The following is a 56777-nucleotide window of genomic DNA, read 5'->3' as shown; positions in this document are numbered from 1 at the left end:
ACCGCACAGGCCCTGAAGCTGCTCGCCGACCGCGGCCAGACCGTCGCCGCCGCCGAGTCGCTCACCGGCGGGCTGGTCGCCGCCGAGCTGACGGCCGCCCCCGGCGCCTCGGCGACCGTCCGCGGTTCGGTGACCGCCTACGCCACCGAGGTCAAGCACCGGGTGCTGGGCGTGGACGCGGACCTGCTGGCGGAGCGGGGCGCGGTCGACCCCGAGGTGGCCCGCCAGATGGCGGCCGGCGTACGGCGGGTGCTGGGCACGGACTGGGGCCTGGCGACGACCGGGGTCGCGGGTCCCGAGCCGCAGGACGGACAGCCGGTCGGCAGGGTCCATGTGGCGGTCGCCGGTCCGGACACCGCACCCGTGGCGCTTTCCCTGGACCTGGAAGGGGACCGGGCGGGAATCCGGGCCGGGAGCGTATGCGCGGTGATCCGGCTGTTCTTGAGCGAACTTGTGGAAAATGCGGCGACAAAGGATACGGAACACAGTGGGGGGAATGGATGTTTGCAGCCCTGAGTGAACACAGCATCGCTCCCCGCACGGCCGCGGTTGTAGGCGGTACGGTGGGGCATGAAGGATCCGGGTCAGCGGTCCTAGGAGGGAGCCACCGATGATTCTGCTCCGTCGCCTGCTGGGTGACGTGCTGCGTCGGCAGCGCCAGCGCCAGGGCCGTACCCTGCGCGAAGTCTCCTCATCCGCCCGGGTTTCGCTCGGCTACCTCTCGGAGGTCGAGCGGGGGCAGAAGGAGGCTTCCTCCGAACTGCTCGCGTCGATCTGCGAGGCGTTGGACGTGCGGATGTCCGAGCTGATGCGGGAGGTCAGTGACGAACTGGCGCTCGCGGAGCTGGCGCAGTCCGCGGCGAGCGACACGGTGCCCGCGCCGATGCGCCGCCCCGTTCTCAACCCGGTGTCCGTGACGTCGGTCACGGGCCGCCCGGAGGAGCGGGTGACCATCAAGGCGCCCACGGAAGCCGTCGACGTCGTCGCCGCCTGACCGGCGCGCACTGAGCACACGCCGGAACAAACCGCCATGGGCCCGGCCCGGTCGAGAAGACCGGGCCGGGCCCATGGCGGTCCGTGCTCTCCCGTGTGCCGGATCCGGCGGGCGGGCAGCGGGCGGCACGTGGGCACAGTCCCGGCAAGGGGTGGCAAGGGCTGGCGAGGGGTACGGACAGGTGCCGTTCCACGCGGTCCGCGGTGGCGCGCGGAACGGCACGGCGGGGGCCGTCCCGCGGTGTCCCCCGGGCGGTCAGCGGGAGGACGGGGCCGGGGCGGGCCCCGTCTGGCAGCCCGGGCACCAGTACGCCAGACGCTGCCCGTCGGACGGGTCGGGCAGCCGGCTGCGGACGGTGGTGCCGCAGCGCAGACACGGACTCCCCGCACGGCCGTACACCCACAGACCGCTGCTCCGGCCGGGGACACCACCGGTGGTGACGCGCCGGGGCCGGTCCTTGTTGACCTCCAGCAGCTTCCTGGCCAGGGCGGGCAGGCGCTCGGGGGAGGGAAGCACGCCGATCGGAAGCCAGGGGCCGGCCCGTACCAGGAAGCACAGCTCCGCCGCGAAGACGTTCCCGATCCCGGCCAGGTTGCGCTGGTCGAGCAGCGCCTCGGCGAGCGGTCGGCCGGGGTCGGAGAGCAGCCGCCGCAGTGCCTCGGCCGGGTCCCAGTCGGGGCCGAGGAGATCCGGGCCGAGATGGCCCACCACCCGGTCCTCCTCGGTGGTGCGCAGCAGTTCCAGGACGGGGAGGCGGTAGCCCACGGCGGTCCGCGCCGCGGTGGCCAGGACGGCGCGGATCTGGTGTCCCGGGCCGCCGCGCCACCGCCCACCGGCGGCATAGGTGCGCCAGGCGCCGTCCATCCGCAGATGGGAGTGGAGCGTCAGGCCACCCTCGAAGCGGGTCAGGAGGTGCTTGCCGCGCGGGAGGGTCTCCAGCACCTCGCGGCCGGCCAGATCGGTGGTGGCCAGCCGGGGCACCCGTAGATCGCAGTGGACCAGTGGGGCTCCCGACAGCGCGCGGTGCAGCTGCCGGGCCGTGCGCCAGACGGTGTCCCCCTCGGGCATGGGAAGAGCTCTCCCTCCTCGTCCTCGTCCGCGGGCCACCGGGCCGGACGTACGGCCGCGGCGTATGCCCGCCGCTCCCACTGTGGCACGCCGCCTGCCGCCCCGGCCCGCCGGCGGACGTCAGGCGCGCAGCCGCAGCCCGCGCGGGGTGGCGTGGAAGCCCGCCGCCTCCAGGGCGCGGCCGAGCGGTGAGCCCAGTACGGGGGAGCCGTTGGCACGCTCCACGGTGACGGTGCCCAGCACCCCCCGGTGGGCGGCACCGGCCAGCGCCTCGACCGCGGCGTCCAGCGACGGGCCCCCGTCCCGCCAGGCCAGCAGCGTCCTGCCGCCCCGCTCCAGGTAGAGGACCAGCTCGCCGTCGACCAGGACCACCAGGGAACCCGCCTTGCGGCCCGGTTTGTGGGCAGTGCTCCGGCCGCCCGCCGTGCCTTCGGCGGACGGCGGCTCGGGCCAGGGCAGCGCGGCACCGTAGGCGTTGGCCGGGTCGGCGGCGGCGAGCACGACGGCGCGCGGCCGGGCGCCCGCCGGCTTCTCGCGGGCCGCGGCGATCGCGCGCAGCCGGTCCACCGCGCCGTCCACGGCGAACTGCGCGGCGCCCAGGCCCTCCACCACATAGCCGCGCCGGGCCTGGCCGCTCTCCTCGAAGACCGACAGCACGCGGTACGCGGCCGAGAAACCGCCCTCCACCCCCTCGGCGGCGACCGCCCCCCGGGTGACCACCCCGTGCCGGTCCAGCAGGGTGCGGGCCAGGGCATGGGCGCGGAGAGTGGGGTCGTCCTCCCGCTCGGACAGCAGCGACCAGCGGCCCGCCACGGTCGGCGGGCCGCTCCGGGAGGCGGTGGGACGGCGGGCGGAGAGGGAGGCCGACGAAGCCGGGGAGGACAGCGCCGTCAGGGTGCCGTACCGGCCCCGGGGGGTGCTCCGCCTGGCGCGGTGCGCCGTGGCCCCGGCGGTGCGGCCGGAACCGAGCAGGGCGCGCAGCGGGGCGAGAGTGTCGTTGGTGAGGTGCCCGGACCAGGCCAGCTCCCACAGGACCTCGGCCAGTTCCGGGTCGGGCGCCTGGTGGCCGGCGGCGCGGACCCGCTCGGCGATCTGCCGGAAGAACAGCCCGTACCCGCCCGAGAGCGTGTCCAGCACGGCCCCGTGGAGCTCGCCCGTCTCCAGCGGGTGCGGGGGCGGCAGCAGCAGGGGAGCTGCGTCGGCGAGCAGGAGGCGGACCCAGCCGTCCTTGCCGGGCAGCGCGCCCGCGCCCGCCCAGACCACCTCTCCGGTGGCGGTCAGCTCGTCCAGCATCGCCGGGTGGTAGCCGGTGACCCGGGAAGGCAGTACCAGCTTCTCCAGGGCGGAGGCCGGCACGGGCGCGCCCTGGAGCTGCTCGACGGCGCGCAGCAGTCCGTCCGCGCCGCGCAGACCGCCCGTGCCCGGCTGCTCGCCCAGCTGCTGCCACTGGGGGAGGAAGGCGGCGAGCGCCGCGGGCGGCACCGGTTCCAGCTCCTGGCGCAGCGCAGCCAGGGACCGGCGGCGCAACCTCCGCAGCACACCGGCGTCGCACCACTCCTGCTCGGTGCCGGAGGGATGGAACTCGCCCTGGACCAGCCGGCCGGCGGCCGCCAGCCGGTGCAGCGCGCCGTCGGCGACGGCGCTGCCCAGCCCGAAGCGCCCGGCGGCCCGGGACGTGGTGAACGGGCCGCGGGTGCGGGCGTAACGGGCCAGCAGATCGCCCAGCGGATCGGGGACGGGCTCGGTGAACGCCTCCGGCACGCCGACGGGCAGTGCCGCGCCGAGGGCGTCGCGCAGCCGTCCGGCGTCCTCGATCGCCGCCCAGTGCTCCCGGCCCGCGATACGGATCTCGATGGCGCGGCGGGCCCGGGCCAGCTCCCGTACCCACTCCGGCTCGGCACCTCGTCCGGCCAGTTCGGCGTCGGTGAGCGGGCCCAGGACGCGCAGCGCGTCGGCGACGCCCTCGGCGTCCTTGATCCGGCGGACCCCGCCGTCCGCCCCCGTCCCTCCCGCCGCGGGGAGCCACTGCAGCTCGCGCTCCAGTTCGGCCAGCACCTCCGGATCGAGCAGCTCGCGCAGCTCGGCCCGGCCCAGCAGCTCGGCCAGCAGCCGGGAGTCCAGCGACAGCGCGGCGGCCCGGCGCTCGGCGAGCGGCGAGTCGCCCTCGTAGAGGTACTGCGCCACATAGCCGAACAACAGGGAGCGGGCGAACGGGGACGGCTCGGGCGTGGTGACCTCCACCAGACGCACCCGGCGCGCCTCGACGTCCCCCATCAGCTCGGTGAGCCCGGGGACGTCGAAGACGTCCTGCAGACACTCGCGCACGGCCTCCAGGACGATGGGGAAGGAACCGAACTCGCTGGTCACCTCCAGCAGCTGGGCGGCGCGCTGCCGCTGCTGCCACAGCGGGGTGCGCCTGCCGGGATCGCGGCGGGGGAGCAGCAGGGCGCGGGCGGCGCACTCGCGGAACCGCGCGGCGAACAGGGCCGAGCCGCCGACCCGGTCGGTGACGATCCGCTCCACCTCGTCCCGGTCGAACAGGACGTCGGCGGCGCCGACCGGCGGCTGGTCGGGGTCGGCGGGGCCCTGGCCCGTACCGGCACCTGCCCCGGCACCGGGCGCCGTGCCGAAACCGCCGCCCGGTCCGTCGCCGGGGCCGTCGCCGAATCCCTCCCCGAAGGCGTCGTCGAGGCCGAAGCCCGCCAGGTCGGCGTCGGGCAGGCGCAGCACCAGGCCGTCGTCGGCGTGCATCACCTGCGCGTCCAGACCGAACCGCTCGGTCAGCCGCGCCCCCAGCGCCAGCGCCCAGGGGGCGTGCACCTGGGCGCCGAAGGGGGAGTGGACCACGATCCGCCAGTCGCCCAGCTCGTCGCGGAAGCGCTCCACGACGATCGTGCGGTCGTCGGGGACGTGCCCGCAGGCCTCGCGCTGCTCGCCGAGGTAGGCCAGGACGTTGTCGGCGGCCCACTCGTCCAGCCCGGCCGCGGCCAGCCGCTCACGGGCGGCCCCGGCGGACAGGCCGCCGATCTCGCGCAGGAACGCGCCCAGCGCCCGGCCCAGTTCCAGCGGGCGGCCGAGCTGGTCGCCCTTCCAGAACGGCAGCCGGCCCGGGACCCCGGGCGCCGGGGTGACCAGGACGCGGTCGCGGGTGATGTCCTCGATGCGCCAGCTCGTGGTGCCCAGGGTGAACACGTCGCCCACCCGGGACTCGTAGACCATCTCCTCGTCCAGCTCCCCGACCCGGCCGCCGCCCTTCTTCGGGTCGGCACCGGCGAGGAAGACGCCGAACAGCCCGCGGTCGGGGATCGTCCCGCCCGAGGTGACCGCCAGCCGCTGGGCCCCGGGGCGCCCGGCGACGGTGTGGGCGACCCGGTCCCAGACCAGGCGCGGGCGCAGCTCGGCGAAGGCGTCGGACGGATACCGCCCGGCGAGCATGTCCAGTACGGCGGTGTACGCCGACTCCGGCAGCGAGGCGAAGGGTGCGGCGCGCCGCACCACCACCAGCAGCTCGTCCACGTCCCAGGTGTCCAGGGCGGTCATGGCGACGAGCTGCTGGGCCAGGACGTCCAGCGGGTTGGCGGGCACCCGCAGGGACTCGATGGCCCCCTCACGCATCCGCTCGGTGACCACCGCCGCCTGCACCAGATCGCCCCGGTACTTGGGGAGGACCACCCCGGAGGAGACCGCGCCCACCTGGTGCCCGGCGCGGCCCACCCGCTGCAGCCCGGAGGCGACCGAGGGCGGGGACTCCACCTGGACCACCAGATCCACCGCGCCCATGTCGATGCCCAGCTCCAGGCTGGAGGTGGCCACCACGGCGGGCAGCCGGCCCGCCTTGAGGTCCTCCTCCACCTGGGCCCGCTGCTCCTTGGAGACCGAGCCGTGGTGGGCGCGGGCCAGCACCGGCGGCGCGCCTCCGGCGGACCCCGCACCCCCCATCAGCTCGGCCGGGGAGTGGTCCTCGGGGAGCGGCTCGCCGGTGGCCCGCTCGTACGCGATCTCGTTCAGCCGGTTGCACAGCCGCTCGGCCAGCCGCCGGGAGTTGACGAACACGATCGTCGAGCGGTGGGCCTGGACCAGGTCGGCGATGCGCTCCTCGACCGACGGCCAGATCGACGGCCGGTCGCCCTGCCCGCCGGGGCCCTCGCCGCCCGCCTCCCGCGCCGGGGAGCCGCCCAGCTCGCCCATGTCCGGCACGGGCACCACCACCGACAGGTCGAACTCCTTCTGCGCGGCCGGCTGCACGATCCGCGCCCCGCGCCGGGGCGAGAGGAAGCGCGCCACCTCGTCCACCGGCCGGACCGTCGCCGACAGGCCGATCCGCCGGGCCGGGCGGTCCAGCAGCTCGTCCAGCCGCTCCAGGGAGAGCGCCAGATGGGCGCCGCGCTTCGTCCCGGCCACGGCGTGCACCTCGTCCAGGATCACCGTCCCGATCCCGCGCAGGGCGTCGCGGGTGGCGGAGGTGAGCATCAGGAACAGCGACTCGGGTGTGGTGATCAGGATGTCCGGCGGGCGCCGGGCCAGCGCGCGGCGCTCGGCGGCCGGGGTGTCGCCGGAGCGGATGCCGACCCGGATGTCGGGCTCGGGCAGGCCCAGCCGCACCGACTCCTGCCGGATACCGGTCAGCGGGCTGCGCAGATTGCGCTCCACGTCCACCGCCAGCGCCTTCAGCGGTGAGACGTACAGCACCCGGCAGCGCCGGACCGGGTCGGCGGGCGGGGGCGCGGCGGCCAGCCGGTCCAGGGCGGCCAGGAAGGCGGCCAGCGTCTTGCCGGAGCCGGTCGGGGCGACGGCCAGCACGTCCCGCTCCTCGGCGATCGCCCGCCAGGTGCCCTCCTGGGCGGCGGTGGGCGCGTGGAACGCCCCCGCGAACCACGCCCGGGTCGCGGGGGAGAACATGTCGAGAGCCGGTGCCCGGTCCATGGGGTCCATCCTGCACCCGCCCTCTGACAGCGCCGCGCACCCCCGCAGAATGGGAGCCATGGGCACACAGGAGTGGGCGCGGCACTGGCGGTACGAGCGGCTGCCGGACACCGACCTGCTCCGCGCCCGCTACGTCCGGCACACCTTTCCGCCGCACGCCCACGGCGGCTACGTGCTCGCCGCCGTCACCGGCGGGGTGGAGGAGGTCGGGCTGCCGGAGGGCACCGTACGGGCCGGGCCGGGCTCCGTCGTCATGATCAATCCCGAGGTGGCGCACACCGCGCGGGCCGGGGTGCCGGAGGGCTGGGCCTACGCCACGCTCTACCCGTCGGCCGGTACGGTCGCCGCCATCGCCGCCGGGACCACCGGCCTGCGGGGCACCGCGGGGTTCACCGAGTCCCTGGCGCACGATCCGTACGCCGCGCGGCTGATCACCGAGGTGCACCGGGAGGCCGAGCAGGGTGATGCCCTGGCCGCCGACATCCTGCTGCGGGTGGTCGTCACCCGGCTGCTGCGGCGGTACGGCGGCCCGCTCCCGTCCCGCCCGGTCCGTACGGCGGGCGTGGGCACCGCAGTGCGCGCCCGCGAGATCCTCCTGGCGCGGATGACGGATCCGCCCACCCTGGAACGGCTCGCCGCGGAGCTGGACACCGGCCCGTTCGCCCTGCTGCGCGCCTTCCGGGAGCGGTACGGCATGCCGCCGCACACCTGGCTCACCAGCGCCCGGGTCCGGCGGGCCCGGCGGCTGCTGGAGGAGGGGGTGCCGCCCGCCGAGGTGGCCGGTGCCGTCGGCTTCACCGACCAGCCGCACCTGGGGCGGCACTTCCGCCGGATCGTCGGGGTGCCCCCCGGCGCCTACCAGCGGGAACGCGCAAGAACGTACAAGACCGCGCGGGAGCGGCGTCCGTAGTATCGCTCCGTGCCAGAGCAGAACAGGATCAATCGGAAGATCCCGGACACGCCGGATGCCGTCGCGGGAGCGGCGGGCGACGCCGTGCGGCCGGTGACGGAACCGGTCGCGGGGCCGGTCGCGGGGCCGGTCGCGCGGCCGGTGGAGGTGCCGCCCGGTGGTGGGGACCGCGCCGTCGTCCGGGACGCGCTGGGGGTCGGTGTCGCCGTCGGCCTCTCGGGCTTCGCCTTCGGGGTGACCTCCGCCGGGGCGGGCCTGAGCCTCGCGCAGACCTGCGCGCTGAGCCTGCTGGTGTTCACCGGTGCCTCGCAGTTCGCCCTCGTCGGCGCGCTCGCCGCCGGCGGCAGCCCGCTCACCGCCGCGGCCGGGGCCTTCTTCCTCGGGGTCCGCAACGCCTTCTACGGGCTGCGGCTGTCCACTCTGCTGCGGCTGCCGCGCGCGGTGCGGCCGCTGGCCGCCCAGTGGGTCATCGACGAGACCTCCGCCGTCGCCCTCGCCCAGCGCGACACGCGTACGGCCCGGCTCGGCTTCGCGGTCACCGGCGCCAGCCTGTACCTGCTGTGGAACCTGACCACGCTGCTCGGCGGGCTGGGTGCCGCCGCGCTCGGCGACACCGGCGCCTGGGGGCTGGACGCGGCCGGTCCGGCCGTCTTCCTGGCGCTGCTCGCCCCCATGCTGCGGACGGCGGTGGAACGGGCCACGGCCGGGCTCGCGGTGCTGCTGGGCCTGGCGTTCCTGCCGGTGCTCCCGGCCGGGGTGCCGGTGCTGGTGGCGGCGCTGGCCGCCCCGCTGGTGCTGCTGGTGCACGGCCGGCGGGCGGGGACACGCGAGGAGCCCGGCGGGAAGCCGGACGAGAAGCCGGAAGAACCGGAAGAACCGGAAGAAGAGGGTGCGCGATGAGCGTCTGGACCGCGGTGGCGGCGACGGCGGTCGGCTGCTACCTCGTGAAGCTGGTGGGACTGTCGGTGCCCGCGGGGGCTCTGGAGCGCCCGCTGGTCCGGCGGCTGGCGGCCCTGCTGCCGGTCGCGCTGCTGGCGTCGCTCACCGCGCAGCAGACCTTCGGAGGGGACGGCGGCGCGCTGGTGGTCGACGCCCGGGCGGCGGGCGTCGCCGCGGCGGCGGTCGCCCTGGTGCTGCGCGCGCCCTTCCTGGTGGTGGTGGCCGCCGCCGTCCTGGTCACCGCGGGAGTGCGGGCCCTGGGCTGACGGGACGGCGGAGGCGGGGAGGCGCGAGTGGGGGGGGCGCCTCCCCGCGCCGGCGCGGTTCCGACCGTGCCCGTGCCCGGGGGCGTACCGCTGATACTGGGGGTATGCGGTTGACGGTCTTCTGGGAGCGGATGGCGGCCCACTTCGGTGCGGCGTACGCCGACTCCTTCGCACGTGATCATGTGATGTCCGAGCTCGGCGGGCGAACGGTGCACCAGGCGCTGGAGGCGGGGTGGGAGGCGAAGGACGTCTGGCGCGCGGTCTGCCGGGCCGTGGACGTCCCCGCCGAGCTGAGGTGAGCCCCCCGGCGGCCGGGCGTGTTGTGCTTCTTCCCGCGCTGACCTGGGGTTTTCTTGCTTTTCCACAGGGTTTCGGGGTGACTTGACACGAAAATCGAACAACTATTCTCATAGAGTGGCTGGGCGGACCGGGCGGTGTCCGGACCCATTGTCAGTGGCAGGCGCTAGCGTCGTTTGACGTGAAGCGATCGACTCAAGCAAATCGGGTGGCACCCATGGCAGGAACCGACCGCGAGAAGGCGCTCGACGCCGCGCTCGCACAGATTGAACGGCAGTTCGGCAAGGGCGCCGTGATGCGTCTCGGCGAACGGCCGGACGAGCCCATCGAGGTCATCCCCACCGGGTCGACCGCTCTCGACGTGGCGCTCGGGGTGGGCGGTCTGCCGCGTGGCCGGGTGGTCGAGGTCTACGGCCCGGAGTCCTCCGGCAAGACGACCCTGACCCTCCACGCGGTGGCCAACGCCCAGCGGATGGGCGGCACGGTCGCCTTCGTGGACGCCGAGCACGCGCTGGACCCGGAGTACGCCAAGCGGCTGGGCGTGGACGTGGACTCCCTCATCCTGTCCCAGCCGGACAACGGCGAGCAGGCGCTGGAGATCACCGACATGCTGATCCGCTCCGGCGCCCTCGACCTGATCGTGATCGACTCCGTGGCCGCCCTGGTGCCGCGTGCGGAGATCGAGGGCGAGATGGGCGACTCCCACGTCGGCCTCCAGGCCCGGCTGATGAGTCAGGCGCTGCGGAAGATCACCGGTGCGCTCCACCACTCCAAGACCACCGCGATCTTCATCAACCAGCTCCGTGAGAAGGTCGGCGTGATGTTCGGCTCTCCGGAGACCACCACCGGTGGCCGGGCGCTGAAGTTCTACGCCTCGGTCCGGCTCGACATCCGCCGTATCGAGACCCTCAAGGACGGCACCGACGCGGTCGGCAACCGCACCCGGGTCAAGGTCGTGAAGAACAAGGTCGCGCCGCCCTTCAAGCAGGCCGAGTTCGACATCCTCTACGGCATCGGCATCAGCCGTGAGGGCGGGCTGATCGACATGGGCGTCGAGCACGGCTTCATCCGCAAGTCCGGCGCCTGGTACACCTACGAGGGCGACCAGCTCGGCCAGGGCAAGGAGAACGCCCGCAACTTCCTCCGCGACAACCCCGATCTCGCCAACGAGATCGAGAGGAAGATCAAGGAGAAGCTGGGCATCGGCCCGAAGAAGGAGACTCCCGAGAACGAGCCGGGTGCGGACGTCCCGGCGGCCGAGGCGGTCCCGGCCGAGGCGGGGACCGCGGCGAAGGCGGTGCCCGCGCCGGCCACCCGGGCCAAGGCGGCCAAGAGCGCCGCGGCCAAGAGCTGAGCCGTGGCGGGACGACAGGAGGGCCTTCCTGCCGGTGATCCGGAGGAGCGGGCGCGGGCGATCTGCCTGCGCCTGCTCACCGGCACCCCGCGTACCCGCGGCCAGCTCGCGGAGGCGCTGCGCAAGCGGGAGATCCCCGAGGACGTGGCCGAATCGGTGCTGTCCAGGTTCGAGGACGTCGGGCTGATCGACGACGCGGCGTTCTCCGAAGCATGGGTGGAGTCCCGGCACCGCGGCCGGGGCCTGGCCCGCCGTGCCCTCGCCAGGGAACTGCGGCACAAGGGGGTGGATCCAGGTCTGGTCGACGACGCCGTCGGGCGGCTCGACCCGGAGCGGGAGGAGGAGACCGCCCGCGCTCTGGTGGCACGCAAGCTGCGCGCCACCAGAGGACTCGACCGGGACAGGCGGCTGCGCCGCCTCGCCGGGATGCTCGCCCGGAAGGGATACCCGGAAGGGCTCGCCCTGCGCATCGTTCGGGAGGCGCTGGAGGCGGAGGGCGAGGACGTGACGGAGTACGGCCTGTACGGGACGGACTGAGCGGGACCGGGCGGAGCCGGACCGGGCGGCGTTCCGGTTCGCCTGATCGTCCATGGGCGCCTCCGGATCACCCCGCTCGGGAGGTGCCCCCGGCCGGTGGCAGTACGGCGCCCCTGGCGGGCGGCACCGGTGCGGCCGGGGCTGCCGCGGTCCCGGAGTCGGCCCGGCGGGCCCACAGCAGCGCACCGGCCAGCAGGGCCGCACCGGCCAGCAGCCAGGGCAGCGGGCCGCGTGGCAGGGCGCCGGCGGCCAGGCCGGCGAGGGCCCCGGCGGACTGCAGGGCCAGGGACTGGACTGACAACGCGGTGGCCCGGCCGGCGCTGTCGACCCGGCGGTGCAGCAGCTCGTTCTTGTTGGGACCGGCCACGCCGATGCCGAAGTAGACCAGGGCATAGCCGGTGGCGGCCATGGCCAGGACGGCCGGTCCGGACCACAGCACGGTCACCCCGAGCAGCAGCAGGCCCGTGGCCCCGGTCCCGAGGCCGGCCAGGACGGCGCGTTCCCCGCTGCCGGTCAGCCGGGCGGCCGGCGGTGCGCAGTGGCTGCCGAGGGCGGTGCACACGAAGCCGCCGCAGGCGAGAGCGGCGAAGAGCAGGGCACCCGACTCGGGTGCCCCGGTCAGCTCGGCGGAGCGCCCCGGGGTGAGCAGTTCGATGACGGCCAGCGCGGTCCCCGCGGCGGCGGCACTCAACAGCACCCGGCGCACCAGGGCGTTCCGCCCGCCCAGCCGCAGTCCGCCCAGCACGGTGGCCGGGACGCCCCGCAGCGTCCCCCGCAGTGTGACCGGGGGACGGGGTGGTTCGGGCAGCGCGGTCAGGACGTACACCGTGAAGACCACCCCGACGGCCGCTCCCAGCAGCGCCGGGACCGACAGCGGGAGGACCAGCCCGGCGGTGGCCTCGTCCAGCCGGGCGCCCGGATCCGGGCCGAGGCCCAGCAGCCAGGGCAGGCCGCCGCCGCACAGGGTGCCGAGCGCCAGCGCGGTGGCGGAGGCGGTGTTTCCGCGGGCCAGCCCGGTGCGCAGTTCCGCGCCGGGTCCGGAGTGCGCCTGCACGGTGTCCACGTACCACGCCTCGGCGGGGCCGCTGGACAGCGCGCGGCCGGTGCCCGCCAGGACCAGGCCCAGGGCGAGGACCCAGGCCGTGGTGCCCAGCGCCTGCAGGACCAGGGCGATCGTGGTGAGCACACCCGCGGCGGCCAGTACGGTGCGGCGGCCGACGACGTCGGACAGCCCGCCGGTGGGCAGCTCCAGCACGGTGACGGTGAGGGAGTACACGGCGAACAGTCCGGCCACGGCGGTGAGGCTCATACCGCGCTGGCCGAAAAGCAGGACCATCGCGGGTATGTACAGCCCGACCGGGAGCCAGAAGAGGAAGGTGACCGAGGCGAAGCGGCGCCGGGCCGTTGCCGGGTCCAGCGGCGCGGTCACGAGGTACCGTTCCGGCCGTGGGCGCCGGGATCGCCGCCACCGTCGACGGTTTCTGCTTCTGCTTCTGCGTCTGTGCCTGGCTCGGCGTTCGGGGCCGGGGCCGTGCCGGGGCCGCCGGGGGAGGAACCGGGGCGGGCCGCTGCCAGGGGCAGCCCGGCCCAGAGCAGGACGGTCTTCTCGGCGCGCGGATCGCCCTCGTCGCGGGCCGCCAGCTCATCGGCCTTCCGGCGGAGCGTCTCCCGCAGCTCGGTGAGCGATTCCGGGGTCAGCCGGTCCAGCCGGTCGCTGATGCCGGCTGGTTCCAGCCACTGCGGCCCGAGCCGACCGGCCGCCACGTCCTCCTCGTGACGGTGCAGGGACCGCTCCAGATGCTCGATCTGGAGGCCGCGTACCGCGCTGAGGGAGGTGCGGCCGCCGGGGGAGGCGTACATGGCCGCGTTGTCCCAGGCGGTGTCGGTGTGCACCGACCGCCAGCGACGCTCCCGCCCGTCCCGGTGCGCGGCCTCGGCGACGAAGGCATGTCTGGCCAGTACTCGCAGGTGGTAGCTGGTGGAGGCGGAGGACTGGCCGGTCCGCTCCGCGAGTTCGGTCGCGGTCGCGGGGCCGTCCTCCCGCAGCAGCCCGAGCAGCCGGATGCGCAGTGGGTGGGTGAGCGCCTTCAGCGCCGCCGCGTCCCGTTCGGGGTGCAGTACGCGAGTGCGTGCCCTGTCCGTCTTCTCGTCGGCCATGGAGGGAGGGTAGAGCGCCGGAAGTGCTCTGCAAAACTATTTTTGCAAAAAATCTTTGGGGGAGCGGGTGGGCCGCCACCCAACGGGAACGGGCGGCTGAGCGTTGGAGGCGGTACGGGTCAGGGCCGGTCCGCCGGACGCCCGCTCCGCCCCGTACCGGGTCCGGTGGCGTCTTCGCCGGTCCCGCGCTTCTCTCCGCCCTCTCCGCCCTCGTCGCCCTTGCCGTCCCCGGCGGGCCCCCGGGCCACCGCCCCGCGGACCGCCTCGACGCAGGCACGCAGCTCGTCCGTCCGGGCCCCCGGCAGCGCGGCCGCCAGATGCCCGTCCGGCCGGATCACCAGAACGGTGTGGGCGGCCGCGCCCGGATAGCTCTCGGCGACCAGCAGTTCGGCGGCCGGCGGCAGCCGTTCCACCACGGCGGCCAGCTGCGGCATCAGCCCGGCCGACAGCCAGTGGCGGCTGTCCCACACCTGGGTGCCGGGCGCCACCAGCAGCACCAGCAGACCGCGGCCCAACCGCTGCCACAGCCGCTCCCGGGTGCCGTCCAGGGCCGTCACCGGTACGTCCACCACCGGCGCGCCCGGCGCGGTGCCGACCTCCACCGCGCCGGGCACCGTGTACTCGTCCGGTGCCGGCGGTGAACTCTCGTAGCGGGGCGGCGCGCCCAGCGGGCCGCGCCCCAGGTGCCCGTCCGTCAGCAGATCGAGCCGGCCCCGGGAGCCCCCGGGCAGCAGGGTGCGCAGACCGCCGCTCCCGCGCACCAGCGGCAGCGCCTGGTCGAGGGCGCGCAGCCGGGCCCCGACAGCCCCCCGGCGCTCGGCCCCGTAGCTGTCGAGCAGTTCCTCCGGTGCCCTGCGGTGCCAGCACAGCGCCAGCTTCCAGGCGAGGTTGGCGGCGTCCCGCAGCCCCTCGTCGACCGGCTGGGTGCCCAGCGCGCCCAGCAGCCGCGCCGCGTCCCCGGCCAGGAAGACGCGCCCCGCACGCCAGCGCCGGGCCAGCCGCTGGTGCGCGGTGTACACGCCGGTGTCCAGCAGCTCGTACGGCGGCACCTCGCCGCACCAGGCGGTCAGGGTGCCGCGTATCCGGTCCAGCAGTTCCTCCGGGGTGACCAGCTCGCCGCGTGGCGGCAGCAGCCAGTCCAGCCGCCACACCCCGTTCGGCAGCGGACGCGCCACCGCCTCGTCGCCCCGGCCCGGAACCTCGCGGTGCAGCAGCGCCTCACCGTCCCAGGGCAGTTCGACACGGAGCGCCGCCACCGCGTGCCGCTCCACCGAGGTGCGCCCGGGGAAGCGGACGCCGAGCAGTTTGCGCACCGTGGAGCGGGCCCCGTCACAGCCCACCAGGTAACTGCCGCGCCACCAGGTGCCGTCCGGCCCCCGGGTGTGTGCCGCGACCCCCCGTCCGTCCTGCTCCAGCTCGTCCAGCCGGGCCCCGGTGACGATCCGGGCCAGCGACTCCCGCTCCAGCGCGGCCCGCAGGCTCCGCTCCAGGGCGTACTGCTGCAGATGCACCGGTGAGGTGTCGGCGTCCAGTTCCACCCGCCGCACCGGCTGCCGCCGCCGTTCGATGCGCCAGGCCGCCCACCGGGCACCACCCAGGGCGAACACCTGGGCGACCTGGGCGGCGGTGTCGGGCCGCAGCACACAGGTACGTGCCGCGCGCGGCTCCACCTCGCCGTCACCCGCGTCGAACACCACCGACGGAACACCGTGACGCGCGAGCGCCAGCGACAGCGCGAGCCCGACCGGGCCCGCGCCGACGACGATCACCGGGTCCACGGTGTCCGGCCCTCGCAGTTCTTGTGGTTCTTGATGAATGAGAGGGGTGGAGCCGATGGAGCCCGGTGCACGATCACACAACGTATGCAACCCACTGCCTGTGCCCCCGTCAAGCGACGGGGGCACAGGCAGTGGGCGTCGAGCGGGCGCGGGCCCCTTGCCCAGCCGTTACCGCTTCCCGGCGGGGGGCTCGACATGGGGCTCGTCGAACTCCATCTCCGTGTCGGCGCCGCCGTGGAGCACCGCGCCGCTCGACCGCTTGCCGCGCCGGAGCCGGCCCTCGAGCCAGCCCGCGAAGGTGGTGAGCAGGAAGTTCAGCACCACGAAGAGCAGCGCGACCACCGTGAAGGCGGCGATGGTGTTCGCGCCGTAGTTGGCCGCGATCAACCGCACCTGGTTCAGCAGCTCCTCGTAGCCCAGCAGCGCACCGCCCAGTGCCGTGTCCTTGACGATCACGACGAGCTGGCTGACCAACGCGGGCAGCATCGCGGTGACCGCCTGCGGCAGCAGTACGTAGACCATGAGCTGGCCCTTGCGCATACCGATGGCCTTGGCCGCGTCGGTCTGGCCGGAGGGCAGGGAGAGAATGCCCGCCCGGACGATCTCGGCGATGACCGAGGCGTTGTAGAGCACCAGACCCGTCACCACCGCGTACAGCGGGCGCAGATCGGAGGAGATGTCGGTGAACTGCGCGTACGCCGCATTGGCGAAGAACATCATCAGCAGCACCGGGATGGCGCGGAAGAACTCCACCACGGCGCCGACGGTCATACGGACCCACCGGCGATCCGAGAGCCTGGCCACCCCGAACAGCGCGCCCAGCGGGAGCGCGATGAGGATGGACAGGGCGGCCGCCTTGAGGGTGTTGAGCAGACCCGGGATCAGGTAGGTCGTCCACACCCGGCCGTCGGTGACGAACGGGCTCCACTTCTCCCCGTCGAGCTGGTCCTTGTCGGCCATGGCGTCCAGCACCCACCACAGGGCGAGGGCGAGGAGGACGAGGAACACCACGGAGTAGAGGATGTTGCGCGCCCTGGCCCGCGGGCCGGGCGCGTCGTAGAGAACGGACATGTCGCTCATCGCTTCACCGCCACGCGCTTGCTCACCCAGCCCAGCAACATGCCGGTGGGCAGGGTCAGGACAACGAATCCGAAGGCGAACATCGCGGAGATCAGGAAGAGGGCGTCGCTCTCGGTCTCGATCATCTCCTTCATCAGCAGCGCGGCCTCCGAGACCCCGATGGCCGCCGCCACCGTGGTGTTCTTGGTCAGGGCGATCAGGACGTTCGCCAGTGGCGCCACCACGGAGCGGAAGGCCTGCGGGAGGACGACGAGCGTCAGCACCTGGAAGAAGCTCAGTCCCATGGCGCGGGCGGCCTCGGCCTGTCCGACGGGCACCGTGTTGATGCCGGACCGCAGCGCTTCGCAGACGAAGGTGGCGTGGTAGGCGGCCAGGCCGAGTACGGCCAGCCGGAAGCCGATCACCTTGAAGTCGTCGCTGCCGGTCAGCGTGATGCCCAGAGTCTGGAACAGCCCCAGGGAGGCGGCCAGGATGATGACCGTCAGCGGAATGTTCCGCACGAGGTTGACATACGTGGTGCCGAAGCCGCGCATCAGCGGCACCGGGCTGACCCGCATGGCGGCCAGGACCGTTCCCCAGACCAGGGAGCCGATCGCCGAGTAGAAGGTGAGCTGCACCGTCACCCAGAAGGCTCCGAGCACGTCGTACTGCCCGGAATCAAGAAAGTCGAACACGTTCTCCCGCGCTCTCGCCTCGTCGGATGGCGTCTCGTCGGAGGGCGCGGTGCGCCGCCCGCATCGGGCGGCGCACCGCGGACATCCGCCAGGTCAGCTCTTCTCGGTGATCTCCGGGGCGGCCTCGTACTCGTAGTTGGCCGGGCCGAAGTGCTTCTTGGCGGCCTCCTCCCAGGCACCCTCGTCGACCATCTTCTTCAGGGCGTCGTTGATCTTCTGCTGCAGTTCGGTGTCGCCCTTCTTCAGGCCGATGCCGTAGGGCTCGTCGCTGAGGTTGAGACCGGCGAGCTTGAACTTGCCCTGGTGCTCCTCCTGCGCGGCGAAGCCGGCCAGGATGGAGTCGTCGGTGGTCAGGGCGTCGACGGTCTTGTTCTCCAGACCGGTCAGGCACTCCGAGTAGCCGCCGTAGTTGATCAGGTTGGCCTTCGGGGCGAAGTCGTTCTTGACGTTCTGCGCGGAGGTGGAGCCGGTGACCGAGCACAGCTTCAGCTCGCTGGTGTTCAGGTCGTCCTCGCTCCGGACGGTGCTGTCGTCGGCGCGCACCAGCAGGTCCTGGTGGGCGAGGAAGTACGGCCCGGCGAAGCTGACCCGCTCCTTGCGCTCGTCGTTGATCGTGTAGGTGGCGACGATGAAGTCCACGTCACCGTTGGCGATCATGTTCTCGCGCTCGTTGCTGGGGGCCTGCTTCCAGGTGATGTCCCCCTCCTCGTGGCCGAGCTCCTTGGCGACGTACTTGGCCACGTCCACGTCGAAGCCGGTGTAGTCGCCGTCCTGGGTCTTCAGGCCCAGGCCCGGCTGGTCGAACTTGATACCGATGTTGATCTTGTCGCCGCCCGAACCGCTGTCGCCTCCGCCGCAGGCCGTGGCGGTCAGGGAGAGGGCGAGTGCCGTGGCGGCCGCGAGGCCGGCTTTGCGGAGAGTCATGGTGAACATCCCTGGGATCTCGAGTCGTACGTGGTTCCGCTGAGCCGGGCTCAGTGGTGAAGGATCTTCGACAGGAAGTCCTTGGCGCGGTCGCTGCGCGGGTTGCTGAAGAACTGGTCGGGAGTGGCCTCCTCGACGATCCGCCCGTCGGCCATGAAGACGACCCGGTTCGCGGCGGAGCGGGCGAAGCCCATCTCGTGGGTGACCACGACCATCGTCATGCCGCCCTGCGCCAGCTGCTGCATGACCTCCAGGACCTCGTTGATCATCTCGGGGTCGAGCGCGGAGGTCGGCTCGTCGAAGAGCATCACCTTCGGGTCCATCGCCAGCGCGCGGGCGATGGCCACGCGCTGCTGCTGGCCGCCGGAGAGCTGGGCGGGGTACTTGTCGGCCTGGTTGGCCACCCCGACCCGGTCCAGGAGACTGCGGGCCTTCTCCTCCGCCTCCTTCTTGCCGACGCGGCGGACCTTGAGCTGGCCCAGCGTCACGTTCTCCAGCACCGTCTTGTGCGCGAAGAGGTTGAAGGACTGGAACACCATGCCGACGTCGGCGCGCAGCCGGGCGAGCTCCCTTCCCTCGGCGGGCAGGGGCTTGTCATCGATGAGGATGGTCCCGGAGTCGATCGTCTCCAGGCGGTTGATGGTGCGGCACAGCGTGGACTTGCCGGATCCCGAGGGCCCGATGACGACGACGACCTCACCGCGTCCGATGGTGAGGTTGATGTCCTGGAGGACATGCAGGGCACCGAAGTGCTTGTCGACGTTCTTCAGGACGACCAGATCCTCCGCCAGCGCGGCGTCCTCGGTCACCGATACGTTGCTCATCGGCGTCATTCGCTCCGTCCTCGTCGGTTGAGGGGACCTTAGTGACCGCCGCTGAGCAGCGTCATCACATCTGAGCTGAAATTGAGCATAACGATCGGGTGGCAACCGGACGTATCGCTCGAATGCCTTACCGCGTGGTGTATCCACCGCATAGCGTGAGGGTGAACGGGGGCGGTCTTGACGTACCGTGCCGGATCGGCGTGGATGCCTGTGGCGCCGGGGAGGGCCCGGAGAGGCCGGGGAGAGCCGGCGGAGGGGGAGCCATGAGACTGCTGCTCGTCGAGGACGACGACCGGGTGGCCGCGGCGCTGTCCGCGGTGCTCACCCGGCACGGCTTCGACGTGGTGCACGCCCGCGGCGGTGAGGAGGCCCTCAGGCGCCTGCTGCCCGACGGCGTGGCGGCGCCCTTCGAGGTGGTGCTGCTCGACCTCGGTCTGCCCGACACCGACGGCTTCGAGGTGTGCGGACGCATCCGGCGGCTGACCACCACCCCCGTGATCATGGTCACGGCACGGGCCGACGTGCGCTCCCGGGTGCACGGCCTCAACCTGGGCGCCGACGACTACGTGGTCAAGCCGTACGACACCGCCGAACTGCTCGCCCGCATCCACGCCGTCAGCCGCCGCACCGGCGCCGCCACCACCACCGCGGCGGCCGACGGTACCGGCCGGGACGGGACGGGCGGCCCGGACGGCGCGCGGGAGCTGTGCCTGGGACCGCTGACCATCCAGACCGCCACCCGCCGGGTGGCGGTGAACGGGGAGGTGGTCACCCTCACCCGCAAGGAGTTCGACCTGCTCGCGCTGCTCGCCCAGCGCCCGGGCGTCGTCTTCCGCCGTGAGCAGATCATCAGCGAGGTCTGGCGCACCAGCTGGGAGGGCACCGGCCGCACCCTGGAGGTGCACATCGCCTCGCTGCGCGCCAAGCTGAGGCTGCCCGCCCTCATCGAGACGGTGCGCGGCGTCGGCTACCGGCTCATCGCCCCGACCGGCTGAGACCGGCAGGCCCGGAAGGTTCGGACCGCTCCCGTGCGTACCCGTCTGCTCGCCATCCTCATCGTGCTGATGGCCGGTGTGCTGCTCGCCCTCGGTTTCCCGCTCGCCGCGAGCATGGCCGCCGCCGAGCAGCAGCGTGTCGTGGTGGACCGCATCGACGACACCGCCCGCTTCGCGTCCCTGGCCCAGTACGTCACCATCCGCCCCCCGGCGAACAGCCCCACCACCGCCGAGGCCCGGCAGCAGAACGAGCGGCTGGCCATGCTCCGCGACGAGCTGGAGCGCTACCACGAGCTGTACGGCATCCGCGCCGGGGTCTTCTACCGCGACGGCACCGCGATGGCCGCGGCACCGGGCCACTGGCGGGTCCCCGCGGACGAGGAGGGCGCCGGGGCCTTCGCCGAGGCGCTGGTCGGGCGCCGCAGCCACGACCCGGCCCAGGTGTGGCCCTGGGAGCGGGGCAGGCTGGCGATCGCCTCGCCGGTCGTCCGCGACGGCGATGTCGTCGCCGTCGTGCTGACCGACTCGCCCACCGGTCCGATGCGCTCCCGCATCCTGCGGGACTGGCTGCCGCTGGCCGCCGGGGAGGCGGCCGCCATGCTGGTGGCGGTCGCCGTGGCCGTCCGGCTGACCGGCTGGGTGCTCGCGCCGGTGCGGGTGCTGGACCGGGCCGCCCACGACATCGCCACCGGGCGGATGGCGTCCCGGGTGGCGGCCTCGAGCGGGCCGCCGGAGCTGCGGCGCCTGGCACGGTCCTTCAACGAGATGGCCGACCACGTCGAGAACGCCCTGGAGCAGCAGCGCGCCTTCGTCGCCGACGCCTCGCACCAGCTCCGCAATCCGCTCGCCGCCCTGCTGCTGCGCATCGACCTGCTGGCCCTGGAGCTCCCCGAGGGGAACGAGGAGATCGCCTCGGTACGGGCCGAGGGCAAGCATCTGGCCAGGGTGCTCGACGACCTGCTGGGCCTGGCGCTGGCCGAGCACGCCCGTGCCGACCTGCGGCTGACCGACGTGGCCGGCCTCGCCGCCGAGCGCGTCGCCGCCTGGCGGCCGGTCGCCGACCGCGAGGGTGTCTCGCTGCGCGTGGCGGGCAACGGCGCGGTGACGGGGTGGGCCGACCCGGTCGCGCTGTCCAGCGCGCTGGACGCGGTCGTGGACAACGCGCTGAAGTTCACCCCGGAGGGGGAGTCGGTCACCGTGGCGGTCGTCTCCGCCGGTGCGCGGGTGACCGTCGAGGTCGCCGACCGCGGTCCCGGACTCACCGAGGAGGAGCTCGGCCGGATCGGGGACCGCTTCTGGCGCAGCGGCCGCCACCAGAACGTCTCCGGGTCCGGACTCGGGCTGTCCATCTGCCGGGCGCTGCTCGCCGCGGGCGGGGCGGGGATCTCCTTCACCCCCAACGAGCCGCACGGACTGCGGGTGGTGATCAGCCTGCCGCGGAACGCGCCGGAGGAGGAGTGACGCAGGGAGTGCGGAGGACGGTGAAGGACGGCGGAGGACGACGAGAAGTGAGAAGCCGCGACGGCCCCGGCCCCGCCTCGCACCCCCGCCCCGCACCCCCGGCCGGTCCGGCTTCAGGACTTGACGGACCGGTAGTAGCGCTCGGCGCCCCGGTGCAGGGGAAGCGGATGGGTGTGGATGGCGGTGCGCAGATCGACCTTCTGGGCGGCGTGCACCTCGCGGCCGATGCGGTCCCGGCTGTTGATCACCGAGCGGGTGACCTCCTCGGTCAGTGTGTCGTCCGTGCCCTCCGTGGCGACCAGCAGGTTGGCCACCGCGATGGTCTCGACCGCGTTGCCGTCCTGGACGGACGGGTAGGCGTCGGCGGGCATCAGCGCGGCCCGGTAGTAGCGGGTCCGGGGCTCCTGCGCGTGCAGCGCCGGCACCAGGTCGCCGAGGGGCACGAGCCGGATCTCGGTCTCCTCGGCGAGTTCCTCGACCGCGCCGGTCGGCAGCCCGCCCGACCAGAAGAAGGCGTCCAGCTCACCGCGGGTCAGCAGGTCCGGCAGCCGGCCGATGCCCTCCGGCACCGGTACGACGTCCTTCGCCGGGTCCAGCCCGGCGGCCCGCAGCAGCCGCCCGGCGATCAGGCTGACCCCCGAGCGCGGCTGTCCCATGCCCACCCGCAGCCCCGCCAGGTCCTTGGCGGAGCGCACCGGCGAGTCGGCCGGGACGACGAGCTGGATGTAGTCGTCGTACAGCCGTGCGCAGGCCCGCAGCCGGTCGGCGCCGGGCTTTCCCGACTCCAGGTGGGCCGCGACCGCGTCGGCCGCGGCGATGGTGAACGATGCCTTGCCGGAGACCAGCCGGTCGAGGTTCTCCACGGAGCCCGCGCTGGTCTGGAGCGTCACCTCCACCTCGGGCAGGTCGCGTTCCAGCTGCTCCTTGAGCATCTGCCCGTAGCGCTCGTACACCCCGCCCCGGGAGCCCGTGGTGAAGGCCACCGGCCCGCCGGGCTCCGGTCCGCCACCGGGCGGCAGCCACCACAGCAGCAGTGCCAGCGCGGCCGCCGCCGCGGCGGCGGCCGTCAGCAGCCGGCGTCTTCCCGGGCGGCGCAGGGACGGCGAGACCATGGCACCGATCCTGCCAGGGCCGGCGCACGGCGGGAACAGCGGCGGGGAACAACAGAAGGGGGAGGCGGGGGCGGGACGCGAACACGTACCCTGTCGACTGAGATGAGTGCGAAGACTTACCAGGTGCGCACCTACGGGTGCCAGATGAACGTCCACGACTCCGAGCGCCTGTCGGGCCTGCTGGAGGACGCGGGCTATGTCCGGGCGCCCAAGGACGCCGAGGCCGCCGACGTGGTCGTCTTCAACACCTGCGCGGTGCGGGAGAACGCCGACAACAAGCTGTACGGCAACCTCGGGCGGCTCGCGCCGCAGAAGACGTCCCGGCCGGGCATGCAGATCGCGGTCGGCGGCTGCCTGGCGCAGAAGGACCGCGACACCATCGTGCGGCGCGCGCCCTGGGTCGACGTGGTCTTCGGCACCCACAACATCGGCAGCCTGCCGGTGCTGCTGGAGCGGGCCCGCGTCCAGCAGGAGGCGCAGGTCGAGATCGCCGAGTCGCTGGAGGCGTTCCCCTCCACGCTGCCGACCCGGCGGGAGAGCGCGTACGCGGCCTGGGTCTCCATCTCGGTCGGCTGCAACAACACCTGCACCTTCTGCATCGTCCCGGCGCTGCGCGGCAAGGAGAAGGACCGCCGGCCCGGCGACATCCTCGCCGAGGTCGAGGCGCTGGTCGCCGAGGGCGTCACCGAGATCACGCTGCTGGGGCAGAACGTGAACGCCTACGGGTCCGACATCGGCGACCGCGAGGCGTTCTCCAAGCTGCTGCGCGCCTGCGGGCAGGTGGACGGCCTGGAGCGGGTCCGCTTCACCTCCCCGCACCCGCGCGACTTCACCGACGACGTCATCGCCGCCATGGCCGAGACGGAGAACGTGATGCCGCAGCTCCACATGCCGCTGCAGTCCGGCTCCGACCGGGTGCTGCGGGCGATGCGCCGCTCCTACCGGCAGGAGCGCTACCTGGGGATCATCGAGAAGGTCCGGGCCGCGATCCCCGACGCGGCGATCTCCACCGACATCATCGTGGGCTTCCCCGGCGAGACCGAGGAGGACTTCGAGCAGACCCTGCACGTGGTCCGCGAGGCGCGCTTCGCCCAGGCGTTCACCTTCCAGTACTCCAAGCGCCCCGGCACCCCGGCCGCCGAGATGGACGGGCAGATCCCCAAGGAGGTCGTGCAGGCGCGGTACGAGCGTCTGGTCGCCCTTCAGGAGGAGATCTCCTGGTCGGAGAACGGGAAGCAGACCGGGCGGACCCTGGAGGTCATGGTCGCCGAGGGCGAGGGCCGCAAGGACGGCGCCACCCGGCGGCTGTCCGGCCGTGCCCCCGACAACCGGCTGGTGCACTTCACCCGTCCCGAGCGGGACGTGCCGCGCCCGGGGGACATGGCCACGGTGGAGATCACCTACGCCGCCCCGCACCACCTCCTGGCCGAGGGCCCGGTGCTCGGGGTGCGGCGCACCCGCGCCGGCGACGCCTGGGAGCGGCGCACCGCCGCGCCCGGGGGGCCCTCGGGGGCAGCGTCCGGCGGAAAGAGCGTGCTGCTCGGCCTGCCGGCCGTCGGCGTCCCGGAGCCGCTGCCCGCCGCGCCGGACGGCTGCCACGCCGGCTGAGCACGTACGGACGGACCGCCCGGCCGTCTCCCGCACGCCCTCTGGCGGTTGGGCGGTGCGGCGATAGGCTCGGCGGCATGCTTGCCGCCGCCGCAGTATGCCCCTGTCCGCCGCTGCTGGTGCCCGAGATCGCGGGCGCCGCCGCCCAGGAGATGGACGACGCCCGGGCCGCCTGCTACGACGCGATCGCCGTCCTGGCCGCCGCGCGTCCCGACCGGCTCGTGGTCGTCGGACCCGCCGAACCGGCGGGCCGGGGCCGGCACCCCGCGGGCGCCACCGGGTCCTTCCGGCCCTTCGGCGTGGACCTGGAGGTCCGTCTCGGGACGGGCGGGCCCGCCGACCGCCCGCTGCCGCCGTCCCTGGCCGTGGGCGCCTGGCTGCTGGAGCGCACCGGGTGGGGCGCCGCGCCCGTCGAGGGACTGGGGGTGGGGGAGCCCCTGCCCCGTGAGCGGTGCGCGGCCGCCGGGCGGGAACTGGCGGCCGGACCGGAGCGGGTGGCGCTGCTGGTCATGGGAGACGGCACCACCTGCCGGACGGTGAAGGCGCCCGGCTACTTCGACGAGCGGGCCGCCGCCTTCGACTCCGCCGCGGCCCGTGCCCTGGCCGCCGCCGACACCGCCGGGCTGCTGGCCCTGGACGAGGAACTGGCCTACGAGCTGGGCGCGTCCGGCCGGTCCTGCTGGCAGGTGCTGGCCGGGGCGGCGGAGGGCGCGGACCTGGCGGGACGGCTGCTGTACGACCGGGCGCCGTACGGAGTCGGTTATCTGGTCGCGAGCTGGCCGTAACCCCGCCCCGCCGCCCGGCCGGGCCCGCCCCCGGGGACGGAACCGGTCAGGCGGCGGGACCGCCCCTGCCCCGGCGCTCGCGGGAGATCCGCTCCGCCGCCCGGCGGGCCCGGCCGCCGCCCGTCCCGGTGGGGCGCCGGTGCCTGCCCCCGGTCCTGGTGTCGGCCGTGCCGCCGGCCCTCTCCGTGCCCCGGCCGGTCCTGTCGCCGTGCCGGTGCATCATGTCCTTGACCCTGCCCATGATCCCCATGGCGGTCACCTCGTCTCCCCGGCCTCCCGGCCCCGCGCCGACGACCGCGGACAGTGCGGGAAGCACGTTGAAAACTTCCCTGTTCATTCCAAACCCTACTCTTTCGGGTGAATCCACGCTTTCCGGAAGGGTGGTCCGCGGTGGCGGGCGGGCCCTGCCGCGGGCGTTCCACGACCCGTCCGGAGCGGCCGCCGGGCGTTTGGGAGACTTGCCCCGTGAGCAGCCCGCCCCCCGCCGTTCCCCGTGTCATCACCGTGGTCGGCCCCACCGCCGCCGGGAAGTCCGACCTGGGTGTCGCCCTCGCCCGGCATCTCGGCGGCGAGGTGATCAACGCCGACTCCATGCAGCTCTACCGCGGCATGGACATCGGCACCGCCAAGCTCACGCCCGCCGAGCGGCAGGGCGTCCCGCACCACCTCCTGGACGTCTGGGACGTCACCGTCACCGCCAGCGTCGCCGAGTACCAGCGGATGGCCCGCGCCGTGATCGACCGCCTGCTGTCCCAGGGGCGTACGCCCGTGCTGGTGGGCGGCTCCGGGCTGTACGTGCGCGGCGCCGTCGACGCCCTGGAGTTCCCCGGCACCGACCCGGCGGTACGGGCCCGGCTGGAGGCCGAACTGGCCGAACTGGGTCCGGAGGCGCTGCACGCCAGGCTGGCCGCCGCCGACCCCGGGGCCGGCCGCGCGATCCTGCCCGGCAACGGCCGCCGCATCGTCCGGGCACTGGAGGTCATCGAACTCACCGGGCGCCCCTTCACCGCCAACCTGCCCGGTCCCGACCCCGTCTACGACACCCTCCAGATCGGCGTCGCCGTCGAGCGGCCGGAACTCGACGAGCGCATCACCCGCCGGGTGGACCGGATGTGGGCGGCCGGGCTGGTCGAGGAGGTGCGCGAACTGGAGCGCGCCGGGCTGCGCGAAGGGCTCACCGCCTCGCGTGCCCTGGGCTACCAGCAGATCCTGGCCGCGCTGGCGGGGGAGTGCACCGAGGAGGAGGCGCGCGCCGCGACGGTGCGCGCCACCAAACGCTTCGCACGGCGCCAGGACTCCTGGTTCCGCCGCGACCCGCGGGTGTGCTGGCTCAGCGGCGCCGCCGACCGCCGCGAGAACCTTCCCGAGCGCGCTCTGGCCCTGCTCGAACGAGCGGTCACAGCCTGATCACGTGATGGCATCGGGACGCCCCGAGGAGCCTGGACAGCCGCCCGGACGTGCCATCATCGACCTTCGAACGTGCCGCAGAGCCGGAGTTGGGAGGGCGCGTGGCGATGGAGGCCGGCCCTCGTAGCAGTGACGAGCCGGTCGTCGAGCCGCTTCGGGCCGACGATCCGGACAGCGATGCTCCGAAAGCCCTCGAAGAGGCGGCGGATCTGACGGAGCTGGCGGACCTGGACACCCCCGCGGCGGACGGCGAGTCCTACGGCGAGCTCCGCCCGCCCCGGCGGCTGCAGTTGTGGCAGCTCGTCCCGATCGTGACCGTGGGGGCCGCGGGCTCGCTGATGTTCGCCTTTCCGCTCGCCTTCGGCCTCGGTGACGGGGGAGCGGTGGTCGCCATGCTCGGGCTGCTGCTGAGCTGCTCCGCCGCCGGCTGGGGCATGATGGCCGCCCGCCGCGCCGGGCTCGGCTGGCCCGGGCTGCCGCCGCGTGGTTCCGGCGAGCGCCCCGACTGGCGCCTGGTCGCCCTGTACGCGCTGGTCGCCGCGGTCCTGGTGCTGCTGGCCGTGTGGCGCGTCGCCCGGCTGCGCTGAATCCGCTCCCGCGCGGGCACCGTAGGATGGCACCGTGAGCAGCGCGGCACCCGTGCGGTTCCTCAAGGGACACGGCACCGAGAACGACTTCGTGATCATCCCCGACCCGGACGGGGCACTGGACCTGCCCGCCGCGGCCGTGGCCCGGCTGTGCGACCGGCGCGCCGGGATCGGCGGCGACGGACTGCTGCGCGTGGTGCGCTCGGCCGCCCACCCCGAGGCGCGGGCGATGGCCGGCGAGGCCGAGTGGTTCATGGACTACCGCAACGCCGACGGCAGCGTCGCCGAGATGTGCGGCAACGGCGTGCGGGTCTTCGCCCGCCACCTGGCGCGGGCCGGGCTGGCGGAGGCGGGGGAGCTCGCGGTCGCCACCCGGGCGGGTGTGCGCCGGGTGCACCTGGCCAAGGACGGCGACGTCACCGTCCGCATGGGCGCCGCGCGGCTGCCCGCCGGACCGGAGCCGTCCGTCACCGTCGCCGTCGGCGGGCGCACCTGGCCCGCCCGCAACGTCAACATGGGCAATCCGCACGCCGTCGCCTTCGTCGCGGACCTGGCGCACGCGGGCGACCTGCGCACCGCCCCGGCCGTCACCCCGGCCGCCGCCTACCCCGAGGGCGTCAACGTCGAGTTCGTCGTCGACCGCGGCCCGCGCCACGTCGCCCTGCGGGTGCACGAGCGCGGCTCCGGCGAGACCCGTTCCTGCGGTACGGGCGCCTGCGCCGTGATGGTCGCCGCCGCCCGCCGCGACGGCGCCGATCCGGCCGCCGACGGTGTCCCGGTCACCTACACCGTCGACGTCCCCGGCGGACGGCTGGTGATCACCGAGCACGCGGACGGCGGCATCGAGATGACCGGTCCCGCCGTGATCGTCGCCGAGGGCACCGTCGATCCCGCGCTGCTCACCGCCTCCCCGGGGGCCGGTGTCCCGAACGGGTGATCCCGGCCACTGGGGACGGGAGACGGCGCGGGACACCCGGTGAGGTAGGTAGGATCGACCCCCCGACGCCGTGGGAGGTGCCTTGAGCGCAGTACGGAGCCTTCGCAAGCTCGGCCGTGCGGCCCTCCTGGGGCCCTCGCCCCGCCACGCCCTCCCGCACGCCATCGAGCACCTCGCCAAGGCCCACCGCGCCCACCACCCCGGCGCCGATCTCGACATCCTGCGCCGCGCGTACGTCCTGGCGGAGTCCTCGCACCGGGGCCAGACGCGCAAGAGCGGCGAGCCGTACATCACCCACCCGCTCGCCGTCACCCTGATCCTGGCCGAACTCGGCGCCGAGACCACCACCCTGACCGCCTCCCTGCTGCACGACACCGTGGAGGACACCGAGGTGACGCTGGAGCAGGTGCGCGAGGAGTTCGGCGAGGAGGTGAGCTACCTCGTCGACGGCGTCACCAAACTGGAGAAGGTGGACTACGGCGCCGCCGCCGAGCCGGAGACCTTCCGCAAGATGCTGGTCGCCACCGGCAGCGACGTCCGGGTCATGTCGATCAAGCTCGCCGACCGGCTGCACAACATGCGCACCCTCGGCGTGATGCGGCCCGAGAAGCAGGCCCGCATCGCCAAGGTCACCCGTGACGTGCTGATCCCGCTGGCCGAGCGGCTGGGGGTGCAGGCGCTCAAGACCGAGCTGGAGGACCTGGTCTTCGCCATCCTCCACCCCGAGGAGTACACCCGCACCCGGGAGCTGATCCGCGCGCACAACGCGGAACCCGACCCGCTCGACGGGATCGCCGAGGCCGTGCGGGGCGTGCTGCGCGAGGCGGGCATCGCCGCCGAGGTCCACATCCGGCCGCGGCACTTCCTCTCCGTCCACCGGGCCCTGGCCAAGCGCGGCGGGCTGGGGCCCTGCGACTTCGGGCGGCTGCTGATCCTGGTCGCGGAGAACGCGGACTGCTACGCGGTCCTGGGCGAGCTGCACACCTGCTTCACCCCGCTGATGTCGGAGTTCAAGGACTTCATCGCGGTCCCCAAGTTCAACCTCTACCAGTCGCTGCACACCGCCGTCGCCGACCCGGCCGGACGGGTGGCCGAGGTCCTGGTCCGCACCCGCCGGATGCACCGGGTCGCCGAGGCCGGGGTGATCGCGCTCGGCGACCCGCACCACGCCCCCGGCGCCGACCGGGACGGGGCGGGGGCGGCCGCCGGGGACGCCGAGCGCGTCGACCCCACCCGCCCCGGCTGGCTGGAGCGGCTGCTGGAGTGGCAGAGCCACGCCCCCGACCCGGACACCTTCTGGGACGAGCTGCGCGACGACCTCGCCCAGGACCGCGAGATCACCGTCTTCTGCACCGACCCGGGCAGCACCACCCCCGTGGCCACCCTCCATCTGCCCGCCGGGGCCACCTGTGTGGACGCCGCCTACGCCCGCTACGGGGCGGCCGGGCACGCCCTGGTCGGGGCCCGGGTGGACGGCCGGCTGACCGCGCTGGGCACCGTGCTGCGCGACGGCGACGCGATCCAGCTGCTGATGGCCCCCGCGGGCACCTCCGGACCCTCCCCCCAGTGGCTGGAGTACGCCCGTACGCCCACCGCGCGGATCGCCATCCGCACCTGGATCGACTCCAGGCCGGAGGAGGACGGGCGGGCGGACCGCGCGGACGGGACGGGCCGGCCGTCCCCGGTGCCCGGTGCCCGGACGGCGGGCCGGGACGTGTGCCGGGGCGGGGACGGCGCCGTGTCCGGCACGCGGGATCGGCACCGCGAGCGGCCGGCGGCCGTCGCCGCGCCGGGCGGGGCGCCCGTACGGCTGGCCCGCTGTTGCACCCCCGTGCCGCCCGACGACGTGGTGGGTTTCGCGGTACGCGGCGGCGCGGTGACCGCGCACCGGGAGAACTGCCCCACCGTCGCCCGGATGACCGCGGGCGGGCGCACGACAGTGCCCGTGCGCTGGCAGGCCTCCGGCGCGGGCTGCCGGGTGACGCTGTACGCGGAGTCGCTGAGCCGCCCGCATCTGCTCGCCGACCTCACCGAGGCCATCGCCGGCGAGGGCGTCGCCGTGGTCTCGGCCGCCGTCGAGCCTCCGCGGGAGCAGCGGGTGCGGCACAAGTACACCCTCGAACTGCCCGAGGCCGGCGACCTGCCCCGGCTGATGCGCGCCATGCGGGAGGTGCCCGGCGTCTACGACGTGGTACGGGCCACCCGCGGCCGGCGCCCGTCCCGGGGCGGGGAAGCGCCGTCCAAATGAGGTGACGGCCCGGCCGGGCCGTGTCACCATCATGGAGCCGGACACGCTCCGGAGCCGATCGCTCCGGGGCCGGCGGCCGGGCCTCGCCCGAGGCTCCCGGGAATGCCCCGGAGGCGCCGCGCGTTGTCGCCGGTGTCCCCGCTTCCACGACCGTAAGGACGCAATTGACCTCCTCTTCCTCCCTTCCGCAGAACGGCCAGCGCACCGCCGAGTCGTACCGCCGAGCCGACGCCCTGATGGAGGAGGACGTCGCCTGGACTCCCGGGACCGACGGCGAGCGTGACGGCGACCAGTACGACCGCGCCGAACGCGCCGCCCTCCGCCGGGTCGCGGGGCTGTCCACCGAGCTCCAGGACATCACCGAGGTCGAGTACCGGCAGCTGCGGCTGGAGCGCGTGGTGCTCGTGGGCGTGTGGACCTCCGGCACGGCACAGGACGCCGAGAACTCCCTCGCGGAGCTCGCCGCCCTGGCCGAGACCGCGGGCGCGGTCGTCCTCGACGGGGTGATCCAGCGCCGCGACAAGCCCGACCCGGCCACCTACATCGGCTCCGGCAAGGCGCAGGAACTGCGCGACATCGTGCTGGAGACGGCGGCCGACACCGTCGTGTGCGACGGTGAGCTCAGCCCCGGCCAGCTGATCCACCTGGAGGACGTCGTCAAGGTCAAGGTGGTGGACCGCACCGCCCTGATCCTCGACATCTTCGCCCAGCACGCCAAGTCCCGGGAGGGCAAGGCGCAGGTCGCGCTCGCCCAGATGCAGTACATGCTGCCCAGGCTGCGCGGCTGGGGCCAGTCGCTGTCCCGGCAGATGGGCGGTGGCGGCTCCGGTTCCTCGGGGGGCGGCATGGCCACCCGAGGCCCCGGTGAGACCAAGATCGAGACGGACCGGCGGCGGATCCGCGAGAAGATGGCGAAGATGCGCCGGGAGATCGCGGACATGAAGACCGGCCGCGAGATCAAACGGCAGGAGCGGCGCCGCAACAAGGTGCCCTCGGTGGCCATCGCCGGATACACCAACGCCGGGAAGTCCTCCCTGCTCAACCGGCTCACGGGCGCGGGCGTCCTGGTGGAGAACGCGCTGTTCGCCACCCTCGACCCGACGGTGCGCCGCGCCGAGACGCCCGGTGGGCGCGCGTACACCCTGGCGGACACCGTCGGCTTCGTACGGCACCTGCCGCACCATCTCGTCGAGGCGTTCCGCTCCACCATGGAGGAGGTCGGTGACGCCGACCTGATCCTCCATGTGGTCGACGGCTCGCACCCGGCGCCGGAGGAGCAGCTGGCCGCCGTGCGCGAGGTGATCCGGGACGTGGGCGCGACCGACGTGCCCGAGATCGTGGTGGTCAACAAGGCGGACGCGGCCGATCCGCTGGTCCTGGCCCGGCTGCTGCGCGCCGAGAAGGGCGCCGTCGCGGTCTCGGCCCGCACCGGCCGGGGCATCGGCGAGCTGCTGGAGCTGATCGACGAGAAGCTGCCGCGCCCGGGCGTGGAGCTGGCGGCACTGGTGCCCTACACCCGCGGCGACCTGGTCTCCCGGGCGCACGCCGAGGGCGAGGTGCTCTCCGAGGAGCACACCGGGGGCGGCACCCTGCTGAAGGCCCGGGTCCACGCGGAGCTGGCGGCCGAGCTCGGCGCGTACGTCACGGCCCAGGCCCGCGGCTGAACCACGGCCCGCTCCGGAAGGCGCGCGTCCCGTCCGGGGCGCGCGCCTTCCGCCGTACCGGCCCCGGCCGGGCACCGTTGGTACGATCCCCCTCCGGCCCCCTCGGGGGCGGACGGCCGTCCGCGGAGGAGGCAGCGGAGGAGTCATGGGGGGCGGGGACACGCACGGGGGCGGTGGGGCGGCCGTCGGCTCGGGCTTACAGCGGGCGCAGGCGTTCCTGGGGCTGGCCACCCTGCTCTACCGGGCCAGCCATCTCGCGGTGGGCGTCGCCGCCGTCGCCCAGCACCACGACCACCGGCCCGCCGCATGGGCGCTGCTGGTCACCGCGGTGTCCACCAGCGTGCTCGTGCACGGCACCGCGTACTCCCGCGGCCGGTTCGTCCCGTGGACCGTCGCCCTCGACGTGCTCCTCACGGGCTGCGCCCTGCCCTTCGCGGCGTACGCCTGGGCGGGCGCCCGGGAGGCACCGTCGATCGCCTGGACCATGGTGCTCGGCGGCTCGGCGAGCGCGGTGGCCGCGGTGGCCCTCCGCCGCTGGACGGCCGTCGGCGCGGTCCTGCTCATCGCCCTCACCCACGCCACCGGCTACCGGATGGTCGGCGCCGAAATGGCCGTGACCGGCGGCCACCTCAACGCGGTGGTGTTCTCGGCGGTCATCGCCCGGATCCTGTGGTGGTACCTCCGCCGGCAGGGCAGGATGCTGGACGCCGCCACCGAACAGGCGGTACTGGCCGAGGCGCAGCGCGCCCGGTACGCCGAGCGGATCGCCCACTACCGGGCCCTCCACGACACGGTGCTGGCCACCCTGACGACCATCGCCCACGGCACCGTCGACGCCAACTCCCCCGAGGTGCGCCGCCGCTGCGCCCGGGAGGCCGCCTACCTGCGCCGGCTGGTCCAGCAGAGCCCCGGCGACCCGGCGGCCCCGCGGCCCGAGGTGGGCACCGCCCTGGAGTGCGCCGTGCGCGACGCCGAGGAACTGGGTCTGCGCGTCACCGCCCAGTACCACGATCTGCCCGCCGTGCCGCCCGATGTCGCGGCAGCCTTCGGCGACGCCGTCCGGGAGGCGCTCAACAACGTCCTGCGGCACTCCGGTACCGGCCGGGCCTATCTCACCGCCGCCGGCGACGACGGCCATCTGCTGGTGACCGTCGTGGACCGGGGTGCCGGGTTCGACCCGGCCGCGACCGCCGGGGGGGCCGGGCTGGGGCTGCGCGGTTCCATACACGCCCGGATACGCGGTACCGGCGGGGCGGCCGAGGTCGACAGCGAGCCCGGCGAGGGCACCCGCGTCGAACTGCGCTGGCCCGGGTGACCGGGTGACCGGGCGGCCGGGGTGACGGAGACGGCGGAGAAGGCGGAGCCGATCGGCGTGGCGGTGGTCGACGACGACCGGATGCTCCTGGAGGGCCTGCGCTCCTGGCTGGCCGGTACCCCGCGGCTGAGTCTGGTGGCGACGGCGGCCACGGTCGGCGACCTGCTCGCGGCGCGGAGCGGGCCGGACGCGCGGCCGCCCGCCGATGTCGTCCTCCTCGACCTGCTGCTCAAGGACGGCTCGGATCCCGCCGACAACATCCGCCGGCTGCGGGAGACCGGCAGCCGGGTACTGATCATCAGCACCGTGGCCGACCGTCCCCGTGTCATCGCCGCCGTCCGGGCCGGCGCCGACGGCTACCTCACCAAGGACAACGAGCTGGAGACCCTCGTAGAGGCCGTCGAGACGGTGGCCGCGGGCGGCACCGCGCACTCCCCGGAACTCGCCTTCGCCTGGGCCCACGACACGGGACCGGACCGCCCCCGGCTGTCCCCGAAGGAACTCGAGGTGCTGCGCGGCTACGCCTCCGGGCTCACCCTCAAGGCCACGGCCCGGCGCGTGGGCGTCAGCCCGCACACCGCCAAGTACTACCTGGACCGGGTCAAGGACAAGTACCGGCGGGCGGGACGCCCCGCCTACACCAAGACCGACCTCGCCTCGCGGCTGCGCGAGGACGGTATCGGTCCCGCCGGGGACTGACGGTCCGCCACCGGCCGCGGCCGTTCCAGGGTGCCCGGAGGGCACCGTCCGGCCCGGCCGCCGCTCCGGGCAGGAGGCGCACGTCCCCCCGCGCAGCCCGTCGCGCTGTTCCGCCTGCACGGCCCCGACGAACCGACGACCGGGCCGGCGGCATCCGGCGGCGGGCCGACGAGCCACATCAGCCGCCGCGACGCGGTCAACCTGCGCCGGTACGGAACATGTCCCGGGCCGCGTCGCCGTCGACCGGCCGGGGCAGTCCGGGCCACGGCCGGGTGCCGTACGAGCCGGGCCGGCCGGGACCGGCCACCGGGGCCGGTGCCCTGGACATCCGGCTGCTGCCCTGCCTACCCGCACCCGGGCGCCGGCTCCGGGCAGCCGGCCGGGGCGGTGGCCGCGCTCCCCGCGGTCCGGCCGATCAGGATGCCGAGCTGCAGGCGCGAGGAGACCCCGAAGCGCGCGGACACGGCCGCCACATGGCGGCGTACGGTGCGCGGGGTGACGCCGACCCGGCGGGCGACGCTCTCGTCGGTGAGGCCCTGTGCGAGCCCGGCGATCACGGCGGCCTCGGTCGGGGACTCGGCTATCGCCCGGTTCGCCGCGGCGGCGGTGTCCGGGGCGCAGGGACGGGCGCGGGGCCACCAGTCGTCCAGGAACCGGGCCGCGACCTCCGCCGCGGCGCCGGAGCGGTGGTCGGCGAGCAGGAAACCGGTGTCCTCCGTCAGCCGGACGGCCACGGCCAGCGCCTCCCGGTCGCCGACCGCGATACGGACGGGAAGCAGTTCCGCGGTCCGGGTCTCGGTGTCCCGCCCGGCCGGTGCGGCGGTGCCGGACGCCGTCCGGGGGGCGACGATCACCCGGTGCCGTACGGTGCGCGGGGCGGTCGTCCCGCCGGAGCGGGACGGCTCGGGCCGCACCTCGAGCAGTTCGAGGCGGGCGGTCGCGGCCAGCGCGGTGAAGACCTCGTCGATGTGCTCCGCGGAGGCGGGGACCATGCCACCTCCTCTGGCGGCGGCGGCCGTCCCCAGCGCGCGTGTCACCCCGGAGAACTGGGTGACGGCCGACTGGTGACGGCCGGGGAACTCGTCCGGCGCGTGGCCGGGAGTCCGCGGACTTCCCAGGGTGCAGACGCAGGCGGCACGCGTGGGGCTGCCCATGGAGTGATCCCCCCTCATGTGGTCCATCCGGCACGCCCACAGGCTTCTGGTCAGGTCCCTGCGGCTCTGGCGGCCGAAGTGCGCATGGTTTGTTCCGGTTGTTGCCGAATTCCGGGAGTGGGTGAGGTTTATCCTTGCGCGGGTCATGTGAATGCTCGCGGGGTGCCCGGTGGGTGTCAAGGAAGGTGGGGAGGCCGGGGCACCCCCCTCTTCAGGGGGGTTGACACGGGGTGTGCGCGGGATGCCGGACCCGGCCCGGGTGATGGATCTCCCGGTGGGGCCGTGCCGGGACGGTGCGTACCCTGGTCCCGTCCGCGCGGGGGGCCGGGGCACTGCCCGCCGGGCGGCACGGGCGGCGGACGACCTGGGAAACCTGGGAAACCTGGGAAAGCCGGGGAAAGCCAGGGAAGCTGCCGCGCACACGATTCGTTGTAGGGTGTGGAAACCGCACTTGACCTGCGAGAAAGCAGGCAGGGAGCCAATATCCGGGAGGGCCCTCGTGCTCCGTACCATGTTCAAGTCGAAGATCCACCGTGCCACGGTCACCGAGGCGGACCTCCACTACGTGGGGTCCGTCACGGTCGACGCGGACCTCATGGAGGCCGCCGACCTGCTGCCCGGGGAACTGGTGCACATCGTCGACATCACCAACGGCGCCCGCCTGGAGACCTATGTCATCGAGGGGAAGCGCGGCTCCGGGGTGATAGGGATCAACGGCGCCGCCGCGCACCTCGTCCACCCCGGCGACCTGGTCATCCTCATCAGCTACGCGCAGCTGGAGGACGCCGAGGCCCGGGCCTTCCGGCCCCGGGTCGTCCACGTCGACGCGGACAACCGCATCGTGGACCTGGGCGGCGACCCGTCCGAGCCGGTGCCCGGCGGCGACACCCGGCGCAGTCCGATGGCGCTGGTCTGACCGGCCTCCCGCGGCCTTTCCCGCCTCGGCCGGCCGTACGCGGACGGTGCGGGCCCCGTCACTCCCGGACGAGGGAGGTGGCGGGGCCCGCGCAGTGCCGTTCGGCGGTGTCAGGCGGCGTCCGGCCCGTGGCCCCGGCCGTCAGCTCCGGCCCGCGGGCCTCTCGCTGACCGCCTCGTGGACGGCCCTGGCCTCGTCCCCGAGCCGCGGACCGGCCAGCCAGGTGTGGTCGAGGGTGCCGATGGAGGTGACCGAGACCAGCACGGGCTCGCCGGAGGACGTCCGGGCGAACCAGCCGCCGCCGGATGAACCGCCGGTCATGGTGCAGCCGATGCGGTACATCGTGGACTCCGCGGGACCGATGGTCAGCCGTCCCGGCCGGTCCTCGCAGGTGTGCATGGTGAGCCCGTCGAAGGGCGGCGCGGCGGGGTAGCCGTACGCCCGCAGCGCGGGGAGGGAGGCCGTGGAGGGAGTCTCGAAGTCGACCGGCAGGGCGGTGCCGACGGTCTCCTCCAGCGACCTGCCGCCGCCCTTCTCGGGCTCCACCCGCAGCACGGCGAAGTCCTGTGAGGCGCCCGCCCCGCCCGTCTCGGCGCCGCCGGCGATCCAGTGGTCGGTGGTCTGGCTCCAGGTGGCCCAGTACACGCCGTGCGGCGCGACCTCGCGCTGGGACGCCTTCTCCAGCCCGGCGAGATCCAGGGCCCCGTCGTTGTACGCGGGCACGAAGACGATGTTGCGGAACCAGCCGCCGTCCTTCCCGGCGTGGACGCAGTGGCCGGCGGTGGCGACGAGATTGGACTTCCCGGGGCTGCGGGGGTCCCGCACGACGGTGCCGGAGCAGACCATGGGGCCCTTGGGGGTGTCCATGAACACCTTGCCCACGGCCGGGGCTTTCTCCCGGTACGGCGCCGCCACCGGCTCGGCCGCCACCGGCTGCGGCTCCGGGTCGGTGACGCCCTCGTCGCCCTCGCCGCCGCCGCCGCTGCCGCCGTCGCCGATGCCGGAGTCGTCGACCCGGCGGTCGTTCTCCTCGGCGTCCTTCATCCGGTCCGGGTCCCACAGGCCCTCGATGATCGGATTGACGAAGTCCTTGGCCTCCCGGACCCAGCGGTCCCTGTCCCAGTCCCGCCACTCCCCGTTCTTCCACTTCTCGGGGTCGAAGTCCTTCAGGGCGTCGGGCAGCCTCTCCGGCAGCCGCAGGCCGTCGACGCCGGGAACCTCGACGCCGGGAACCTCGGTGCCGCCCTCGTCCGGCGCGGAGGCGCCGGGCCGGGCGCCGGCCTCCTCGTCCGCCGGACCGCACGCGGTGGCGGCGGTGGCCAGGACCGCGGCCACCGCGGCGGCGGCCAGTGCGGACCGCCTTCTGCTCACAGCTGACATGGACGCGAATCCCCCCGAAAAGCGCTTGTGCGTATTGGTTTGTCATGATCCCGCAGAGCGGGACGGGCCCCACTATGCCGGTGCTGCTGTGGACGGCGGCCGCCGGGTCCCCGGTTCCGGTTCCATGACGGCGCGGGGATCTCGCGCCGGAACCGTGATCAGGCAGGAGCGGCGTCGTTGGTACGGGCAGAGCCGCGGCGCCCCGCGCCGCGCCGCGGGGAACCGGACGACCACGCACCGGTGCGGTGCCTTCACCCCAGGGAGACTTCCTTGAACGCATGCCCCGGCCCGGACGGGAGGACGACGGGGGAGACACGGGAACGGCCCGCGGTTCCCGGCCCGCCCGTCCCCCGGCAGCAGCAGCGCGGCGACGGGCCGGCCGTACCGCCGCCGGGGGACGGGACAGGCACGGCGGCACCCGGGCCAGCCGTACCGCCGCACCCGGCCGCCGACGACCCGCTGGAGCACCCCGACCCGGTGCGGGCCGCCGACGCCGCGGCCCGCGAGAACCTGCTGCGCTGCTGGGTGCGCGAGAACGGGCTGCCGCGGCCGGGCGGTCCCGGCTGGTCGGGCCGGTCCGGCGGGTCCGGCGGGACGGTCCTCCGTATCGCCCTGGCCTCCTGCGGTCTGGTGCTGCGGGTGCCGGTGAGGCACTGGTCCGCCACCGGATGGCACCGCTTCGGCGCGCCCGTCCTGGAGGGCGCCATGCCCCCCGGCGTCTCCCGTACGGTCCCCCTCGACGCCGTGACGCTGGCCGCCCTGCTGGCACGGGAGGCCGCGCACCGCGGCGCCGTGGCGCCGGGCACCGCGGTGGCGGGCACCGTGGAACTGGTCGGCCGGGTCGCCGACTCGCTGCGGCACACCGCCGTCTTCCTCGCCGACCGCCGGGCCCGGCCCGAGCCACCGCCCGGCACGGACCCGTTCCTGGAGGGCGAGCAGTCCCTGCTCCTGGGCCACCCCCTGCACCCGGTGCCCAAGAGCCGCGAGGGACTCTCCGACGCCGAGACGCGGGCCTGGTCCCCGGAGCTGCGCGGCTCCTTCCCGCTGCACTGGATGGCAGTCGACCGCCGGATCCTGGCCGCCGACTCCGCCTGGACCGAGCGCGGCCGGACCGTACCCGCCGAACTGCTCGCCGGCCGGCTGGCCGGCGGCGGAGGGCAGGGGCCGCGGCGGCCGGAGGGCACCGTCCCGCTGCCGCTGCATCCCTGGCAGGCCCGCGAGCTGCGGCACCGCCCCGCCGTCGCCGCGCTGCTGGAGGCGGGGCTGCTGCACGAGCTGGGGGCCCACGGCGGGCGGTGGTACCCGACCTCGTCCGTGCGCACCGTCCACCGGCCCGGCACCCCCGCCATGCTGAAGCTGTCACTGGGGCTGCGGATCACCAACTCCCGCCGGGAGAACCTCCGCAAGGAGCTGCACCGGGGCGTCGAGGCGCACCGGCTGCTCCGCACCGGCCTGGGCGAGCGCTGGCGCGCCGCCTTTCCCGGCCGGTACGGGTTCGACGTCGTGCGCGATCCCGCCTGGCTGGCCGTCGACGACGAACGGGGGGAGCCCGTCGGCGGACTGGACGTCGTCATCCGCCACAATCCGTTCACCTCCGGCGGCGTCCCCGGGGAGGCGGTGTGCCTGGCCGGGCTCGTCTCACCGCGGCCGTGGCCCGGCGCGCCGGACGGCGCGCTGCGCTCCCGGCTCGCCGACGCCGTCGTCTCCCTCGCGGCCCGCACCGGGCGGCCGGTCGCCACCATCGCCGCCGAGTGGTTCCTGCGCTACCTCCACACCGTGGTGCGTCCCGTGCTGTGGCTGGACGCCGAGGCGGGCGTGGCCCTGGAGGCCCACCAGCAGAACACCGTGGTCCTGCTGGACGGCGACGGCTGGCCGGCGGGCGGGCGCTACCGCGACAACCAGGGCTACTACTTCCGGGCCTCCCGCCGCGAGGAGCTGCGGCGGCGGCTGCCGGGCGCCGGGGAGGCCGGCGACACCTTCGTCGCCGACGAGGTCGTGGACGAGCGCTTCGCCTACTACCTGGGCGTCAACAACGTGCTGGGGCTGATCGGCGCGTTCGGCTCCCAGCACCTGGCCGACGAGCGGACGCTGCTCGCGGCGCTGCGCCACTTCCTCGCCGCGGCCGACCGCCCCGCCGGCGGCGGCCGCCGGTCGCCGCTGCCCGCCCTGCTGCTGGACTCGCCGACCCTGCGGTGCAAGGCCAACCTCCTCACCCGGCTGCACGGCCTGGACGAACTGGTCGGCCCGGTGGACACCCAGTCCGTCTACGTGACCGTCGCCAACCCCCTGGTGAGGCCCTGATGCGGGCCGGGCGCACCGCCGTGGCCACCGGCCGCCCGGCCCCCGGCACGCCGCCGCGCGCGGTCCCGCCGGCCGCCCCGGCGGTCCCCCCGGCGCGGCCGGGTCCGCTCGGCGACATCGCCGGATGGCGGCCGGCCCGTACGACCGCCGGGGTCTTCCGGCTGGTCCCCGTCCGGCCCGACCGCGATCTGCGGCTGATCACGGGCTGGATGAACGACCCCGCCGTGGCGGCCTTCTGGGGGCTGGCCGGTCCCGGCGCGGCCGTCGCCGCCCATCTGCGCGCCCAGCTGGGCGGGGACGGCCGCAGCGTGCCCTGCCTGGGGGTGCTCTCCGGCGTCCCCATGAGCTACTGGGAGATCTACCGGGCCGACCTGGACCCGCTGGCCCGGTACTGCGCGGTGCGCCCGCACGACACCGGTCTGCATCTGCTGATCGGCGGTGCGGCGGACCGGGGGCGCGGCCTGGGCACCGTCCTGCTGCGCGCGGTGGCGGACCTGGTCCTGGCGCACCGGCCGCGGTGCGAGCGCGTCGTGGCCGAGCCCGACCTGCGCAACGTCCGGTCCGTCGCGGCCTTCCTCGGGGCCGGCTTCCGGCCGGCCGCCGAGGTGGAACTGCCGGGCAAGCGCGCCGCCCTGATGGTCCGGGACCGGAGTCCGCGCGACGTCCCGCGGACCGCCCGGTGAGCCGTGCCGCGGACCGTGGCGCAGCCGGCCCCGGGACATCCCGCCTTACGGCCCGCCGGCCGGCCCGCGGTCCCGTCCGGGTGCGCCGGGCGATACGGGACACGGCTGTCGGCGCCGCCGCGTAAGGTGGCAGCCCTATGACCAAGCTCGCCCTCACCGATCTCCTCCATGCCGCCGTCACCGCCGTCGGCGGCACGGAGCGCCCCGGCCAGGTCGCCATGGCCGAGGCCGTGGCCGAGGCCATCGACGACAACACCCACCTGCTGGTCCAGGCGGGCACCGGCACCGGCAAGTCGCTGGGCTATCTGGTGCCCGCCCTGGCGCACGGCGAGCGCACCGTGATCGCGACCGCGACGCTCGCCCTGCAGCGGCAGCTGGTCGAGCGGGATCTGCCGCGCACGGTCGACGCCCTGCATCCGCTGCTGCGCCGCCGTCCCGAGTTCGCCATGCTCAAGGGCCGCTCCAACTACCTGTGCCTGCACCGCCTCCACGAGGGGGTGCCGCAGGACGACGAGGACGGCCTGTTCGATCCCTTCGAGGCCGCCGCGCCCACCAGCCGGCTGGGCAAGGACCTGCTGCGGCTGCGGGACTGGGCGGACGAGACCGACACCGGCGACCGCGACGGCCTCACCCCGGGCGTCTCCGACCGCGCCTGGGCACAGGTCTCGGTCTCCTCCCGGGAGTGCCTGGGGGCCACCCGGTGCGCCTACGGCGCCGAGTGCTTCGCGGAGGCGGCCCGGGAGCGGGCCAAGCTCGCCGAGGTGATCGTCACCAACCACGCGCTGCTGGCCATCGACGCCATCGAGGGCGCGCCGGTGCTTCCCGGGCACGAGGTACTGATCGTCGACGAGGCGCACGAACTGGTCTCCCGGGTCACCGGGGTGGCCACCGGCGAGCTGACCGCGGGCGGGGTGAGCCGCGCGGTGCGCCGGGCGGCCAAGCTGGTCGACGAGAAGGACGCCGACCGCCTCCAGACCGCGTCGGAGGGTTTCGAGCGGCTGATGGAGCTGGCCCTGCCGGGGCGCCTGGAGGAGATCCCCGAGGACCTGGGGTACGCCCTGGCGGCACTGCGTGACGCGGCCCGGGCTGTGATCACCGCGCTGGGCAACACCCGCGACCGGTCCGTCCAGGACGAGGACGCGGTCCGCAAGCAGGCCCTGGCGTCCGTGGAGAGCGTCCACCAGGTCGCGGAGCGCATCCTGGCGGGCTCGGAGTTCGACGTCGTCTGGTACGAGCGCCACGACCGCTACGGTGCCTCGCTGCGGGTCGCCCCGCTGGCGGTCTCCGGGCTGCTGCGGGAGAAGCTGTTCGAGGACCGGGCGGTGGTCCTGACCTCCGCCACCCTCAAGCTCGGAGGGGACTTCGACGGGGTGGGCGCCTCGCTGGGGCTGACCTCGGAGGGGCGCCTCGCGGCCGGGGATTCCGCCGCCGGGGGGACCGGGGGAGAGAGCGGCCGGGAGGAGAGCGGGGACGCCGGTGCCACCGAGGACACCGGCGGCACCGGTGACACCGTTCCCCGCTGGCGGGGGCTGGACGTCGGGTCGCCCTTCGACTACCGCAGGCAGGGCATCCTCTATGTCGCCCAGCATCTCGCCCCGCCCGGCCGGGAGGGCAGCCGCGGCGACATGCTGGAGGAACTGGGCGAGCTGGTCCAGGCCGCGGGCGGGCGCACCCTGGGACTGTTCTCCTCGATGCGGGCCGCGCAGGCCGCCGCCGAGGAACTGCGCGGGACGCTGGAGGTGCCGATCCTGCTGCAGGGCGAGGAGACGCTGGGCGAGCTGATCCGCCGGTTCGCCGCGGACGCCCGGACCTGCCTGTTCGGGACGCTGTCGCTGTGGCAGGGGGTGGACGTACCCGGGCCGAACTGCCAGCTGGTGGTGATGGACCGCATCCCGTTCCCGCGTCCCGACGACCCGCTGATGAGTGCCCGGCAGAAGGCGGTGGAGGAGGCGGGCGGCAACGGCTTCATGGCGGTCGCGGCCACCCACGCGGCGCTGCTGATGGCACAGGGGGCGGGCCGGCTGGTGCGGGCGACGGGGGACCGGGGTGTGGTGGCGGTGCTGGATCCGCGGCTGGCCCGGGCACGGTACGGAAGCTTTCTGCGGGCCTCGATGCCCGACTTCTGGTACACCACCGACCGCAACCAGGTGCGCCGCTCGCTGGCCGCCATCGACGCCGCCGCCGGGACGGCGTGACGGGGCGGCATGACGGGGCGGCGGGGTGACGCCGCCGGGGCTGAGCGATGAAGGCGGGCGGCGGCTTTCCTGCCGGGGGTGACGCGGCGCGCGGTGGGACGCCCTGCGCGGACACGGATGGGCCCCGGGACCGGCGAGTGGTCCCGGGGCACGTCCTTCCGGCAGTCTCAGACGCGCCGCAGCACCGCGACGACCTTGCCCAGGATGGTGGCCTCGTCACCGGGGATCGGCTGGTAGGCGGAGTTGTGGGGGAGCAGCCACACATGCCCGTCCTCGCGCTTGAAGCGCTTGACGGTCGCCTCGCCGTCGAGCATGGCCGCGACGATGTCGCCGTTCTCCGCGACCGGCTGGCGGCGCACCGTCACCCAGTCGCCGTCGCAGATCGCCGCCTCGACCATCGAGTCGCCGACCACCTTGAGCACGAACAGCTCGCCGTCCCCGACGAGCTGACGGGGCAGCGGGAAGACGTCCTCGACGGACTCCTCGGCCAGGATCGGGCCGCCGGCCGCGATCCGGCCCACCAGGGGGACGTAGGAGGCGGCGGGCTTGCCGGTGGTGTCGGTGGTCTGGCTGGTGGGCGCGTCCGAGGCGCGCACCTCGTACGCGCGCGGCCGGTGCGGGTCGCGCCGCAGGAAGCCCTTGCGCTCCAGCGCCATCAGCTGGTGGGCGACGGAGGAGGTGGAGGACAGACCGACGGCCTGCCCGATCTCCCGCATCGACGGCGGGTAGCCGCGGCGCTGCACCGAGTCGCGGATGACCTCGATGACCCGGCGCTGCCGTTCTGTCAGGCCGGAGCTGTCGGCGCGGATTCCCGGTGGACGGCCGGGCAGCGCCCGGCCGGGCTTGGGCGTCTCCGAATCGTCCGCCGCGCCGGGCCGGCCCGGCGCGGCGTTTGCTCCGTGCACATGATCGGCTCGGTCCCGTGCGGCGATGGTGGCGCCCTCTGCTGCGGTGGTCACGTCGGCCCCTCTCGAGCGGTTCTCCCTAGCTGGACAACGGTAGGTGCTTTCGAAAGGTTGCGCCAAACACACGTTCGAGTGAAATTTCGCAGATTAGCTGACGTGACCAATGGGGCGGGTGTATGAGCCGGAAGCTGCCGTCGATCACTACGGTACCCTCTCGTACGTTTGCCGCCCCGGGGATTCCGGAGCGTGCGGCGTGTCCGTCGGTCAGACCCCAGATGTAGTGGTTAGATAGTCGCCAGTCACCCAGAAGTTGTGGTCCACCGGGTCTGGCAGACCGGGGCATCACCTATGCTGGTGGCCGCTTCGAGGGCCTTGCGAGGGGCACTCGAAAGCTTGTCCATGCTGCGTTCGTGGCGGTCGTGCCGTTCATGGTGCCTGTGGTGTCAGTGACGGCCGTGACGTTCGTGGTGCTCACAACGCGCCAGCGAGGGTGAAGGAGGGTGGGAACGATGCACTGCCCCTTCTGCCGGCACCCCGACAGCCGCGTCGTCGACAGCCGGACCACCGACGACGGCACCGCCATCCGCCGGCGCCGCCAGTGCCAGCACTGCTCCCGGCGCTTCACCACGGTGGAGAACGCGTCACTGATGGTGATCAAGAGGAGCGGCGTCACCGAGCCCTTCAGCCGGGACAAGGTGATCGCCGGGGTGCGCAAGGCGTGCCAGGGGCGCCCGGTCACCGAGGACGCGCTGGCCCAGCTGGGGCAGCGCGTCGAGGAGGCGGTGCGCGCCACCGGGAGCGCCGAGCTGTCCACGCACGATGTCGGTCTGGCCATACTCGGACCGCTGCGTGAACTGGACCTGGTGGCCTATCTGCGCTTCGCGTCGGTCTACCAGGCGTTCGACTCGCTGGAGGACTTCGAGGCCGCGATCGCCGAACTGCGCCGGACGAGGTCCGGGGAGCGCGGGGACGGACCCCCGGACGGAGCGGTGAGAGGCCCGTGCTGTGCCGGAAACGGCCGGGACACGGGGGAAACCGGGGACTTGGGAGACGGCAGCGGCGACGGGGGCGACGGAGGCCCCGTCGCCGGGCCCGTCCCGTCGGCCGCCAGGGACTGAGCGGCCCCACACGGACTGCCGGGCCGCCGGGGAGACCGGCGCGCTCCGGCCATCGATACGGAACACCGCACCCGGGATGGTCCGGGTGCGCCAGGGCGTTATGCCTGTGTACAGGGAGGCGGGAATGACAGAGACGACGAGCGAGCCGGCGCGAGGCTCCAGGTCCAGGGGGAGCAAGGCCGGCAAGGGGCTGCGGATCGAGCGCATCCACACCACCGCGGGGGTGCACCCGTACGACGAGGTGGTCTGGGAGCGCCGTGACGTCGTCATGACCAACTGGCGTGACGGCTCGGTCAACTTCGAGCAGCGCGGCGTGGAGTTCCCCGACTTCTGGTCGGTGAACGCCGCCAACATCGTCACCAGCAAGTACTTCCGCGGCGCCCTGGGCACACCCCAGCGCGAGACCAGCCTGAGGCAGCTGATCGACCGGGTGGTGAAGACCTACCGCGCCGCGGGGGAGAAGCACGGCTACTTCGCCTCCCCGGCCGACGCCGAGATCTTCGAGCACGAGCTGGCCTACGCCGTGCTGCACCAGGTGTTCTCGTTCAACTCCCCGGTGTGGTTCAACGTCGGCACCGCCCAGCCCCAGCAGGTCTCGGCCTGCTTCATCCTCTCCGTCGACGACTCCATGGAGTCGATCCTCGACTGGTACAAGGAAGAGGGGATGATCTTCAAGGGTGGCTCCGGCGCGGGTCTGAACCTCTCGCGCATCCGCTCCTCCAAGGAACTGCTCTCCTCCGGCGGCAACGCCTCCGGTCCGGTCTCCTTCATGCGGGGCGCCGACGCCTCCGCCGGGACGATCAAGTCCGGCGGCGCCACCCGCCGCGCGGCCAAGATGGTCGTCCTGGACGTGGACCACCCCGACGTCGAGGCGTTCATCGAGACCAAGGTCAAGGAGGAGGAGAAGATCCGCGCCCTGCGCGACGCGGGCTTCGACATGGACCTGGGCGGCGACGACATCACCTCCGTCCAGTACCAGAACGCCAACAACTCCGTGCGCGTCAACGACGCCTTCATGAAGGCCGTGGAGAAGGGCGCGAAGTTCGGTCTGCGCGCCCGGATGACCGGTGAGACCATCGAGGAGGTCGAGGCCAGGGCGCTGTTCCGGAAGATGGCCGAGGCCGCCTGGGTCTGCGCCGACCCCGGCATCCAGTACGACGACACCATCAACCACTGGCACACCTCGCCGGAGAGCGGCCGCATCACCGCCTCCAACCCCTGCAGCGAGTACATGCACCTGGACAACTCCTCGTGCAACCTGGCCTCGCTGAACCTGATGAAGTTCCTGCACGACGACGGCAAGGGCAACCAGGCCTTCGACGCCGTGCGCTTCGCAGCAGTCGTCGAGCTGGTCATCACGGCGATGGACATCTCCATCTGCTTCGCCGACTTCCCCACCCAGAAGATCGGCGAGACCACCCGCGCCTTCCGCCAGCTCGGCATCGGCTACGCCAACCTCGGCGCCCTGCTGATGGCCACCGGGCACGCCTACGACTCCGACGGCGGCCGCGCGCTGGCCGGTGCGGTCACCTCCCTGATGACCGGCACCTCCTACCGCCGCTCGGCCGAACTGGCCGCCGTCGTCGGCCCGTACGAGGGCTACGCCCGCAACGCCGACGCCCACCAGCGGGTGATGCGCCAGCACGCCGACGCCAACGCCGACGCCAAGCGCGTGGACGACCTGGACACCCCGGTGTGGACCGCGGCCACCGAGGCCTGGCAGGACGTGCTGCGGCTGGGCAGGAAGAACGGCTTCCGCAACGCCCAGGCGTCCGTCCTCGCCCCCACCGGCACCATCGGTCTGATGATGGACTGCGACACCACCGGCATCGAGCCCGACCTGGCCCTGGTCAAGTTCAAGAAGCTGGTCGGCGGCGGCTCCATGCAGATCGTCAACAACACCGTCCCCAAGGCGCTCAAGCGCCTGGGCTACCAGCCCGAGCAGGTCGAGGCGATCGTCGAGCACATCGCCGAGCACGGCAACGTCGTGGACGCCCCGGGGCTGAGGCCGGAGCACTACGAGGTCTTCGACTGCGCCATGGGTGAGCGCTCCATCTCCCCGATGGGACATGTGCGGATGATGGCCGCCGCCCAGCCGTTCCTGTCCGGTGCCATCTCCAAGACCGTCAACATGCCGGAGTCGGCCACCGTCGAGGAAGTCGAGGAGATCTACTTCCAGGGCTGGAAACTCGGCCTGAAGGCGCTGGCGATCTACCGCGACAACTGCAAGGTCGGCCAGCCGCTGTCCGCCAAGAAGAAGGGGGACAGGGACACCGCCAAGGGCGCCGGGGAGCAGGGCGCCGAGGCGGAGAAGGTCGTCGAGTACCGCCCGGTGCGCAAGCGGCTGCCCAAGGGCCGCCCCGGCATCACCACCTCCTTCACCGTCGGTGGCGCCGAGGGCTACATGACCGCCAACTCCTACCCGGACGACGGCCTGGGCGAGGTCTTCCTGAAGATGTCCAAGCAGGGCTCGACCCTCGCGGGCATGATGGACGCCTTCTCCATCGCCGTCTCGGTGGGGCTGCAGTACGGTGTGCCGCTGGAGACGTACGTCGCCAAGTTCACCAACATGCGCTTCGAGCCGGCCGGCATGACGGACGACCCGGACGTGCGGATGGCCCAGTCGATCGTCGACTACATCTTCCGCCGGCTGGCACTGGACTTCCTGCCCTTCGAGACCCGCTCGGCGCTGGGCATCCACTCCGCCGAGGAGCGCCAGCGCCACCTGGAGACCGGCTCCTACGAGCAGACCGACGACGAGCTGGACGTCGAGGGACTGGCCCAGTCGGCGCCGCGGCAGACGAGCCTCCCCCAGCCGGCCGGGACCGCCGGCGCCGAGCCGCAGGCTCCGGTCCCGGCTCCGAAGGAGGCCCACAGCTCCACCGAGCTGGTGGAGATGCAGCTCGGCCTCAACGCCGACGCCCCGCTGTGCTTCTCCTGCGGCACCAAGATGCGCCGCGCGGGCAGCTGCTACCTGTGCGAGGGCTGCGGCTCGACCAGCGGCTGCAGCTGACGGCGCCGGTGGACGGAAGGAGGGTGCCGGCCGACGGGCCGGCACCCTCCGGTGCGTCAGGCACCCCGTCCGCCCCTTTCCCGGGGCGGACGGGGCCTCGTCACGTCAGGAGGGAGCGCCCATCGTCCGTGCGAAGGAGTCCGGATCGGTGTCGAACCCGCGGACGTCCTCACGGAAGTCCCAGACGCCCGAGGCATTCCGGGTGAACTCCGCGACGGTCGCGGCCGTCGCCCCGGAGACGGCGGAGAAGTCGTGTCCGGCCAGCTCGGTGTATCCCTCGCAGATCCGGATCCGGGTGTTCCGCACATCGCCGAACGTCAGCGCTCCGCCGCCCTGCTGGACGGCCACGCCCACCACCACCCGGGAGTACGAGGACGCCATCCGGTTGAGCTCCAGGACCATCACCTCGTCGTCGCCGAAGCCCAGGCCGGTCCTGCTGTCCCGGTTGAGGGTGATGGTGCCGTCGGGCGAGCGCCGGTCGAAGTGCACGAGGTACACCGGGGCGCCGTACGGGGCGTCCGCGGGGTAGACCCCGGCGATGATGTCGAGGTCGTGCGGCGGCGTGCCGGAGGGACCGGGGTCCCATCTGAGCGCCACCTCGATCTTCTCGACCCCCTTGTTGAGACTGCCCACCAGGCTCCCCTTCCTTGGTACCGAGCTGTCGCGGCACCTGTCCGCACCCGGCCGCGGACAGGAGTCGAGCCACCGGCGGAACGCGGCCGGACATCCCGCCGCGCCTCCAACTGCCAGGAGCTTCAAGCCGTTTGTCCATGGTGCCATGCGCGGCGGACCGGGCCGGGCGGAAGTCGCCGGTCCGCGTCGGTGGGCGGGCCCGCCGCCCGTGCCGCAAGCCGTGCGATCAGCGATCGATATGGCCGTACGATGGCGCGGTGTTGGTCAAGTGGATGCGGTGCACGGTGGTCGACCGACGCGGCTTCGAGCGGGGGCAGCGGAAGTGGGCGGGGCTGCTCGGCGAGCCCGGCTTCCGCGCGCAGGGCGGCGGCTGGGGCCGTTCCCGGCCGGGTGCGGTGGCGCATCTCTTCGGTTTCTGGGAGAGCCGTGCCTTCTACGACTCGTTCATGGCGCGCTCCCACGACCGGCTGGCGGCGGCGCAGAGCGGTACGTACAAGGACGCCCAGGTCCGCCTCTTCGAGTACCGCTTCGACGTGAAGGTGGGGTTCCAGCCCCGGTTCACGGACGCCGACCTGCTGCGCGTCGCCCACTGCAGGGTGCGCCCGGAGCGCGTCGAGCACTACACCCTGATGCAGGAGAAGGTGTGGAACCCGGCGATGGCCGGATCCCCCGGCATGCTGCGGGGAGTCTTCGCCCAGGCGCACAGCGAGGACGAGTTCATGGTGCTGTCGATGTGGGACTCGGCCGCGGAGCACGGCAAGTACCGTGCGGAGCGGATCGAGCGGCTGGCGCTGCGTGCCCAGCTCGGAGCCGACGTCACGGCGGTCACCGGGGACGTGATCGACCTGGAGCCGGCGTGGACCGTCTGACCGTCCGGTCCCCGGGGAGCGGACACGGGGGCCGGACGGCGGGTCCGGCCGGGGCGCTTCCCACCGGATTGGGCCACTCGCGAGGGAAGCGCATAGGCTGGGGCGCATGGCACGACCCCGGCGTATCGTCCTGGTCCGGCACGGTGAGTCGGAGGGGAACCACGACGACTCGGTCTACGAACGTCTTCCCGACCATGCCCTGGGCCTGACCGAACGGGGGATCCGGCAGGCCGAGGAGGCGGGCGAGCGGCTGCGGAAGATCTTCGGCGACGAGCGGGTCTCGGCCTACGTCTCGCCGTACCGCCGCACCCACCAGACCTTCCGGGCCCTGCGCCTGGACCCGACACGGGTACGGGTGCGCGAGGAGCCCCGGCTGCGCGAGCAGGACTGGGGGAACTGGCAGGACCGGGAGGACGTGCGGCGGCAGAAGGCGTCGCGTGACGCGTACGGGCACTTCTTCTACCGTTTCGCGCAGGGCGAGTCCGGCGCGGACGTCTACGACCGGGTCGGGGCCTTCCTGGAGAGTCTGTGGCGCAGCTTCGACCTGCCCGACCACCCGCCGAACGTGCTGCTGGTGACCCACGGGCTGACCATGCGGCTGTTCTGCATGCGGTGGCTGCACTGGACGGTCGCGGAGTTCGAGTCGCTGTCCAACCCGGGCAACGGGGAGATCCGGATGCTGTTGCTGGGGCCGGACGGGCGCTACCACCTGGACCGGCCCTTCGAGCGCTGGACCACACCCGAGTCGTACGGAGGGCCGTACGTGGGGGAGTCCATGGAGGGGCGCGGACTGTCCGGCTTCTACGAGCGGCCCGGCCGGAGCCGGTCCCGGTGAAGGGGCTCCGGCCGGTGGCCTTGGCCCCTCCGCCGGCGGCCGGAGCGGGAGGGTACGGGCCGGCGCCGTGCGCCGAGCCGGCCGGGGTCGCCCCTCCCGCTCCGTGGTTCTCCTGTCCGCGTGGTCTCCCCGCGTTCAGACAGCCGGTCCCCCCGTGCCCGCCGTCCCGCTGAGGGCCTCCAGATCACTCCTGCGGACCCGTATCACCACCAGGGCGGTGAGCAGGGCCAGCCCGACCAGCGCGGCCGCCGCCATGAAGGCGCTGGACATGCCCTGGGTCAGCACCGCGTCGCCCCAGCGGCCGGGCAGTTCCTGGGCGCGGGCGAACTCCGCCTGCTGCTCCGGCGAGGCGCCGGCCATGAAGTCGGGTATCTGCTTCTCGGCCTCGTCGCGGCTCGCGGTGCCGAAGACGGTCATCAGGATGGCCAGGCCGAGCGAACCGCCCACCTGCTGTGTGGCGTTGAGCAGGCCGGAGGCCGCACCCGCCTCGTGCTGGGCGATCCCGGAGACCGCGGTGAGGGTCAGGGTCACGAAGTTCAGCCCCATGCCGAAGCCGAAGAACAGCATCGGTACCAGAACGCCGTCCAGGTAGCTGCTGTGCTGGTCGGTGAACGTCAGCCACACCATGCCGACACCGGCGAGGAAGGAGCCGGTCACCACGAACGGCTTGGGACCGAGCACCGGCAGCAGCCGCTGTGACAGCCCGGCCCCGACCACGATGGCGACGGTGACCGGCAGGAAGGCCAGGCCCGCGTCGATCGGTGAGTAGTTCAGCACGTCCTGGACGAACAGCACGATGAAGAAGAACATCCCGAACATCGCCGCGGCGAGGCTCAGCATGATCAGGTACGTCCCCGAGCGGTTCCGGTCGGTGAACATCCGCAGGGGGGTGATCGGGTCGGAGACCTTCGACTCGTTCAGCACGAACGCCGCCAGCAGGACGAGGGCCGCGCCGAAGGCGCCGAGGGTGATCTCGTCGCGCCAGCCCTTCTCGGCCGCCCTGATGAAGCCGTACACCAGGGAGGCCATGCCGGCGGTGGAGGTCAGCGCACCGGTGAGGTCGAAGCGACCCGGATGGCGCGGCGACTTCGAGATGTACACGGGCGCCAGCACCGCGATCAGGATGCCGATGGGAACGTTGACGAACATCACCCACCGCCAGCTCAGCCACTCGGTGAGCATGCCGCCCATCAGCAGGCCGATGGCACCGCCGCCCGCGGAGACGGCTGCGAACACCCCGAAAGCGCGGTTGCGCTCGGGCCCCTCCGGAAAGGTGGTGGCGACGAGGGCGAGAGAGGTCGGCGAGGCGATCGCGCCGCCCACTCCCTGCAGGGCGCGTGCCAGGAGCAGCTGCCAGGGTTCCTGCGCCAGCCCGCCCAGCAGGGAGGCCAGGACGAACAGCAGGACACCGGCGATGAAGACGCGGCGCCGTCCGAGGATGTCGCCGGCCCGGCCGCCGAGCAGCAGCAGACCGCCGAAGGTCAGGGTGTAGGACGTGACCACCCAGGAGAGACCTGTGGTGGAGAAGCCGAGCGCTTCCCTGACGTGAGGGAGCGCGATGTTCACGATGGTGGAGTCGAGGACCACCATGAGCTGGCAGGCGGCGATCACGAACAGCGCGATTCCGCGCCGTCTCCGCTGCTCTGATACTTGCTTTTCCTGTTGATCGGTGACCAACTGAGAGGTTGCCACGGGTGATTCCCCCAAGAATAAATAGTGAACGCGGCCGTTCACTGGGTATCACCCTAGTAAGACCCTCTCAGTGAACGCAAGCGTTCACTGAGAGGGTGTGGCGGTCGTCCACCGGCCGGCGGTCCGGTGGACGGTGAGCGGCTATCGAGAATCAACGGAGAGACGGACATGGCCACTTCGCGCAACACGGACACGGACACGGGCACGGGCGCACCGGGCGCACGCCGCCGCGGTCCCGAGCTGGAGCGCGCGATCCTCGACGCGGCTCTCGAACAGCTGGGCAGCGTCGGATGGACGAGCCTGACGATGGAGGGGGTGGCCACCCGGGCCCGTACCGGCAAGGCTGCCGTCTACCGCCGCTGGTCCTCGAAGGGTGATCTGGTGGCCGACGCGCTGCGGGCCACCCTGCCGGATCCGGAGGGACCGCCGGACTGCGGCAGCCTGCGTGAGGACTTGATCGAGCTGGGCGTACGGCTGCTGCGGGCGATGTACTCCCCGGGCGGCTGCGCACTGCGGGCCCTCATCGACGAGTGCGACCGGTCGGAGGCCGAGCGTTTCATAGGGATCATCCTCGGCCGGGCGGTGGAGCCGGGAAAGCGGATGATCGGCGAGGTGGTGCGACGCGGCATCGTGCGCGGTGAGGTCCGGCCCGACGCCGAGGAGGGCGAGTGCCTCGTCGCGGACGTGATGCCGGCTCTGATGCTGTACCGCCACAAGGTGACCGGTGCCCCGGTGGCGGAGTCGGACATCACCGAGATCGTCGATCGGGTGATGATGCCGCTGCTCGGCCCGCGCACCGGCTGAGGGGCGGGCGGGATCCGTCCTCCGTCCGGCGCGTACCCTCCCCGCGGGACGCGCGCCGCCGGGAGGGGCGTAACCTGGCTGGCGCCATGCCGTACGAGCCTCCCACCCACCGCGTCGAACGTTCCCTGCGGGCCCTCACCGGGGCCAAGGTCGTCGCCGGGGTCGACGAGGTCGGCCGCGGGGCCTGGGCCGGGCCCGTCACCGTCTGTGCGGCGGTCACCGGTCTGCGGCGACCGCCCGAGGGGCTCACGGACTCCAAGCTCATCAGTCCCGGTCGCCGGACCGAACTGGCCGGGGTGCTGACCGGCTGGGTCACCGCTCATGCCCTGGGCCACGCCTCCCCCGGGGAGATCGACGAACTGGGCATGACGGCCGCGCTCCGGCTCGCCGCCGTGCGCGCGCTGGAGGCGCTGCCGGTCCGCCCCGACGCCGTCATCCTCGACGGCAGCCATGACTACCTGGGGTCGCCCTGGCGGGTCCGCACGGTGGTCAAGGGCGATCGGTCCTGTGTCGCCGTGGCGGCCGCCTCCGTGATCGCCAAGGTGCGCCGCGACGCCCTCATGGCACGGCTGGGCGACGAGTGCGCGGCCTTCGCCTTCGACCGCAACGCCGGCTATCCCTCGCCCGTCCACCGTGCCGCCCTGGCGGAACTGGGGCCCACCCCGCACCACCGGCTGTCGTGGTCGTACCTGGACGCACTGCCGCGCTGGCGGCATCTGAAACGGACACGTATGGAACGAACCGAGCAGACCGGTCTCTTCTGAGCCGGGGTGCGGCCGTTCGAATCGCACTTCTCTCCGAACCCGCCGGATCGTTCCGCACCGGCGTTTGATAGACAACAACCCATGCCGCACAGCTCCGAGGAGCCCACGATCCGCCCGAACGTCCCCGGCCCCCGCAACCCGGCGGGCACCGCCCGGACTCCCCAGCCCCCACGCCCCTCCACTCCCCGGCCCGGGCCGGGGTCCGCACCACCGCGGGCGGACCGCGGCCGGGGCGTCCCCGGCCGCCCCGCGCCGGTGCGCACCGGGGTTCCCCCGCAGCCCGGTCCGGGCGGGAGGAAGACCCCGCGAGCGGCGGAGGCCGGGGCGGCGCCGCAGATCCAACTCGTCGAGGCCACGGACACCACCGCGGTCGGGGCAGCCGACGAGGTGGTGGACGGACTGCTGGACGAGGGCTGCCCTCCCGGCGACGTCCTGGTGCTCACCACCGGTGACCCGCATCCGTGGGCCCGGCACGAGATGTCCTTCGGCGAGGACGCCTACTGGCGCCAGCAGGCCGAAGGCGAGGACGTCTTCTACGCCTGTGCGTCGGCCGCCGGCCGCACCCGCCGCCGCGCGGTCGTCGTTCTCGCCGTCAACGGAGGTACGGACGAACAGGCCGCCGAGGCGCTGCCCGCCGCTCTCGCCAGGACGGGGTCGCGCCTGGTCGTCTGCGGTGATCCGCGGCGCCTGCGCAGCCTTCTCTGAACCGGCCCGGACGCCCGCTCCGGAAGGCGGCCCTCCCACCGCCCCGGAACGCCGCGCACTGGGCGGGTCAGCGGACCGCCGTCCGGCTCGTCCGCCCGTGCGCGCCGTCTTCCGGCCGTCCGTTCCGCCCGGCCGGAGCGACGGCCGGACGCCGGCCGCAGCGTTCCTCGCCGAGTACCTGCCATCCGGCCCGGGTCAGCGTCAGGTACGCCCCGCACCGCAGGCCGTGCAGCATGCAGGCGTCGCGCAGTCCCCACATCCACGCGCCGTCCTCCTCGGTCCAGCCGGATCCGCTCTCCCGGGAACACAGCAGGACGGCGGTGCGCACCGGCCTGCGGCGGCGCAGATCGTGCGGAATGATCCTGCGCAGCTGGGACAGCAGGACGTTGCGGCATTCCCAACCGTCGGGCCGGGAGTCGGACCGGGTGAACGAGGCGCTTGCGACGAGCCGTTCGTCCGGCCCCAGCACCGCGACCACGGTGGTGGCCGGTCCGGGCCGGTGACGGGCGTGCAGACCGGTGACCACCTCACGGGGATCGCGGAGCAGGGGAACTCCGGCGGCGGCCCACTCGGCGGGTTCGAGGACGCGGCCCAGCCGGGGCGGGGAATCGGTGTGCGGTGAGGCGAAGCCGAAGGTCAAGGCCATGGTCTCTCCCTTCGTTCTTCGTCCGGTTTCGTTCTTCGTCCGGTTCTTCGACCGATTCTCACCGGTGCGGACGGCCGCGGCAATGGAACATCCGGTCTTCTGGATCACTCCCCGCACAGCGGCACCGCTTCCGGCGGCCGCGGAAGCCCGTCTCCGCCCTCAGCCCTGCACCGCGAGGACCAGCGGCAGCACCCCCTCCGCGCCTGCCCGCCGCAGCAGCCGAGCGGCCACGGCCAGAGTCCAGCCGGTGTCGGTGAAGTCGTCCACCAGCAGCACCGGGCCGCCGCCGGCGGCGACCGCCTCCACCAGCGGCCCGGGAACGGTCAGCGCCCCCTGCAGCGCCCTGAGCCGCTGGGCGCTGTTGCTGCGCGGAACACGGGTGTCCACCTCCTCGCCGGCGTACTCCACGGTGCCCAGCAGCGGTATCCGGCCGACTGCCGCGATCCGCTCCCCGAGCGAGCGGATCAGCCGTGGCCGGGTCCGTGAGTCGATCGTCACCACTCCCGCCGGCCGGGCCGGGGCCCCCTCCTGGCCGGAGGCCCAGCCGCCGGGCCCCCTCGCCCAGTCGGCGAGCACCGCGACCACGGCGCCGGCCACGTCGTCCGGCACCGGCCCGTCCGCCGACTGCGGACTCAGCAAGGGGCGCAGCCGGTTGCCCCAGCCGATGTCCGAGAGCCGCCCGAGCGCCCTGCCCGGTGCGGCCTGTTCCCCGGGCGGAATACGGCCCTTGAGATCCAGTCCGACCGCGGACAGGCCCGTCGGCCACATCCTGCGGGGCTCCACCTCCACCCCCGGACGTCCCAGGGTGCCCCGTGCGGCCTCCAGCGAGGCCGGATCGACCTCGGTGCCGAAGCGGGGGCCCGCGCAGTTGTCGCAGCGTCCGCAGGGCGCCGCCGCCTCGTCGTCCAGCAGCCGCCGCAGGAACTCCATCCGGCACCCGGAGACGGTGACGTACTCCCGCATCGCCCGTTGCTCGTCCTGGCGCTGCCGTGCCACCCGGGCGTACCGCTCGGCGTCGTAGGACCACGGTATGCCGGTGGCCGTCCAGCCGCCGCGCACCCGCCGTACCGCGCCGTCCACGTCGAGCACCTTGAGCATCGTCTCCAGCCGCGACCGGCGCAGTTCCACCAGAGGTTCCAGGGCGGGCAGCGACAGCGGCCGGTCGGCCGCCGCCAGCGCCTCCAGTGTGCGGCGCACCTGTTCCTCGGGCGGAAAGGCCAAGGAGGCGAAGTAACGCCAGATCGCCTCGTCCTCCGGACCCGGCAGCAGCAGCACCTCGGCGCTCTCCACACCGCGCCCGGCCCGCCCCACCTGCTGGTAGTAGGAGATGGGGGAGGAGGGGGAGCCGAGGTGGACGACGAAGCCGAGATCCGGCTTGTCGAACCCCATGCCCAGTGCGGAGGTGGCCACCAGCGCCTTCACGCGGTTGGCGAGCAGATCCGCCTCGGCCGCCTCCCGGTCGGCGTTCTCGGTCCTCCCGGTGTAGGAGGAGACCGTGTGACCGCGCTGCCGCAGGAAGGCCGCCACCTCCTCGGCGGCCGACACCGTCAGCGTGTAGACGATCCCGGAGCCCGGCAGCTCCCCGAGATGACTGTCGAGCCAGGCCAGCCGGTGCGCCGCGTCCGGCAGGCGCAGCACCCCCAGCCGGAGGCTGTCCCGCTCCAGCGGGCCGCGCAGCACGAGGGCGTCCGCCGACTCCCCGCCGGTGCCCAGCTGCTCGGCCACGTCGGCCGCGACCCGGGCGTTGGCCGTCGCGGTGGTGGCGAGCACCGGGACACCCGGCGGCAGCTCGGCGATCATCGTGCGCAGCCGCCGGTAGTCGGGCCGGAAGTCATGGCCCCAGTCGGAGATGCAGTGCGCCTCGTCGACCACCAGCAGCCCGGTCGTGGCGGCCAGTTTCGGCAGCACCTGGTCGCGGAAGTCCGGGTGGTTGAGACGCTCGGGGCTCACCAGCAGTACGTCGACCTCGCCCGCGGCCACCTCGCCGTGGACGGTCTCCCACTCCTCGGTGTTCGCCGAGTTGATCGTGCGGGCGCGGATGCCGGCCCGCTCCGCGGCCTCGATCTGGTTGCGCATCAGCGCCAGCAGGGGAGAGACGATCACGGTCGGTCCACTGCCGCGCTCGCGCAGCAGGGCGGTGGCGACGAAGTACACCGCCGACTTGCCCCAGCCGGTGCGCTGCACCACCAAGGTCCGCCGGCGCCGTACCACCAGGGCCTCGACGGCCCGCCACTGGTCGGTGCGCAGCCGTGCCTCACCGGTGGTGTCACCGGTGAGGCGGGACAGGACGGTGTCGGCGGCGACGCGCAGGTTCTCCTCGCTCATGCCCCCATGCAACCCGATCGCACCGGCACAGGGCGAACGGGCTGTGGATAATCCAGTAGTTGTGTGATGAGTATGAGTAATGGGTGGATCTGTGGACAGAAGGGATGCGGCGGGCTGCCCGTCGGGGCCACTGTCGGGGCATGACACAGCACAGCGAATCAGCCCGGCAGCCCTCCGCCGCCACCCGCGTCACCCTGCGCGGCCCGGCCGAACTGGTCGAGTCCCTCCCCTACCTGCTCGGTTACCACCCCGACGACTCCATCGTCCTGGTCGGCCTGCACGGCCCGGGCGGACGT

49 protein-coding genes (2 of these 49 cut by a window edge) are annotated in these 56777 nt (G+C 73.8%); 31 read left to right on the top strand and 18 right to left on the bottom strand.

All coding sequences use genetic code 11. The features are described 5' to 3' along the window. Together CUT44_RS00505 and CUT44_RS00500 are read left to right on the top strand one after the other, a co-directional pair. Positions 1–516, top strand: partial view of a CinA family protein gene (locus CUT44_RS00505; protein WP_100200079.1) — the 3' portion only. Its footprint begins 87 nt before the window's first position; only the last 516 of its 603 coding nucleotides appear in the window; its start codon lies beyond the left edge, outside the window; its stop codon occupies positions 514–516. Between the two features lie 94 nt (positions 517–610). Then, the gene (locus CUT44_RS00500) at positions 611–994 is read left to right on the top strand and encodes a helix-turn-helix domain-containing protein (protein ID WP_100200078.1); all 384 of its coding nucleotides are present in this window, start codon (positions 611–613) and stop codon (positions 992–994) included. A 255-nt stretch (positions 995–1249) separates the two neighbouring features. Here CUT44_RS00500 and CUT44_RS00495 read toward each other — a convergent pair whose 3' ends face one another. Together CUT44_RS00495 and CUT44_RS00490 are read right to left on the bottom strand one after the other, a co-directional pair. After that, positions 1250–2062, bottom strand: coding sequence for a DNA-formamidopyrimidine glycosylase family protein (locus CUT44_RS00495; RefSeq protein ID WP_100200077.1), 813 nt, complete (start codon positions 2060–2062; stop codon positions 1250–1252). Between the two features lie 120 nt (positions 2063–2182). Further along, entirely contained in the window at positions 2183–6985 is a 4803-nt protein-coding gene (locus CUT44_RS00490; RefSeq protein WP_199185523.1) for an Lhr family helicase, read from the bottom strand. A 49-nt stretch (positions 6986–7034) separates the two neighbouring features. Here CUT44_RS00490 and CUT44_RS00485 point away from each other — a divergent pair, with 49 nt between their 5' ends. The 6 genes from CUT44_RS00485 (at position 7035) to recX (ending at position 11288) form a co-directional block, all read left to right on the top strand. Next, positions 7035–7895, top strand: coding sequence for an AraC family transcriptional regulator (locus CUT44_RS00485; protein ID WP_100200075.1), 861 nt, complete (start codon positions 7035–7037; stop codon positions 7893–7895). Between the two features lie 141 nt (positions 7896–8036). Continuing rightward, positions 8037–8795 (top strand): AzlC family ABC transporter permease, encoded by a 759-nt coding sequence (locus CUT44_RS00480; protein WP_100200093.1) that lies wholly within the window; start codon positions 8037–8039, stop codon positions 8793–8795. Beyond that, entirely contained in the window at positions 8792–9100 is a 309-nt protein-coding gene (locus CUT44_RS00475) for an AzlD domain-containing protein (protein ID WP_100200074.1), read from the top strand. Before CUT44_RS00480 ends, CUT44_RS00475 begins: the two co-directional genes overlap by 4 nt. A gap of 104 nt (positions 9101–9204) precedes the next feature. Further along, positions 9205–9399, top strand: coding sequence for a DUF3046 domain-containing protein (locus CUT44_RS00470; protein ID WP_100200073.1), 195 nt, complete (start codon positions 9205–9207; stop codon positions 9397–9399). A gap of 215 nt (positions 9400–9614) precedes the next feature. After that, positions 9615–10751: a recombinase RecA gene (recA, locus tag CUT44_RS00465; protein WP_100200072.1), complete on the top strand. Its 1137-nt coding sequence runs from the start codon at positions 9615–9617 to the stop codon at positions 10749–10751. A 3-nt stretch (positions 10752–10754) separates the two neighbouring features. After that, the gene (gene recX, locus CUT44_RS00460) at positions 10755–11288 is read left to right on the top strand and encodes a recombination regulator RecX (RefSeq protein WP_100200071.1); all 534 of its coding nucleotides are present in this window, start codon (positions 10755–10757) and stop codon (positions 11286–11288) included. Positions 11289–11355: 67 nt separating this feature from the next. Here recX and CUT44_RS00455 read toward each other — a convergent pair whose 3' ends face one another. The 7 genes from CUT44_RS00455 to CUT44_RS00425 form a co-directional block, all read right to left on the bottom strand. Further along, positions 11356–12717, bottom strand: coding sequence for an MFS transporter (locus tag CUT44_RS00455; protein WP_100200070.1), 1362 nt, complete (start codon positions 12715–12717; stop codon positions 11356–11358). Beyond that, the gene (locus CUT44_RS00450) at positions 12714–13445 is read right to left on the bottom strand and encodes an ArsR/SmtB family transcription factor (RefSeq protein WP_100200069.1); all 732 of its coding nucleotides are present in this window, start codon (positions 13443–13445) and stop codon (positions 12714–12716) included. Before CUT44_RS00450 ends, CUT44_RS00455 begins: the two co-directional genes overlap by 4 nt. Before the next feature lie 119 nt (positions 13446–13564). Continuing rightward, entirely contained in the window at positions 13565–15223 is a 1659-nt protein-coding gene (locus CUT44_RS00445) for an FAD-dependent monooxygenase (protein WP_100200068.1), read from the bottom strand. Between the two features lie 168 nt (positions 15224–15391). Next, a complete protein-coding gene (locus CUT44_RS00440; RefSeq protein ID WP_100200067.1) occupies positions 15392–16303 on the bottom strand; it encodes an amino acid ABC transporter permease in 912 nt (303 codons plus the stop codon). Continuing rightward, positions 16300–16977 (bottom strand): amino acid ABC transporter permease, encoded by a 678-nt coding sequence (locus CUT44_RS00435; protein ID WP_100200066.1) that lies wholly within the window; start codon positions 16975–16977, stop codon positions 16300–16302. Before CUT44_RS00435 ends, CUT44_RS00440 begins: the two co-directional genes overlap by 4 nt. A gap of 93 nt (positions 16978–17070) precedes the next feature. After that, complete coding sequence (locus tag CUT44_RS00430; protein WP_199185521.1) at positions 17071–17901, bottom strand: glutamate ABC transporter substrate-binding protein; 831 nt, start codon at positions 17899–17901, stop codon at positions 17071–17073. Between the two features lie 50 nt (positions 17902–17951). Next, a complete protein-coding gene (locus CUT44_RS00425) occupies positions 17952–18725 on the bottom strand; it encodes an amino acid ABC transporter ATP-binding protein (RefSeq protein WP_100200092.1) in 774 nt (257 codons plus the stop codon). Positions 18726–18988: 263 nt separating this feature from the next. Here CUT44_RS00425 and CUT44_RS00420 point away from each other — a divergent pair, with 263 nt between their 5' ends. After that, positions 18989–19720, top strand: coding sequence for a response regulator transcription factor (locus tag CUT44_RS00420; RefSeq protein ID WP_100200064.1), 732 nt, complete (start codon positions 18989–18991; stop codon positions 19718–19720). A gap of 33 nt (positions 19721–19753) precedes the next feature. Beyond that, entirely contained in the window at positions 19754–21181 is a 1428-nt protein-coding gene (locus CUT44_RS00415) for a sensor histidine kinase (RefSeq protein WP_100200063.1), read from the top strand. 113 nt (positions 21182–21294) lie between these two features. Here the strand turns inward: CUT44_RS00415 and CUT44_RS00410 are convergent, their stop codons facing one another. Beyond that, the gene (locus CUT44_RS00410) at positions 21295–22293 is read right to left on the bottom strand and encodes a TAXI family TRAP transporter solute-binding subunit (protein WP_100200062.1); all 999 of its coding nucleotides are present in this window, start codon (positions 22291–22293) and stop codon (positions 21295–21297) included. A gap of 102 nt (positions 22294–22395) precedes the next feature. On the opposite strand from CUT44_RS00410, the gene miaB reads away from it, so the two are divergent. Continuing rightward, complete coding sequence (gene miaB, locus CUT44_RS00405) at positions 22396–23901, top strand: tRNA (N6-isopentenyl adenosine(37)-C2)-methylthiotransferase MiaB (protein WP_100200061.1); 1506 nt, start codon at positions 22396–22398, stop codon at positions 23899–23901. Positions 23902–23978: 77 nt separating this feature from the next. Continuing rightward, complete coding sequence (locus CUT44_RS00400) at positions 23979–24686, top strand: class III extradiol dioxygenase subunit B-like domain-containing protein (protein WP_100200060.1); 708 nt, start codon at positions 23979–23981, stop codon at positions 24684–24686. A gap of 46 nt (positions 24687–24732) precedes the next feature. Here the strand turns inward: CUT44_RS00400 and CUT44_RS00395 are convergent, their stop codons facing one another. Continuing rightward, positions 24733–25023, bottom strand: a complete 291-nt coding sequence (locus CUT44_RS00395; RefSeq protein WP_100200059.1) for an antitoxin — start codon at positions 25021–25023, stop codon at positions 24733–24735. 128 nt (positions 25024–25151) lie between these two features. Between CUT44_RS00395 and miaA the strand changes: the two genes are divergently transcribed. From miaA to CUT44_RS00360, 7 genes are all read left to right on the top strand, one after another. After that, positions 25152–26093 (top strand): tRNA (adenosine(37)-N6)-dimethylallyltransferase MiaA, encoded by a 942-nt coding sequence (miaA, locus tag CUT44_RS00390; RefSeq protein WP_100200058.1) that lies wholly within the window; start codon positions 25152–25154, stop codon positions 26091–26093. Positions 26094–26200: 107 nt separating this feature from the next. Continuing rightward, a complete protein-coding gene (locus tag CUT44_RS00385; protein WP_233221048.1) occupies positions 26201–26680 on the top strand; it encodes a hypothetical protein in 480 nt (159 codons plus the stop codon). A gap of 34 nt (positions 26681–26714) precedes the next feature. Continuing rightward, entirely contained in the window at positions 26715–27617 is a 903-nt protein-coding gene (gene dapF / locus CUT44_RS00380) for a diaminopimelate epimerase (RefSeq protein ID WP_100200056.1), read from the top strand. A gap of 82 nt (positions 27618–27699) precedes the next feature. Next, positions 27700–29865 (top strand): RelA/SpoT family protein, encoded by a 2166-nt coding sequence (locus tag CUT44_RS00375; RefSeq protein WP_100200055.1) that lies wholly within the window; start codon positions 27700–27702, stop codon positions 29863–29865. Between the two features lie 164 nt (positions 29866–30029). After that, positions 30030–31529 (top strand): GTPase HflX, encoded by a 1500-nt coding sequence (gene hflX / locus CUT44_RS00370; protein ID WP_100200054.1) that lies wholly within the window; start codon positions 30030–30032, stop codon positions 31527–31529. A 145-nt stretch (positions 31530–31674) separates the two neighbouring features. Continuing rightward, on the top strand, positions 31675–32844 hold the full coding sequence (locus CUT44_RS00365) for a sensor histidine kinase (RefSeq protein ID WP_100200053.1): 1170 nt from the start codon (positions 31675–31677) through the stop codon (positions 32842–32844). 21 nt (positions 32845–32865) lie between these two features. Next, entirely contained in the window at positions 32866–33543 is a 678-nt protein-coding gene (locus tag CUT44_RS00360) for a response regulator (protein ID WP_233221033.1), read from the top strand. Between the two features lie 344 nt (positions 33544–33887). Here the strand turns inward: CUT44_RS00360 and CUT44_RS00355 are convergent, their stop codons facing one another. Further along, entirely contained in the window at positions 33888–34697 is an 810-nt protein-coding gene (locus CUT44_RS00355; RefSeq protein WP_158239544.1) for a helix-turn-helix transcriptional regulator, read from the bottom strand. 499 nt (positions 34698–35196) lie between these two features. Between CUT44_RS00355 and panD the strand changes: the two genes are divergently transcribed. Then, positions 35197–35613, top strand: coding sequence for an aspartate 1-decarboxylase (gene panD, locus CUT44_RS00350; protein ID WP_100200051.1), 417 nt, complete (start codon positions 35197–35199; stop codon positions 35611–35613). A 141-nt stretch (positions 35614–35754) separates the two neighbouring features. Here panD and CUT44_RS32920 read toward each other — a convergent pair whose 3' ends face one another. Then, the gene (locus tag CUT44_RS32920) at positions 35755–36993 is read right to left on the bottom strand and encodes a trypsin-like serine peptidase (RefSeq protein WP_158239543.1); all 1239 of its coding nucleotides are present in this window, start codon (positions 36991–36993) and stop codon (positions 35755–35757) included. A gap of 270 nt (positions 36994–37263) precedes the next feature. On the opposite strand from CUT44_RS32920, the gene CUT44_RS33705 reads away from it, so the two are divergent. The 3 genes from CUT44_RS33705 to CUT44_RS00325 all read left to right on the top strand — a co-directional run bounded on the left by CUT44_RS33705 (position 37264) and on the right by CUT44_RS00325 (position 42172). Beyond that, entirely contained in the window at positions 37264–39294 is a 2031-nt protein-coding gene (locus CUT44_RS33705; protein WP_100200050.1) for an IucA/IucC family protein, read from the top strand. Next, positions 39294–39977: a GNAT family N-acetyltransferase gene (locus tag CUT44_RS33700; RefSeq protein ID WP_100200049.1), complete on the top strand. Its 684-nt coding sequence runs from the start codon at positions 39294–39296 to the stop codon at positions 39975–39977. Before CUT44_RS33705 ends, CUT44_RS33700 begins: the two co-directional genes overlap by 1 nt. 137 nt (positions 39978–40114) lie before the next feature. Continuing rightward, positions 40115–42172, top strand: coding sequence for an ATP-dependent DNA helicase (locus CUT44_RS00325; protein ID WP_100200048.1), 2058 nt, complete (start codon positions 40115–40117; stop codon positions 42170–42172). Positions 42173–42339: 167 nt separating this feature from the next. Here the strand turns inward: CUT44_RS00325 and lexA are convergent, their stop codons facing one another. Then, positions 42340–43077 carry a transcriptional repressor LexA gene (gene lexA / locus CUT44_RS00320; protein WP_408646690.1) on the bottom strand — a complete coding sequence of 246 codons (738 nt, stop codon included), beginning with the start codon at positions 43075–43077 and terminating at the stop codon, positions 42340–42342. A 509-nt stretch (positions 43078–43586) separates the two neighbouring features. On the opposite strand from lexA, the gene nrdR reads away from it, so the two are divergent. Further along, positions 43587–44195, top strand: a complete 609-nt coding sequence (gene nrdR, locus CUT44_RS00315; protein WP_100200046.1) for a transcriptional regulator NrdR — start codon at positions 43587–43589, stop codon at positions 44193–44195. A 124-nt stretch (positions 44196–44319) separates the two neighbouring features. Further along, positions 44320–47208, top strand: coding sequence for a vitamin B12-dependent ribonucleotide reductase (locus CUT44_RS00310; RefSeq protein WP_100200045.1), 2889 nt, complete (start codon positions 44320–44322; stop codon positions 47206–47208). Positions 47209–47313: 105 nt separating this feature from the next. Here CUT44_RS00310 and CUT44_RS00305 read toward each other — a convergent pair whose 3' ends face one another. Beyond that, on the bottom strand, positions 47314–47841 hold the full coding sequence (locus CUT44_RS00305; protein ID WP_100200044.1) for a TerD family protein: 528 nt from the start codon (positions 47839–47841) through the stop codon (positions 47314–47316). A gap of 257 nt (positions 47842–48098) precedes the next feature. Between CUT44_RS00305 and CUT44_RS00300 the strand changes: the two genes are divergently transcribed. Then, a complete protein-coding gene (locus CUT44_RS00300) occupies positions 48099–48710 on the top strand; it encodes a YdbC family protein (protein ID WP_100200043.1) in 612 nt (203 codons plus the stop codon). Positions 48711–48816: 106 nt separating this feature from the next. Further along, the gene (locus CUT44_RS00295; RefSeq protein WP_100200042.1) at positions 48817–49545 is read left to right on the top strand and encodes a histidine phosphatase family protein; all 729 of its coding nucleotides are present in this window, start codon (positions 48817–48819) and stop codon (positions 49543–49545) included. A 135-nt stretch (positions 49546–49680) separates the two neighbouring features. Here the strand turns inward: CUT44_RS00295 and CUT44_RS00290 are convergent, their stop codons facing one another. Next, positions 49681–51237, bottom strand: a complete 1557-nt coding sequence (locus CUT44_RS00290) for an MFS transporter (protein ID WP_100200041.1) — start codon at positions 51235–51237, stop codon at positions 49681–49683. Positions 51238–51405: 168 nt separating this feature from the next. Between CUT44_RS00290 and CUT44_RS00285 the strand changes: the two genes are divergently transcribed. The 3 genes from CUT44_RS00285 (at position 51406) to CUT44_RS00275 (ending at position 53510) form a co-directional block, all read left to right on the top strand. Further along, positions 51406–52041 carry a TetR/AcrR family transcriptional regulator gene (locus CUT44_RS00285; RefSeq protein WP_100200040.1) on the top strand — a complete coding sequence of 212 codons (636 nt, stop codon included), beginning with the start codon at positions 51406–51408 and terminating at the stop codon, positions 52039–52041. Positions 52042–52127: 86 nt separating this feature from the next. Then, positions 52128–52805 carry a ribonuclease HII gene (locus CUT44_RS00280; RefSeq protein ID WP_100200039.1) on the top strand — a complete coding sequence of 226 codons (678 nt, stop codon included), beginning with the start codon at positions 52128–52130 and terminating at the stop codon, positions 52803–52805. 81 nt (positions 52806–52886) lie between these two features. Beyond that, positions 52887–53510, top strand: a complete 624-nt coding sequence (locus tag CUT44_RS00275; RefSeq protein WP_146252145.1) for a hypothetical protein — start codon at positions 52887–52889, stop codon at positions 53508–53510. 67 nt (positions 53511–53577) lie between these two features. On the opposite strand, the gene CUT44_RS00270 is transcribed toward CUT44_RS00275, so the two are convergent. Together CUT44_RS00270 and CUT44_RS00265 are read right to left on the bottom strand one after the other, a co-directional pair. Then, positions 53578–54150 carry a hypothetical protein gene (locus CUT44_RS00270; protein ID WP_408646689.1) on the bottom strand — a complete coding sequence of 191 codons (573 nt, stop codon included), beginning with the start codon at positions 54148–54150 and terminating at the stop codon, positions 53578–53580. A gap of 165 nt (positions 54151–54315) precedes the next feature. After that, entirely contained in the window at positions 54316–56481 is a 2166-nt protein-coding gene (locus CUT44_RS00265; protein ID WP_100200036.1) for a RecQ family ATP-dependent DNA helicase, read from the bottom strand. Between the two features lie 140 nt (positions 56482–56621). On the opposite strand from CUT44_RS00265, the gene CUT44_RS00260 reads away from it, so the two are divergent. Beyond that, positions 56622–56777 carry the start of a DUF4192 domain-containing protein gene (locus tag CUT44_RS00260; protein WP_146252144.1) on the top strand. Its footprint extends 1026 nt past the window's final position, so only the first 156 of its 1182 coding nucleotides appear in the window; it begins with the start codon at positions 56622–56624; its stop codon lies beyond the right edge, outside the window.

Source organism: Streptomyces carminius (assembly GCF_002794255.1).
Lineage (GTDB): Bacteria > Actinomycetota > Actinomycetes > Streptomycetales > Streptomycetaceae > Streptomyces > Streptomyces carminius.
Note: the sequence above shows the minus strand (reverse complement) of the source record. Positions and strands in the feature narration are given on the sequence as shown.

Bases quoted from the DNA above. Each gene is read 5' to 3' on its own strand.
- CUT44_RS00500 (WP_100200078.1), top strand. From the start codon at position 611: ATGATTCTGCTCCGTCGCCTGCTGGGTGACGTGCTGCGTCGGCAGCGC.
- CUT44_RS00495 (WP_100200077.1), bottom strand. From the start codon at position 2,062: ATGCCCGAGGGGGACACCGTCTGGCGCACGGCCCGGCAGCTGCACCGC.
- CUT44_RS00490 (WP_199185523.1), bottom strand. From the start codon at position 6,985: ATGGACCGGGCACCGGCTCTCGACATGTTCTCCCCCGCGACCCGGGCG.
- CUT44_RS00485 (WP_100200075.1), top strand. From the start codon at position 7,035: ATGGGAGCCATGGGCACACAGGAGTGGGCGCGGCACTGGCGGTACGAG.
- CUT44_RS00475 (WP_100200074.1), top strand. From the start codon at position 8,792: ATGAGCGTCTGGACCGCGGTGGCGGCGACGGCGGTCGGCTGCTACCTC.
- CUT44_RS00470 (WP_100200073.1), top strand. From the start codon at position 9,205: ATGCGGTTGACGGTCTTCTGGGAGCGGATGGCGGCCCACTTCGGTGCG.
- recA (WP_100200072.1), top strand. From the start codon at position 9,615: ATGGCAGGAACCGACCGCGAGAAGGCGCTCGACGCCGCGCTCGCACAG.
- CUT44_RS00450 (WP_100200069.1), bottom strand. From the start codon at position 13,445: ATGGCCGACGAGAAGACGGACAGGGCACGCACTCGCGTACTGCACCCC.
- CUT44_RS00440 (WP_100200067.1), bottom strand. From the start codon at position 16,303: ATGAGCGACATGTCCGTTCTCTACGACGCGCCCGGCCCGCGGGCCAGG.
- CUT44_RS00430 (WP_199185521.1), bottom strand. From the start codon at position 17,901: ATGACTCTCCGCAAAGCCGGCCTCGCGGCCGCCACGGCACTCGCCCTC.
- CUT44_RS00425 (WP_100200092.1), bottom strand. From the start codon at position 18,725: ATGAGCAACGTATCGGTGACCGAGGACGCCGCGCTGGCGGAGGATCTG.
- CUT44_RS00420 (WP_100200064.1), top strand. From the start codon at position 18,989: ATGAGACTGCTGCTCGTCGAGGACGACGACCGGGTGGCCGCGGCGCTG.
- CUT44_RS00410 (WP_100200062.1), bottom strand. From the start codon at position 22,293: ATGGTCTCGCCGTCCCTGCGCCGCCCGGGAAGACGCCGGCTGCTGACG.
- miaB (WP_100200061.1), top strand. From the start codon at position 22,396: ATGAGTGCGAAGACTTACCAGGTGCGCACCTACGGGTGCCAGATGAAC.
- CUT44_RS00400 (WP_100200060.1), top strand. From the start codon at position 23,979: ATGCTTGCCGCCGCCGCAGTATGCCCCTGTCCGCCGCTGCTGGTGCCC.
- CUT44_RS00395 (WP_100200059.1), bottom strand. From the start codon at position 25,023: ATGAACAGGGAAGTTTTCAACGTGCTTCCCGCACTGTCCGCGGTCGTC.
- CUT44_RS00385 (WP_233221048.1), top strand. From the start codon at position 26,201: ATGGAGGCCGGCCCTCGTAGCAGTGACGAGCCGGTCGTCGAGCCGCTT.
- CUT44_RS00365 (WP_100200053.1), top strand. From the start codon at position 31,675: ATGGGGGGCGGGGACACGCACGGGGGCGGTGGGGCGGCCGTCGGCTCG.
- CUT44_RS00355 (WP_158239544.1), bottom strand. From the start codon at position 34,697: ATGGGCAGCCCCACGCGTGCCGCCTGCGTCTGCACCCTGGGAAGTCCG.
- CUT44_RS32920 (WP_158239543.1), bottom strand. From the start codon at position 36,993: ATGTCAGCTGTGAGCAGAAGGCGGTCCGCACTGGCCGCCGCCGCGGTG.
- CUT44_RS33700 (WP_100200049.1), top strand. From the start codon at position 39,294: ATGCGGGCCGGGCGCACCGCCGTGGCCACCGGCCGCCCGGCCCCCGGC.
- CUT44_RS00325 (WP_100200048.1), top strand. From the start codon at position 40,115: ATGACCAAGCTCGCCCTCACCGATCTCCTCCATGCCGCCGTCACCGCC.
- nrdR (WP_100200046.1), top strand. From the start codon at position 43,587: ATGCACTGCCCCTTCTGCCGGCACCCCGACAGCCGCGTCGTCGACAGC.
- CUT44_RS00310 (WP_100200045.1), top strand. From the start codon at position 44,320: ATGACAGAGACGACGAGCGAGCCGGCGCGAGGCTCCAGGTCCAGGGGG.
- CUT44_RS00295 (WP_100200042.1), top strand. From the start codon at position 48,817: ATGGCACGACCCCGGCGTATCGTCCTGGTCCGGCACGGTGAGTCGGAG.
- CUT44_RS00285 (WP_100200040.1), top strand. From the start codon at position 51,406: ATGGCCACTTCGCGCAACACGGACACGGACACGGGCACGGGCGCACCG.
- CUT44_RS00280 (WP_100200039.1), top strand. From the start codon at position 52,128: ATGCCGTACGAGCCTCCCACCCACCGCGTCGAACGTTCCCTGCGGGCC.
- CUT44_RS00275 (WP_146252145.1), top strand. From the start codon at position 52,887: ATGCCGCACAGCTCCGAGGAGCCCACGATCCGCCCGAACGTCCCCGGC.
- CUT44_RS00265 (WP_100200036.1), bottom strand. From the start codon at position 56,481: ATGAGCGAGGAGAACCTGCGCGTCGCCGCCGACACCGTCCTGTCCCGC.